Raw genomic sequence first — 54,937 nt, forward strand, 5'->3', positions numbered from 1 at the left:
AGCCATCTACAACCTCAGAAGGACGTCCAAGCTTGCGGTCTTGTACCCGAGAGCCGAGGTTCGGCCATATGTCTGAAGAGCGGCCCGCGTACCGACCTGCCGGTGGCGCGCCAGGCCATCTCGTCATGAGGATGCAGGGCGACGCCGGCCGCTGCGGAAAGCGGAATGAACGTCCTGAGCGATCGACGACCTGACATCTCATGCAGTCATTTCGTCAGATCTCTGAGGAACCTTGAATTTTTGGATGCCCTGGGAGGGCCGATGTTCGCCGTCTACGCCACGGTCACGATCTTCGCTGCGCTGCTGTTCGGCAGCGCGTCCGTCGTCTACCTGATCGGCCACGAGTTTCCCAAGGCACAGCAGGACATCAAGCGTCTGCCACGCTCCTGGGTCCCGGTGCTCGGCATGATGCTGGCGGCGGGATCCTTGGGGCTTCTGGGCGGCTTTGCCGTCCCTGTGCTTGGTCTGCTCGCGGCCTTCAGCCTCGTGCTGTACTTCCTCGGCGCGCTGCTCGCCCACCTGCGGGTGGGGTCACGCAAACTCGGGAACTGGGCGGGGTTCTTCGGCACGGCGGTAGCTGCGCTGGCCATGAACCTCGCGTACCACTGGACGTGATCGTGTCCCGCTCGGAACATGGGTTCGCCGAATGATCAGTGGCCGGCTGCAAGACCGCCTACGACAGGCCCCGCCCACACAGCGACCTGCATCATCACGCTGACCGGCGACAGCGCCGCCAATGAGTCCCTGCGAACGGCAAATGGGCACCCCAGGGTGCCCATTTGTCTGGTGCCCCTGCGGAATCTGCTTCGAGGGTGGAACCGATGCCGAGGTCGCCCGCCGGATGATCCGGCGGGGGTCCTACACCTCGGTCACCGATCTCGAACGAGCCCTCCAGACCTGGATCGACACTGCGCCTGCCGACGATCCCGTCCAGCCAGGTCATGGCCTTGCGCGGTTCAGGGCGGCATAGGCGGTCTCCACCCGCCCAGGCAGGAAACCGTGTGCGGCATGATGATCGTTCGTGCTTCTTCGCCTGGCCTATCTCACCGTCACGAACGCTTTCGCCGCGCTACGGCTGCTACCGATGAGTGATCGCGACAAGGACGACGAGATTCTCGCTCTACGCCACCAGGTCATGGTCTTGGAACGGCAACTCGGCGCCGATGTACGGGTGAGGTTCGCCCCCGAAGACCGCTTCTTCCTGGCGGCGCTCCCGACCTCACTGCCCCGAGCCGCCCTGCGTCGGCTGCGGCTTGTCGTCCGACCAGACACCATCCTGCGCCGGCACCGCGAGATCGTGAAACAGCAGCATGCCCGTACCTGCCGGCCGAAGAGGCGAGGGCGCCCACCCACAGCCCGCTCCATCCGCACCCTCATCCTGCGTCTGGTCCGAGAGAACCCATCCCGGGGCCATCGGCGCGTACACCGGGGAGCTCACCACACTCGGCCTCAAGATTGCACCATCCACGGTCGGGGAGATCCTTCAGCAGGAAGGCATCGACCCAGCACCCGAGCGAGCCTCCACCACCTGGGCCGGCTTCCCACGATCACAAGCCGATGCACTCCTGGCCCGCGACTTCATCGAAACCGTCACCCTCAACGGACAGCGCCACTTGGTGGGGTGCCGAAGGAGTACCGGCATGTCGCCTGACCTGCCTGGATGATTACTCGGCACCCGCAGGGCAGCCGATCTGGACTGGTGTCCAGCTCAGCGGCCGTCACACCCACGGCGCGGCGAGCAACTGACCGGTCATGATGTCGAACACCGCGTGAACCATCCGCGTCTCACGATCGGCGACGGTCAGGAGACCGCCGCTCAGCCCCAGTTCGATCCACTGTGACTCCGCTTTCAGGTCGAACGGCGCGCGCAACGGCCGGCCCGTGGCCAGGTTGATGACCAGCCCGGTCCCGTCAAGCTCGAACACGGCGATGGGCACACATCCCACCGAGCCGACGACCATCGAACCCAGCTCTCCCGGGCCGTCGTATCCATGCCGCGGGCCGAAGGCCAGGCTGCCCGTCCTCGTGCCGGTGGCCAGGTCAATGACCCAGATCGCCGAACGGCCCATGGCCAGGGCGACCGGCTTGCCGTGCAGGCGTGCCACGCCCAGGTCCCGCAGGCGGCCCGGCAGACGGAGGGCCGGGTGGGCGACCCGCCCGGCCCGGTCCCAGAACCGCACCGTGTCCCGCTTGCCGCCGTCCCCGGCCGCGATGATCAGCTCGTCGGAGAGCGCCACCTGGCCGACATGGCTGGAGAAGCCGTGCAGCGGCCTGCCGCGTTCCCTGCGAGTGCGCAGGTCCCAGACCCTGACGACCGGGGAGAAGGCGCCGCCGCCGGTGACCACCGTGGTGGCGTCGGCGGCGATCGCCCGCACGCCGGCGTCCGGCGAGACAGGCTCACCGACGGACTCCCCGGTCGCCGGGTCGACCACCTGCCACCCACCCACGTCACGAATCGTGACGGCGAGGTGCCCGGCCGGAACGAGCCTGGTCATCCGGTCTGCTGATGAGCCGTGCGCGACCGCGACGGCCCGCCCGGTGTCAAGGTCGAAAGAGCGCAGCGCGTTGTCGGCCCCGCCCGTGACCACCAGGCTCCCCTCGGCGGCCAGCGTGGTCACGTGTCCCGGCACGTCGAAGAAGGTGCGCCCGGTCCCCCTGACCGGGTCCCAGGCGGTGATCCTGCTGCGGTCCTCGTGACCGTCGAGATCGAGGTCTTCGCCGGCGCCGGGCTGCTCCTCCAGCCTGAGCAGCACGGAAGTGCCGCGGTGGGTGGCCATGGCGCTGGAGTCGCCCTTGAGTGCCTCGGTCACGTCCACCGCCGTGCGCCATTCGCGCGAGAGGAGGTCCCAGGCGAGCACGCCCCGATCGTGGGTCGGCAGGAGCACGGAGGGGCGGCCGTCGATCGTGGTCACCTCGGCGGCCATCGTGTTGGGCGGCTCTGGCCGCGAGCGGAGGGCGAGGGTCCTGCCCAGCTTCTCGCGGGTACGCAGGTTCCACACCACCAGTTCGGCCTCGGCCTCGACGATCATGACGGGCACGCCGTCCAGGCTCAGGATCGCGACCGGACTGCCGCCGGTCGGCAGGGCCGTGCCGACCGGGCGGCCGGTCGCGAGGTCGAACAGCCCGATCTCATCGCCGCCACCGGTGGTGACCGCGGTGCCGTCCAGCTCGCCGACGACCAGGCGCGGCCGGTCCTCATGGAGGGACACCTCGAGTGTGAGGCCTGTCAGAGCCGGGTGACGGAGGTCCACTGTCCGCACGCCGCCGTCCTGCGCGCCGTCGGTGATCAGCAGGTACGGCGAGGCGTAGGCGATGGGTGCCCGGCCGGGCATCGGCACACCGGCGGGCCGCAGCGTCGCGGCGTCCCACACCCGGACGGTGCCTTCGCTGCCGGCACTGATCACGATCTTCCTGCCGTCCAGGGAGCCGATGAGTACCTGGGTGATGTCCAGGTGGCCGGTCAGTGCCGTCAGCGGCGGCGCCGGCCGCGTACAGGACCGGTGCGCGGCGGCGCCGGCGGCGGGGAACAGCACGAGCAGGAGGAGCGCGGCGACGGCCCGCATCGTCCGGTTCACGGCGTCAGCCGCCAGAACCAGAACTCGTCGTTGACGTCCGCCACCAGGAGCACCGGGCTGCCGTCCAAGTCGCCCAGGGCAACCGTTCGCGGCATCGGAGCACGGAGCCCGGCCGTCACCGGCTTTCGCGCGGTCAGGTCCCACAGGCGCACGAGATGCCGGTCGCCGGAGACTTCCGGCGTGGTGTGGACGACGGCGACCGATCTGCCGCCGGCTTCGCCGAACAAGATCGGGACGCCGCCCAGGTGCAGCGCCCGGCCGAGGGGCAGGCCGGTGCCGGTGTCGTGAAGGTGGGCCCAGCTCCAGTACTCGTGATGGTGAGTGAGAACAACCGGATGGCCACGGACGTGACCGGTCAGCACCCTCAGGTCCTCCTCCATGTCCGCGTCGCGCAGTCCCCTCGGGTCAAGGTCGATCGCCGGGAGCTCACGCTTGCCGTGCGGGTCCCAGACGCGCAGGACACGGCCGCCCTTCCTGCCTCGGCCGCCCGCTCGGTAGATGGCCACCGGCCGGTCGTCCAGGCGGTCCAGCCACACGCCGTCGCCGGTGGTGTCCAGGTCGAGGTCGAAGTGGTCGAGCCGCTGCCCGGTGGCCAGGTCCCAGGTCGAAAACCGTGCCCGGTCCGACCGCGCCTCCCTGGCCACGACCGCGGGCGCGCCGGCGCGCCGCAGGAGCTGGAAGTCCCCCAGGCCCCGGATCGTGCGGATCTCGGTCAGGGCCGACAGGTCGACGACCGTCAGGTCCCGGTGGGACACGATGGCGACCGGGGCGCCGTTCAACGTGGTGACGGCGAGGCCACGAACGTCTACCCCCTTCACGTCGGAGGGCGCGGGATCGGGTGCGAACCTGAAGGACCTGCGCAGGATGGTGCGCCTGCGCAGGTCCCACAGGCGCAGGAGGCCGTCGCCGTCGGCGGTCAGTGCGATCGGCCTGCCGTCGACGGTGGCGCGCGCGATGGACTTCACGGCACGGATGGGACCGGTCGGCACCGTCCGTCCCAGCTCCCGTCCGGTGGCCGGGTCCCACAACCTGACCGTGTTGTCCGCGCTCCCGCTCAGCACGGCCGGAACGTCGTTCAGCGTGCCCATGGCCAGCGCGGTGACATCCAGCACGTGGCCGGTGAGCGTCCGCACGCGCCGCTGAGTGGACATGTCCCACACCGCCACCCTGCCGCGCACGTCGGTCCGCTCACCGGCGACGACGAATCCGCCACCGGCGGCGAACGCGGAATAGGAGACCTCGTCGAGTCCGGCGAAGTAGTTGTGCGGGAACCTCCTGTCGTCCAGGTCCCAGGAATGGAGGGCGCCGTTGGCGATGCCGAACACGGTGGTGGCGCCATCCGCGGTCACGACCTCGATCGTGCCGGACCTGCTCTCATACGGCCCCACGTCATCGCTTTCCACCGGCTCCGACCAGCGGTGCAGGGGCGGCCCGGCCCGGCGGCCACTGACGGGGTCCCACACACTCAGCGAGCCATGCTGAGCGATCAGCCGCGATCCCCACGCGGCCAGGGCCGGCGGTGGGACCGGCCCCCTCTTTCCGTGGGCGACGCTGAAGCTCCTGACCGCCGATCGGGTACGCAGACTCCAGACCGAGACGAGACCCTTGTCCGTGCCCGTGAACAGGGTGTCGCGGCCGAAGGCGAACGCGGCGATCGGGCCCGGCACGCTCAGAAGGCGTTCGCGGGTCTCCAGATCCCACAGGCGCCCGCCGTACCCGCCCGTGGTGAAGACCGCGGGACGCCCGCCGATCTCCACGTATCCCGCCCGCGTACCGGCCAGAGGTTCGGCGGCGGGCCGGAAGGAGGGAAGCTTCCACAGGCGCACGCTCCCCTCGCGACCGGCGCTGATGGCGATGGGCTCGCCTTTCAGCCGGCCGAACGCCACCGAGGTGAGGTCACCGTGCCCCGTGGTCCGCAACACCTGCCGGGCCGACACCCCGATCGGCTCGCCCGCCGGTGGCGTGACGGTGAGGCCGGTCAGGAGGACGGCCGCCAGGAGGGTCCGCGCCGTCATCGGGCCGGGCCGCACGTTAACCGGAACGGCACGATGACGGCACCGAGTGATCTCATGTTTCCTCCGCTGGAAGTCCAGGGCTCTGACCGATCGCACCTTGGGGGAGTGGCCGGTGATCTCGGTTCGCCGTTCTACACCTCCGCTCAGGTGGGCTTTACTCAAACACTTGCGGACTGCGTCCGCAAGGAGATGGGCGATGTGCCGGATCGTCGGGCAGCTTGGAGAGGCACAGATCGTCGGAGGCCGCGATGCGCAAGCGCGGGAGCTGTCAGAGCCATCCTCGATGCTGGGCGATCAGTGCGGCGTGGACCCGGTGGGTGGCCCGCATCGTGATGAGGAGCTTGGCCACATGTCTTCGGTAGGTGCGTACGGCGATGCCCATGCTGCGAGCGGCGACCTCGTCTTTGGCGACGGTCGCCATGAGCCGGAGGATCTGCCGTTCGTGGTCCGACAGGACGATCGCGTCCGCGGATTCGAGGTCGGTCGCGTGGGCCCACACCCCTTCGAACAGGTCGGCCAGGGTCGCCACGGCTCCGGGCTGCCGGATCATCAGGGTGCCGCCCCCGGGAGTGTTCGGCGCCGCCGGGATGAAGGCGATCGCCCGGTCCAGGATGACCATCCGTTGAATCGCCTTGTCGGTGATGCGATGCCGGTCGCCGGCCGCGTGCAACCTGCCGCAGTGGGCGGCGGCGGCCGGATTCTCCAGGAGCCGGCGCGGCACGATGGTGCGCCGGCTCATACCGGCCTTCGGCAGGTCGGCGCCTGCGGGGATCTGTGCGGACGGTATGTGCCGGTGGCAGGCGTGTACGGCCAGCACCTCGGTGGCCTCGCCCGACAGCATACGGACCAGGTTGTCCAGCCGTGCGTCATCGTCGATGTGCTCCGTGACATGGAATGACCCGATGGAAAGCACCCCGCTGATTTCACCTGTGGCGAGACCCGCAGCCCTCGGCGGAGATCGTGTGCCCGCCCCCGGTGGTCCACATCGCGGGGGAAGGGCAGATCCGGGCGTCAGTATGTCCATCGCCGCCTTCCGGGTCAACAGTGGATCTTCCGGACTCATGTGAGCCCGGAAGAAGTCGAGCGGGCGTGGCCCGGCTCTCCGGTTTCAGACGAGTTTGCTCTTGTACACGATGCTGACCAGGCGCGCGCCCGCCCTGCCCGCGGCCAGGCCGTAGCAAAGACGCGGTTGGCCGCCCGCGATCTGGATGGCCATGCCCTCGGGCTCGCGGTAGTCGAGCGACTTGGCCGCCGCGGTGAAGCGCCGTTCGACCTGCCGGCCGGTGACCAGGCTGACGCTGGTCAGGTGGGTGTTGCCGGGTGGTGGGTTGGCTGGGCCGTACGCGTTGCCGTCCAGGAGGTAGAGGTGGTCCTGGTACATGGTGTAGCCCTGGAAGGTGCCGAGCCCCGGCGGTTGCTCGGCCTGCCCCAGCGAGACAGGGTTGCCGGCCTTGAGGGCGTCGAGGTCGTACACGGTGAACAGGACGCCGCCGTTGAGGCGATAGCGCATGACCAGCCGGTTGGTGGACGGGTCGATGGCGCAGGTGGTGCTGGTGGCTCCCGGAACGGGGGCATACTTCACGATGGACGCCGACCTGGTCGTCAGGGTCGTTCCGCTGACGAACGGGAACCGGGCGATCTTACGGCCCCACGCGTTCTGGCCGTCACTGGCGCCGTCGGTCTCGGTCCACAGGTACGCCAGGGAACCCACCGGCTCGACGGCGATCTGCACTCCGTGCCCGAAGCCCATTAAGTACATGTGGCCGAGGACGGCGCCGCTCAGGCTGAGCTTGGTGACGCACAGGTCGCCGGCCCGCGCCGAGGCCGCGCCGTTCTTTACCTGCGCCGTGTAGATGTGGCCGTTGCGGTTGTCGAAGGCCAGCGACTGCAGGACCGTCTGGTCTTTGAGCGGTTTACGCCAGAGGAGACCCGTGGGCGGACCCGTCAGATCGAACCGCCGGCCGGCCGTTCGCGCCTGAGCCGGAGAGGGGCCGGTGATCCCCGCCGCCAGGGCACCCGCGCCGGCGGCGATCAGACCTCGCCGAGTCATCGACGTTCTTTCTGCCGAGGGAAGGAGCACTTTCGTTGCCTCGCTGATCTTCGTGGGCGATTTCTCAGCGAAGCTAGGACGTGCATTCGGGGAGGGCGAGGCGAAATGACTGATCTGGCAGCAAGCTGCCAATACGGTCATCACCGCGTTCAGCACTTTTCAGGAGCCGATCCATCTGCGACGGACACGGCGCCTGCCGACACCTACCTCCGCCCAGCGGGGCTCAGCCGCATCGTCGCCGACCACGTGGCGAGCTGGCCGGCCACGGCCACGAGGTCGCCCAGCAGGCCGACCACCGTTTCGAGCTCTTCCTTGACGTACTGCTCCGCGGGCTGTCGGCGCAGGAGTCCCGTCCGTGAAGTGACGCAGATCACCCATCAAACCGCGAACTTACGCCGGCCGTCCGGGCGAAAGCGGGAGAACCGGCGCATGAGGACGGGAGCAGCATGTGATCGCCGAAGAATCCGGCAAGGCCGACGACGCCGAGCTGATACGACGGTCAGAGCGCGATCCGGAGGCCTTCGCCGACCTGTTCACCAGGCACGCACCCGCATTACGGCGCTATGTTGCCCGGCGGTTGGGCCCTTCCCTGGCCGACGACATCGTCTCCGACACGTTTCTGACCGCGTTCCGGCGTCGCGGCCGCTACGACCTCAGCCATCCTGACGCGCGTCCCTGGCTGTACGGCATCGCCGCCCGGCTCGTCAGCCGGCATCGCAGAGTGGAGATCCGGTTCTACCGGGCCCTGGTCCGCAGCGGTGTCGACGAGATCGCCGAGCCGTACGCCGAACGCGTCGACGACTGGGTGGCCGCGCGACAGGCCGGGCTCGCGGAGGCTCTGATGGAGCTGTCACCCGGGGACCGTGAGGCGTTGTTACTCGTGGCCTGGGCCGACATGTCCTATGAGGACGTGGCCCGCGCGCTGGATATCCCGATCGGCACCGTCAGATCCCGCCTGAACCGGGCCCGGACCAGGACACGCCGGGCACTCGGCGGATCCAACCCGGCGATGACGCGAAAGGAGTCTTCGGATGGATGAGCTGCGATCGTTGCGCGAATGGCGCGCCGATGTACCCGAGCCCGGCGCGGAGTGGATCATCCCGGAGCGGCGGCGGCTGCTGACGCGGATTCGGGGGCGCGGGAGGGCGCTGGGACGCCGGCTGCTCGCGGTGGGGGCGGTGGGGGCCGCGGTCACGGTCGCGGTCGCGACTCTTCGGCCGCAGTCTCCCCTTCAGGAGCCGTCGGCTCCACCCACGGTCGTCCAGTTCGACTCCACTGTGGTGCTGGCCCGCGCCGCAGAGGTGGCGGGCAGGCGCGAGAGCGCCCCGGTGCCGCTGGCGACGCAGTGGCACTACACCAAGACCCTGGACAAGCAGCCGAACTCGGACACGGCCGAGCCCAGTGAGGGGTGGCAGCGTTATGACGGAATGCAGGCCGCCAGCTTCGATGAAGATGGACGACTGCACGTCGGCCCTGAAGAAAACCCCCTGGATGCGGACGACGACGACCTGACGCCGCAGCAGTACGACGCCAAGCTACGCGAACTGCCGACCGACCCGAAGAAGCTCCTGGCCAAGGTCACGGGTGACCGGCACTGGATCAAGGGGGCCCGCGAGGAGGGGGTGCCCGACAGCGTCACGCCTGACGACATCCGGGCGTACCACGTGATCATGCTCTATCTGAGCAGGTACGGCTCGATGCCACCGCGGCTGGAGGCTGCCATGTTCCGTGCTCTCGCGCTCATTCCCGGCGTCCGGATCGAGCAGGGTGTGAGCGACGCCGCCGGTCGTAGCGGGCTGGGCGTCTGGTTGGAGGGGCCCGGCGACGCGCAGCCGTACCGTCGATACGAGATTCTGGACTCTGCCACCTACCGCTACCTGGGCATGCGGATGGTGTGGCTGCGAGATGACACGCACCCCGGCATGCCGGAACCCGCCGCCCGCAAGGGAGCGGTGTGGAGTACGGCCCTGCTGGCATCGCGGATCGTCGACCGTCCAGGCCTGCGGGGCTGAGCTCGTCACGCGGGAGCGTCGGCGGCTCGCCCCATTCGTGGGCAGCGGGAAGGCTGCACGACCTCCTCGATCGGGCCGCCGCTCCTGGCCCAGCGCATATGCGGCGTCGAGGGTGTCGGCGCGGATCGCGTGCGAGGCGCAGTGATCTGGCGATCCTCTCTCGTGCCGAAGCCTGTGCACGCACAGATTGAATTTTCAGTAAATATTGAAAGTTCAGTTCGTTAGGGCCTATCTTCGCCGTATGGAGAGGACAGCGCTGCACGACTACGCCGACGAGATCGGCGCGTGGATAGAGGATCTCGGGCTCCCGCGCATGGCCGGGCGCGTCCTGGGCTGGCTGATGGTCTGTGAGCCCCCTCATCAGTCCGCCGACGAGCTGGCCGAGGCGCTGCAGGCCAGCCGCGGCGCCATCAGCATGTCGGTGCGAATGCTGATGGGCGGCGGCTCGGTGGAGCGCCACCCGGTGCCCGGGTCGCGCCGTACCTACTACCGGATCCGGCCGGGGTTCTGGCTTCGCGAGGCCGAGGACAAGGCCCGGATCGCGCGCGAGTGGCGCAAGACCACCGAACGGGGGCTGGAACTGCTGGGCGATCGCAGCGAGGAAAGCCGGCGGCGCATGCAGGAGGCGCACGACATGTACGCCTTTCTGGAGCAGGAGTACGGCCGCATCAAAGATCGATGGCTGGAACATCAAGCGAAGAAGGAAGAATGACCGTTGTCGAGGTCAACGAGCTGACCTTCACCTACCCGAAATCGGCCGAGCCCGCGGTGAAAGGCATGAGCTTCACCGTCGACCAGGGCGAGGTCTTCGGCTTCCTCGGGCCCAGCGGCGCCGGGAAGTCGACCACGCAGAAGATCCTCACCGGGCTGCTCACCGGTCATGGCGGGCAGGCCACGGTCTGGGGGAAGGAACCCGCCACCTGGGGCAGCGACTACTACCAGCGCGTCGGCGTCTCCTTCGAACTGCCCAACCACTACCACAAGCTCACCGCGCTGGAGAACCTGCGGTTCTTCGCCTCCCTCTACCGCGGGCCGACCGAGGACCCCATGGAGTTACTGGACCGCGTCGGCCTGGCCGAGCACGCCCACGTCAGGACCGGGGCCTACTCCAAGGGCATGGCCATGCGGCTCGTCTTCGTCCGGGCCCTGCTGCACCGGCCGGAACTGCTCTTCCTGGACGAGCCGACCTCCGGCATGGACCCGGTCAACGCCCGCCGGGTCAAGGACGTCATCCGCGAGATCAGTGCCGAAGGCCGCACCGTTTTCCTCACCACCCACGACATGACCACCGCCGACCAGTTGTGCGACCGGGTGGCGTTCGTCAACGAGGGCACGATCGCCGCCCTCGACACCCCAGCGGAGCACAAGGTCAGCCGCAGCCGGCGCCTGGTGCGTGTCACCTACCGTGACGGCGACCAGCTGTCCGACAAGGACTTCCCGCTGGACGGCTTCGCCGACGACCCGGGCTTCCGCGCGCTGACCGCCGACCACCACATCGAAGCGCTGCACAGCCAGGAGGCCGGCCTCGAAGACGTCTTCATCGACGTCACCGGAAGGACCCTGGCATGAGGGCCGCGCTGCTCCTCGACTTCCGGCTGCAGCGCCGTTACGGATTCTGGCACGCCACGGCGTTCGTCATCCTCATCTGGATCGGTGTGCTGTGGATGGTGCCGGACAACCTGCTCGGGGCGGCCATGCCGTACCTGCTGATGGCCGACCTGGAGTTCTTCATGTTCTTCACGGCCGGAGCGCTGTTCTTCGAGAAGGGCGAGCGGACGCTGTTCGCGCTGCTGATCACCCCGCTGCGGTTCGGTGAATACCTGGCGGCCAAGCTGCTGTCCATGGCCGCCCTCGCCTTCCTCACCTGCGCCGTCGTGGTGCTGGCCGACTACGGGCCGGGCTTCGACCCGCTGGCCCTGCTGGCCGGAGTGACGGCGATGACGCTGCTGATGGCGCTCGCGGGCTTCGTCACCGCACCGCTGTTCCCGTCGGTCAGCGAGTGGCTGATGCCCTCCACCATCGTGATCGCCGTGGCCAACCTGCCGCTGCTGGACTACTCGGGGCTGGTGCCGCACTGGGCGTTCTACCTGAGCCCGACCGAAGGCGTGGCCCTGCTGCTCGGGTCGGCCTTCCACCAGGTGTCGCTCACCGGCTGGCAGGTGGCCTACGCCGTGTTGTATCCGGCCCTGTGGATCGCGCTGCTGTGCCGTACCGCCCGATGGGTCTTCGACCGGCACGTCGTGACCAGGGAGGGCGGGCGATGAGGCACATGATCGCGGCCTTCTGCCGCAACGACGTGCGGACCGTCGGCCGGGACTCCCTGCTGGTCGGGGTGCTGCTCGGACCTTTCCTGTACGCGGCCTTCCTGTGGTTCCTGCCCGCGGCCACCGCCTTCGCCGACCGGCAATGGGCGTTCGACCTGAACCCCTACCGGTCCCTGATCGTCGGCGCGTTCTGCGTGATGGGCCCGCCACTCCTGCTCAGCGCGGTCATGGCGCTGCAACTGCTGGACGAACGCGACCAGCGCACGCTGTCCGCGCTGCGCGTCACCCCCGTCCCGCCGGGACTCTATCCCCTCTACCGGGCGGCCATCACCGGTACGGTCACAGCGCTCATGATCGTCGCCTCACTGGCCGTCTCGGGGACGCTGACCGCTCAGCAACTGGGGCGGAGCATCCCGGTGGCCATCGTCGCCGGGCTGCTGGCTCCGGTCATCGGCTTCCTGATGGCCTCCCTCGCACGTAACAAGGTGGAAGGACTGGCGGTGATGCGCGTGCTCGGGCTGACGGTGTTCACCATCCCGTTCATCCCGTTCTTCTTCCTCCACCAGCCGTGGCACCTCGCCTTCGGAATCCTGCCGCCGTACTGGCCGCTGCGCGCGTTCTGGGCGCTCATGGACGGCGGCGCCTACTGGCCGTATCTGCTGGCCGGGCTCATCTACAACGCCCTGCTCTGCCTGGTCCTTCTCAAAACGCTGACCCGGCGTATGGCCAGATAGGAACCCCTACGGAAAAGAAGGGCCGCTCCGTGACTCAGCAGTCCCAGGACCACCACGCCTTCCCGCAGGACCTCAGGCGCGAGCTGGCGCATCACCTGGCCGACTGGTCGCGCCGCACCGGAATCGCGCTGGAGACCTGGGCCCTGCCCGCGGAACCTGTGTCAGGTCCGGTGGCCAACGCCGCCTTGGCCTGCATCATGGAAGCTCTCTCCAATGTCGAACGGCACAGCCGGGCCCGCACCGTGTCCATCGCCGTGACGATGAACCAGGGCGGCTTGCGCCTCACGGTAAGTGACGACGGGCGCGGTTTTCGCGAGGCGGAAGATGGCAGGGGCATGGCCATCATGAGGGCTCGCATGGCCTCTGTCGGCGGTTCATGCTCCATCGACGGCACTCCTGGCGCCGGCACCACCGTCACGGGCGTCATCCCTCACGCGAGACCGCCGCCCCGCTCGCTCTGGTCCACCTGCGACGACAATCCGGACTGACTGCACCTTGTGCGGAACGTCGCCGGTGCCCGCCGGACTCATCCTGCCAACACCCACACCGCCCCGTCCGACACGCGGCTCGCCTCCGGTCCGGGTGAGAGGTGATGAGCTCGCCGTTCCAGGAAGTGGCCCCATGGATATCGAGTAGCGACCAAACATCCACATCCCTCGAGGTGCCCGGCAGACTCCAGACTTCTGTCCCGCTCTCGTCAGCCCAGTCGTCCGAAATCAGCCGGGCACCTCACTTCCCTCGCAAGGTTTCCGATCAAGGAAGCCTTGATTCAGGAGTGTGCAATGCGTCCTGTGCTATTCACCCGCGCGGCGCTGCTCACCGCAGTAATCGCGCCCTCCTTGATCGCTCTCCCGGAGAGTGCCGGAGCCGCCGTTACCGTCCCTCCTGCGGAGGTCATCACCGAGGACCCCTTCACCAACGACCCCGACTTAACCCACCAACTGGCCTCCGCGCTGCGCGAGGCCGAAGCGCGGGCGTTGAACAACCCCGCCGCCTACGCCCAGCCGTACGTGGACCAGGCCGGCACCGTGCACGTGCCGGTTGCCGACCCGGCCGCTCAGGCCGAGGCGGGCCAGGCCATCCCGGTGCCTCCCGCCGGGCAGGCGCCCGACGACGGCACCGACGACATGTCGGCCGTCCCACCGCCGGACACGACCGACAAGGACACCGCCCCACCGGCGACTCCCCCGCAATCAGCCAGCGCGCCCCTCCCGCCGAAAGACCCCAAGCGTTCTGCGATCACCGGACCAATGGAATGGATCGACCCAGCAACGCGGGTCGTGCCCTACAGCTGGCACCGCCTTGAGGAGATCGCGGACGAGGTCCTCACCCTCACCCCCGACGTGCTGCCCGACGCCGACAAGGTGCAGTCCTCCACCATCGATCCAGAGACCAACCGGGTCGTGGTGGAGACCACCGCCGCCACCGACGCCCTGCGCAACGCCCTCGCCGTCCGGTACGGCACAGGCGCCGTCGCCCTCCTCGTCATCCCCGACCTGGGTCTCCCCGACGCCACCGGCCGCCAGAACGACACGAGCAGCGGCGGCGGCTTCTACGGCGGTGCGCGGATCGTCACCAACGTCGGCAACTGCACGAGCGGGTTCTCCTGGCGTGTCGGGTCCGCTCACTACATGCTCACGGCGGGCCACTGCACCACGACAACCGGCTGGGCCGACACCCCGGTCGACGAAATGGGCTCGATCACCCACGACACCTGGAACAGGGGCAGCGTCAAGGTCGGCGGGATCTACCGAGGCGACCTCGCGCTGATCAAGCTGAAGAGCGGCAAGAGGTCCGCGGCCCAGATTTACGTCGGAAACAGCACCTCCTATTCCAGCAGGACGGTCGGCACCCTGTGGTCACGGCGTGCCAAGGTCCGCGACAAGTACTGCGTCGGAGGCGCGACCCGCGGCGAACTGTGCGGCTGGAGCGTCACCGGCACCCGTATCAACGTCAAGTACAAGAGCGGCGGGGTGCTGAGAAACGCCATACGCGGAACAAAGCACGGCAAATGCACTAAGGGCGGAGACTCCGGCGGTCCCGTCTACACGGTCAACTCCAGGGGCAAAGTCGTCGCCAAGGGCATCCACAGCGGCGGCGGTGGAGGCGGCAGCGACGGCCACGGCGGCCCCACCGACCCCTGCCGCTCCTACTTCACCGACATCCGGGACGCCTTCGAAGGCCTGCCGGGCATTCCCGCAACGAGCTGACCCACCTGCCGGCCTGGAAACGGCCATACCAGGCCGGCACCCCACACCTCCATCACCAACCCGCCGTTCCTCGTGGCTATCATCATGATCTTGTCTTCCGCCGGCAGGAGCGCACCCAAGATTCGGGCCAGGGGTGAGCGGCGGCCGACGGCAGCCGGTGACCTCCGTCGTCCAAGGTATGGGCGACGCAGACTTCTGCCGCCCGCACGCCTCCGAACCGGAAGACGCCTGGAACGGTCCGATACCAACGCTTGCCGAACGCGATTTCGGAGCGGAGGCTGAAGTCCCCGGGAGCCTGTACCGCTTCATAACTCGTCGCGTGGTGCTTGATCTGCGGCTTTGACCTTCAGAGGTCCTACGGGCAAGATCGCGGTCTGTGTCGGTTCGTCTGCTGTATCTGACCGTGATTCGGGTGTTCGGCTGGCCGGTGTTGCTGGGGCGTGGTCAGGCGTCCAAGGATGTCGAGATCATGGTGCTGCGCCACGAGGTTGCGGTGTTGAAGCGTCAGGTTGTGCGGCCGAGGCTGGACTGGGCCGACAGGGCGCTCCTGGCGGCGCCGGCCCGTTTCCTGCCGTCGGTGCTGCGCGTTCCTCGGCTGGTCACCCCGGGCACCTTGTTGGCCTGGCATCGTCGTTTGATCAAGTGCGCTTGGACCTACCCCCATCGCACTGGCCGTCCCGGAACCAGCACAGAGGTCCGGGAGCTGATTCTCCGCCTGGCGCGGGAGCACCCAAGATGGGGGTACCGGCGGGTTCACGGTGAACTGGTTCGGCTCGGTGCGCAGGTTGGCGCGGCGACGGTGCGGCGGATCCTGCGTTCACGTCGGCACAGTCCGGCGCCACGAACCTTCGACACCTCTTGGCGGACGTTCCTCCGCCTGCAGGCGAAGGGACTGCTCGCCTGTGACTTCTTCCACGTCGACACGGTCTTCCTGAAGCGCTTGTAGGTGTTGTTGGTGATGGAGGTGGAAACGCCACGTGTGCACATCCTGGGCGTCGCCGCTCATCCCACTGGAGCCTGGACTGCCCAACAGGCCCGCAACCTGCTCATGGACCTCGGTCACCGGGCCACCTCGTTCCGGTTCCACATCCGTGACCGGGACGCCAAGTTCACCGCCGCCTTCGACGAGATCTTCTCCAGCCAGGGCGTCACGGTGACGAGGGCGCCACCACGAACACCCCGAGCGAACCGCTACGCCGAACGCTGGATCCGCACGGTCTGAGCCGAATGCACCAACCGCATGCCGATCTACGCCGAACGCCACCTTCGCTCGGTCCTGAACGAGTACACCGGGCACTACAACATGCGCCGCCCGCACCAGTCCCGCCGGCAACGCCCACCTGATCAAGACGAGGACGTCGTGGTGCCGCTGGAAGGCCGGATCCAGCGCCGGAAGGTGCTCAGCGGGGTCATCAACGAGTACCACCGTGCCGCCTGACCAGCCCCGAAGAAGCACCAGCTCAGACCACGTGTACGAGTTTTGAAGCTGTAAAGGGCCATATGTCCTACCCTCCATGCCTGGTCGATGGCTGTAATTTTCGCCGGTGATCACCGATGAACCTCACACACCCAAGAACAGGCTGTCGGTCGAAGCCGACAGCCTGCGCGGTCACGATGAGCGATCAGTCCGCCATGATGGTGTCGAGATCGGATGGCCGCAGGGGTTCACGCAGCGGCTGGGGCCAGTTGGCGGGGTTGGGGCCGCAGTGGGACAGGATCCAGTGAGCCCACCGGTCGAGGCCGAAGGCCATGCAGGAACTCTGCGCGGGCTTGCCGTCGGCGGTGAGGTCGAAGGCCCGGCCGATGTGGTCGAAGTGGAAGTTGGCCGAGCCGATGGCGAAGTCGTTGCCCTGGGCGTCGCGGGCCACGATCTCGTGTTTGAGGTCGAGGCTGTTTTGCAGGTGCAGGCGGACATCGCGGCTGCTGGTGAAGAACGGGTCGGTGGCCGGCACGATGCGGCACGGCAGGCCGATGGCGCGCATGAGGTCCTGGCACCTTTCCAGTTGGCGGTCGCGGAAGGCCAGTGTCTGCTCCCGGGAGCCGATGAAGATCAGTTCGCGCATGCGGAAGGAGTGGAAGCGGATGGGCAGCGGGGTCCAGGCCAGTTCCCGCCTGCTGCAGTGCGCCATCGCGGTGATGAGCAGGCCGGGGTCGACCGATGTCCCGGCGAACAGGGGGTAGACGTGGTAGCAGGCGGCAGGTGATAGGCACAGTCCCTGGGGTTCCAGGATCTCCTCGGCCGCCGCGGGCGTGACTGCCTCGCCGAGTTGTTCGACCGCGTCGAGGTCGGGCCGGACGCTGTAGCAGGCGGTCAGGTGCTGCGGAAACGCGGCCACGTAGCCGGCCCGGCGCAGCGAGTCCCAAGGGATCAGGTGCGGCAGCGCGTACTCCTCGGCTCCCTGGTCCTGGGCCGCACGCAGGAACAGGGCGTCGAGGCGGCGCAGCAGTTCGGCGACCGGAGCGTGCCCGGCCCACAGGCCGGGACGGATCGCGATGAACTCTCCGTCGGCGCTTGCACGCCCAGGCGCAGGGACGTCGAGGAGGTCGAGCAGCGATGTCGGGCCGGCCGGGCGGTCCATGACCGCGCGCTCGTAGGCCCTGTTGAGGGCTTGCTCGGCGCGGGAACGCTCGCCGGGGTCGTCGAGGTCGGCCTCGACGCAGGTGCGCTCGTCGTCGCTGTGCACGCGGTAGGAGTCCGGCGGCAGGCCGCACAGAGCGACCAGGTCGAGGAAGTCCTTGCGTTCGTCGGTCGTCTTGAGTGCGGGGCGCGTCCAGTTCAGCACGATGCTGGGTCTCCGATCTGGGTGAGAGTGGCCGGGGCTTCGAGGGCGGTTTTGAGGTCGCGCAGGAAGGCCACCGCGTCCCGGCCGTTGACCACGCGATGGTCGTAGACGACGCTGATGTTCGCGATCTTGTGCGGCCGTACCTGGTTTTCCGTGTCGAGGGTGAGTTCCTGCCGGGTGCCGGCCAGCGCCACCACGCAGGTGTGACCGGGGAAGACGATGGGGCCGGCCAAGGTGATGTCGGGATCGTTGTGCAGGGCCAGCACTATGGCGGCGCCCTGGAGCTCGGCTGCGGCGAAGGCGCCGTCCAGGGCCTTGATCTTGAAGGCGGCCAGCTTCTCGGCGATCTGGACGCAGGTGAGCGCCTCGGCGCCGGTCAGCACCGGGATGAACAATCCCTGGCCGAGATCGAGGGTGACACCCACGTTGGCGGCCGGCGCGAGGGTGGCCGTGTGCTCGTCGAGACGGGCGGCGAACATGAGCGGATGGGCCGCCCGGAGCCCGGCCATGGCCTTCACCACGAGCTCTGGGAGTCCGACGAACCGGTGGTGCCGCTTGCCGAGCTCCCGCGCCGCCGCCAGGGCGTCGTCCACCCGTACGGCGATGGCCGCGAAGGCCGCCGGGATGGTCCGGTGCGATTGGCTGACCACAGCCGCCACCGCCCGCTGGCCGCGGGAGAAGGTGTGGGTGGCCTCCGATCCCGCCTGGGCCAGAAGTTCGACGTCCTTGCTGCGGATGATGCTCGTGCCCAGGCCGTGCAACCGGGCCTCGGAGATCCCGAGCTCGGCGGCGCGCGCTCTCGCGGGTTCGGTGATCATTGGGTTCTGCCCCGGTTGCGCCGGAACGGCCTCGGGGCGGGGGGCCGTCTCCGGCCCAGTCAGGATGCGGCCGATCACGTCGCCGCACTGGCATTCGGCGCCGGCCGCGATCGCGTGGTGCAGGACGCCGTCGCCGGACGAGGTCAGCTCCTGGGCTGCCTTCGAGGTCTCGATCTCGGCGATCACGTCGCCGGCGCTGACGGGGGCCCCGTGCGGGATCAGCCAGCCGGTCAAGGTGTAGGAGGTGTCGTTGTTGTTGAGCTTCGGAACGACGATGTCGCTCATACGCGGGTCGCCTCCCTGACGGCCTGGGCGATGTCGGTGTCCTGCAGCAGCACTTCGCGTTCGAGATGCGGCGCGGCCGGGATGATCGCGTCGGCTGAGTGGGCCAGGCGGACGGGGCCGGCGAGATTGTCCCACAGGGCCGTGTGCAGCAGGTGGGCGACCTCGGCGCCCCAGGTGCCGCCTGCCGTACTCTCTTCCGCGACACAGATGGCCCGCGCCGCGCCCAGCACCGGCAGGAGCGGTTCCACCTCCAGGGGATACAGCCGGGAGGGGATCAGTACCTCACAGACGATCTCGTCGGTGAGCAGCAGCGAGCGCGCGGCCGACAGGGCGCGGTCCGCGACGCCGCCGCCGGCGATGATCACGCAGTCGGGCGGGCCCGCGCCGTCGATGACCAGGTGGGCGCACGGATCGTCGGAGCCGAGCGTCGTGTGGCCGAAGATCGGGTCATGGGCGAACATGCGCCGGGCGTAGAGCACCTTGTCCTCAAACAGGATGGCCGGATGCCCCAGCGACAGTGCCCGTTCGAGCAGGGCCCGGTTGTCGTAGAAGGCCGAGGTCTCGAACAGCGACAGCCCGGGCACCCCGACGAAGTGCTTGTGCGGGCTGCCGCTGTGGGTCGGGCCGTAGCCGCGTCCGCCGCCGACTGGGCATCGGATGACCAGATGCATCGGCACCCGCCTGCCGTACATGGACACTGACTTGGCGGCGAAGTTGACGATCTGGTCGAAGGCCAGCGCGACGAAGTCGCCGAACATGATCTCCACGATCGCCTTGTCGCCGGCCAGGGCCAGCCCGGCCCCTGCCCCGACGATCGCGCCCTCGCTGATGGGGGTCGTCCGCACCCGGCTCGGGTGAGCACTCGACAGTCCGCGCGTCACCTTGAAGGCGCCGCCGTAGGGATCGGCGATGTCCTCGCCGAGCAGGTGCACGCTGTCGTCGGCGGCCAGGACGGCATGCAGCGCCGCGTTGAGGTCCTCCACCACCCGCGGGTTCACCGGCATCCCCGAACCGGCCACAGGGACCTGGGCCGGGACAGCACCTCGCAGGTGATCGCGGCGACCCTCTCGCGCTGTCGGCGGTCCAGGGCGCGGAAGTGATCGTCGTCGGCGGCGGTGTACCAGTCGAAGGCGGCGGCGATCTCCGCGGGCGGCCGGGTGTCGTCGCCCTTGCTGTGCGGCCCAAGCCGGTGCGTCATGAACTCCACCACCAGCGGAGCCGGCCCCGAACGGGCGGCGGCCAGCGGCGCGGCGAGCGCGTCGCGAATCTGGCCGAGGTTGGCAGAGGTGATGCGCACGTGGTCGATGCCGAAGGCGGCGGCCCGTCCCGCCACCGACCCGGCCATGTGCGCATCGACCGGCGTCGACTGGGCGATGGCGTTGTTCTCCACCACGACCAGGAGCGGCAGCCGCCACAGGGCGGCCAGGTTCAGCGCCTCGTAGACGGCGCCCTCCCCCCAGGTGCCGTCACCGATGTGGGCCACGGCCAGCCCTCCGGGCGTCGTGCGCGACAGGTGCAGCGCGAGCCCGGCCGCGACGGGCAGGCTCTCCCCCTGAATCCCGGTCGACAGGTAGCCCTCGCGCAGGATGTGCTGGCTGCCGCCCACCCCCGCGCACACGGCTCCCTGCCTGCCCATGATCTCGGCCAGCAGCCCCGCCGGATCGCCGAACCTGGCCAGGTAGTGGCCGTGGCCGCGATGGTTGGAGAAGACGAAGTCCTGCTCGCGAAGGAGCGGGCGCAGCGCCACCGGGATGTATTCCTGCCCGAGGCAGGTGTGCGTGGTGCCGCTCAGCTCCCCGGCGGCGAACAGGTCCAGCAGCCCCCGCTCGAAGTGCCGGATCAGCAGCATCAGCTCCAGGTCGGCCACGTCCGCGCCGAGAAGCTCGGCAGCCGTCACGTCGGTCCTGGTCATGGCCGCTTCAACTCCGTGACGAACGCCGCCAGGCTCGGCCCGATCAGCATGAGGTGCCTGGGCAGCTCCCGGGCGAAGTCGCGCTCGATCGCGGTGAACAGCCGCACCTGGGCCAGCGAGTCCCAGCCCTGAGCATCCTCCGGCAGGGTGTCGAGGCCGTTGACCGGCGCGCCGCCCATGACCTGGGTGTAGACGGACACGACACGCTCGGCGAGATCCTGGTCTTCCATGGCCTATCCCCACGCTCCTTGGTTGAGGTGATCAGTCGGCAGGAATTCGGTCGATCGCAGGTGTTCGAGGTAGCGGCCGAGCAGGACCGCGTCCACCGGCGGATGGCGCAGGCCGAGCTCGTGCAGGGCCCGCGTGGTCTGCGGGGCGCGAAAGCGCGGCCGGCCGCCCAGCACGCGCTCGGCGATGACCGGCAGCAACAGCAGCATCGGGTCGCTGTCCAGCCGCTCGCCGAATCGCCGCAGGACATCGGCCCACTCCTGCACCGGCAACAGATCGATGGGAGCGCCGAGCGCCGCCGCCAGCTCCGCCATCCGCAGCGGCCGGGGATGGCACAGGTGCACAATCGGCCCTTGCCCCCGGCCCGTGGCGGCCGACAGCGCCAAGACGGCGTCGGCGGCGAAGTCGACGGGAGTCACGTTGACCTCGGCCTCCGGCAGTACGCCGGTGCTCAGCGCCGAGCGCACCAGCAGCCACAAGTCGTCACCGCGGGGCTGACACGCGCCAGTACGGCTGTCACCGACGATCCGGTCCAGGCGGTGAACCCGGGCCGGGAGCCCTTCGGCACGCGCTTGCAGCACAAGCCGCTCACCGGCGTATTTGGTCTGACCGTAGCCGGTGGCCGGTTCCCAGCCTCCCCGGAGCGGGGTGAGCTCGTCGACCGCACCGTCGGCGGGGCCGAACACCTCCGAGGTCGAGATGTAGTCGAAGGCGGCCCCTGCCTGCCCGGCCAGCCGCAGGACCTCGCGTGTCCCGGTGACGTTCGCGGCTTCCAGCATGCGGGCCGGCATGATCAGGTTGACCTGGGCGCCGGCGTGCATCACGGCGCCGACCTGGTCGGCCAGCCGGTCGAACTCCTCGGGCCGCAGCCCGAGCCCGGGTGCCGCCAGGTCACCGGGGACAGCTATCACCCGATTCACATCCAGCGCGCCCAGGCCGTAGACGTCCTGGGCGGCCTGGATCCTCCGGGCGGCCTCGTGGGTAGTTTGGCCGCGTGCCAGGCAGTGGATCCGGGCGGCGCTTCGGTTCAGCAGGGCTCTCAGCAGGAAGGCACCGACGAAGCCGGTCGCGCCGGTCAGCAGGACATCCGGCCGCGAGCGGCCTGAGGGAAGGTCCACGACGCGGTCAGCTCACCCCGAGCGGGTTGTCGATGACATAGCGCCAGCGGCCGTCGGCGCCGCGCCGGGCGACATCTGTCGCCGTTCCCCGGAGATCGATCCGGTCGCCGTCGCATCCCGTACCGCAGATGGACCAGTCGGCGATGAGCAGGGCGATGTCGCCAGCCACGTAAGCGTGGCGCAACCCAATGGTGATCGGTAGGCCGAAGGACAGGAGCTTCCGGTTGGCCGCAGCCCGTTGCGTGCCCGTAACAGGCTCGCCGGGGGCGGGAAGAAGAATGCCCTCCTCGGCGTAGAGGCGATCGAGGGCTTGGGCGTCGCCGGCGTTGAACGCGGCCGCGAAGGCCGCGGCGAGCTGGGAAGCTTCTTCGGGGGGTGCGGCAATCGCGAGGACATCGTCTCGGGTCGTCATGATCAACAGACCATACTGGAGCTCCAGGTTACTCTGCGTGATACCGCCTCGGCGTGCCGCATGAATCATCGCGGACAGCCACTGCGTGGAATGGACACAGAATCACAGTCATCTAAGGAATCCAGTGCAACCATTTCGCGATCTTGCTGAGGCTGGGGAAGTCGTCCCGTCTGGCCGGAGACTGTTGCATGAGTGGTCGCACGGTGAACCGCCGTCAGAGCCGAGGCCGACCTGAGCGTCGGCCGTTTCATAGGCCGGCGCAAGCCACCGGACTCCTGCAACGGCCTTACGAAACGCTCCGGCCGCCGGGGCGAGCACGGCCGCGGTGACCTTCAGCGCCCGTCTTACGCAACCATCTCATCGCGCACACCTCGCGTTCGGGGGCTGCAGCTTCGGTGTCGTTGGCCGCGTATTCAAGAAGATCACGAGAGCGGCAGGTGGTCCAGGCGTCCGCGCGGGATCTGATCCGCCGCACTGGCGGCGGCTCCCTGGCCGCCCTCGTGCTATCCCGCAAGCGCTCCATCACGGACGTTCTGCGCTGGTCCCACTGGCGCCGACGCCACCAGGCCACGGCCCGGCACAGTCATTACCAGCGCAGATCCGAACCATGATCCCGAAATGTCACTGGAGTACTAACCGAGAACGCATCAACGACCTCGAACAGCGACTCGCTGCCGCCCACGGTGAAATACTCCGGCTCAGACGACAACTCCACGAACAAGCCGCGCCCTGACAAAACGGCGACCCGAGCACGCGGTCGGCGACCTCTGCGAAGGATTGCCACGCACGTCTCGCCGTCAGCCAGGTGAACGCCCGAGCAGCGGCGTCAATCGGAATGATCCTTTGAGTCCGCGGCAGACTACACAGGTGATCGTCATGCAGCCCGTCCTGGAGGTCTACTCCTACGACGGCTTTGCGCTCTGGCCCGTCGCCGAGGTCGAGTCCTATGGCTACCTCCCACTCAACGGCAAGCTAAGCCCGGCCGAGGTCGGAACTGCCGTGATGCGGATCGCCGAGTGCAACAACGTCGATCCAATAGACAGCGATCCTCCTCGCCCCGCCTCCTCGATCGAGGCGTTCTTGCACGGGCTGCTCACCATGGACGACCCTTTCGCCTCCGGCGGCCTGCGCGTGACGGACACCACCAGCGGCGTCGTGCTGCTCCCCGGATGCTGCAGCGGCCTGGAGGAATGGCGCGACTGGTTCCTGGCCGTCGACGGCGCAGTCGTCTCCTTCGGCCACGATCCATCCCCGCTGGTTGAACGCACCGGCGACCTCATCCGCATGACCGTCGACGCCGAGCAGAATGGCAGCCCGATCATCGAGGCACCCGCCGCGGAACTACGTCATCAACTCAACCACGCCGAAAACGACCTGACCCGCTTCCGGAACCTGGTCTCCACCTGGGCCGAGCGGCAGCTGCCAGACCACTCCACCTCGATCGTCACTGCCATCACCCGCGTCTTGGACCTGCCACCCAGGCCATAAGCGACACCCGATTCGCCGAACCAAGACCCATTCCTGAGACCACCAGCCACCCAGGCCAAACATGATCAGATCGACCACGCCGACATGTCAGCAACGCCCCCACCTGCCAAAGCGCCCCTCGACGATCTTTCAACCCCGGATAACTGAACGACTACGACCTCTCCTTCCAGCCCGACCTGGATCCCCGCAAGGTCAAGGACCTGGCCACCCTCGCCTTTGTCGAGGCCAAGGCCAACGCGGCGCTGCTCGGGCCGCCTGGAGTCGGCAAGACCCACATTGCCGTCGGCCTGCCGGGCCGGCTTCTCGGTCTACTTCACCAGCCTTGATGACATGGTCTCCAACCTCAAAGCCGCCGAGGCCGCCGGGAGCCTGAACCGCGAACTCGGCACCTACCTGCGGCCAAGCGTCCTGGTGATCGACGAGGTGGGCTACGAGATCCTCGAACGCGGCGAGGCCAACCTGGTCTTTCCAGGTGATCTCCAAGCGCTACGAGAAAGGCTCGATCATCTTGACCTCGAACAAGAGCCTCGGCGAATGGGGCCAAGTCTTCGCCGACGAGGGTCCTGGCCACCGCCATCCTCGACCGGCTCCTCCACGCCTGCGACGTGATCTCCATCAACGGGCCCGGCTACCGACTCAAGAACCGCCTCAAGAACATCGAGCGAGACACCAACGTCGCCTGATCTGGTGCACATAGCTCCTTACTGGCGTCCTGCTCCCGAAGGCGTCCCCAGCCCCAATGTAGCGATGAGCTAGATCACGGTTGCGGCTCGTGGTTCTACGGCTCGCTGGCCGGGGCTGGCCGGCTCGGACGGGAGATCGGGCAACGGCCCGACGACGAACTCCTCGAGAAGCCCTGGTCGAGCAGGAGAACGCGGACGCGAGCGCGCCCTACGCTCTGCTCAACCTCGTGCACGACTACCTCGAGGCCACGGACATGTCGCCGGCCGAGTTCGTCATGCTCGCCCAGCGAGGCCATCTGACCCGACCTGCCGACGCTCACCCGGTGGCTGGCCGAGGAACTGCTGCCCGCTGCATGGTCGGCGGAGCTGATCGCCTCGGGGCGGCGAAGCGGAACAGAGTTGACGCAGGCTCAGCTCGTCGCGGACGGCATCGGCCGGCCTTCGCCCCGGCGGGCGAGGTGTTCGGCGAGTGGGGCTCCCTGCCCGACCCCGATGAGCAGGCGTGGCGAAATCTCCTCGCCGAGGCCCGCACCAACGCCCGCCCGCCGGGCAGCCGGGCAGGAGAATGAGTTTGAGCGCAGGTGTCGATCTGGGCGGGGTCCGTTCGTAGTCAGGTGACCGGGCGGGAAGGATCCGTCCCTGCGAAAGGAGCACCGCCGTGCCGCACTACCTGCTGTCCGTCCACAGCGTCGAGGGCCAGACCCGGGAGCCGACGGCCGAGGATGACATGCGTGGGTCCCATGACCGGCTCAACGCCATCGAGCAGGAGATGAAGGCGTCCGGGATGTGGGTGTTCTCCGGCCGGCTGCATGAGGCCGACACCGCCACCGTCATTCGTACCGTCCGCGGGCAGATCGTGACCACCGACGGCCCCTTCGGCGAGTCCAAGGAGCATCTCGGCGGCTTCTACATCGTCCGGGCCGACGATCTGGACGCCGTGCTGGCCCTGGCCGCGCAGGTCACGGAGGCCATCGACACGCCGATCGAGGTACGCCCGTTCGCCGCCACGTCCGGAGACTGAGCGGTGCGGCTCGTCGGTCAGGAGGCCATCGGCCAGATCTTCCGCCAGGAGTACGGCCGGTCGCTGGCCGCGCTGATCGGCTGGTTCGGCGACATCGACGTCGCCGAGGACGCGGTGCAGGAGGCGTACGCCCTTGCCTTGAACAGGTGGCCGGCCGAGGGACTGCCACCCAACCCGGGCGGGTGGATCACCACGACCGCCCGCCACCGCGCGATCGACCGCCTGCGCCGCCGCACGCGCGAGCGGCGCCTGCTGGACGAGGCGGCGCTCCTGGCCGGCGGCGATGACGGCGATGGGGATGACGGTGGCGGGCCGGCCGAGGCAGGAGGGGCCGTGCCCGACGACCGGCTCAGGCTGATTTTCACCTGCTGCCACCCCGCCCTGGCGGCCGAGACACAGGTCGCGCTCACCCTGCGGCTGCTCGGCGGCCTGTCCACCGAACAGGTGGCCCGCTGCTTCCTGATGACCGAAACGGCCATGGCCCAACGCCTGGTCCGCGCCAAACGCAAGATCAAGGCCGCGCGCATCCCGTACCGGGTCCCCGCCGGCCACGAACTGCCCGACCGCCTGCCACCGGTGCTGGCCGTCGTCTACCTCATCTACACCACCAGCCAGGCAGAACCGCAGGAGCGTGACTTGTGCGGCGAGGCGATCCGGCTGGCCCGCCTCCTGACCGCGCTCATGCCCGACGAGAGCGAGGTGACCGGGCTGCTGGCCCTGCTGCTGCTGATCGAATCCCGCCGGGCCGCACGCACCCGGCCGGACGGCAGCCTGGTCCTGCTGAGCGAGCAGGACCGCAACCGCTGGGACCGCGACTTGATCGAGGAAGGGCACGCGATCGTGCGCCGCTGCCTGGCCCGCGACCGGCCCGGCCCGTACCAACTGCAGGCCGCCATCCACGCGGTCCACGCCGACGCGCCCACCGCCGCTGCCACCGACTGGCGGCAGATCATCACCCTCTACGACCACCTGTACGCCTTGGCCTCCACCCCGGTGGTCGCGCTCAACCGCGCCATCGCGGTCAGCGAGGCTCACGGCCCGGCCACCGCCCTGGCCCTCATCGACCCGCTGGAAGCCGAACTGAGCCAGTACTACCCGTTCCACGTCGCCCGGGCCCACCTGCTCCGGCGCCTGGACCGCCACAGCGAGGCAGCCTCCGCCTACCGCCGCGCCGCCGCCCTGGCACCGCCCGGCGCCGAGCGAGACTACCTCCAGCGGCCACCCGCACACAGATGAGAACGACCCCGGCCTGGTCCGGCTCGTCGACCATCACCTCCTGGAGCAACTCGGGGTGCCGTTAACGCGGCTGTCACCCGCCGCCCTTTCAGGGCTGAGCTGCGCCTTCAGTGTGTACGGCGGCGCGGGCGAGGTGTTCGGTGACTTTGGCGATGGCCTCTGGGCGGTGCGGGGGTTCTTGTGCCGGGTCCTACCCATGATGAGTTGGAGGGTCGGGGGTGCGCGAGCATCAGTGGGCGATCCACCAGCGCGTCGCCGGGCTGCTCGACCGGCCACAGGACGAGGCGGACCTGGCCGCGAGGGAATGGAAGTTCGACAGCGGTCCGGACAGGACGCGCAGGGCGACGCCGCGGGCCTGGCACCAGTCACGCACGGCGTGGATGTCGATCAGGTCGCGGCACAGCCGGAACAGCTCCGAGACCGTCAGGACGTCTCCGGGTGCGCGGCGGCGACCTTCGCGAACGCGGGCCGCTCCAGCGCCGGGATCTTCGACGTGGTCGCCGGATCCTCAAACAGCAGTACCCCCTCGGCCGGGCGAAACCCTGCGGCGACGCCTTCGGTCCGGACCAGCAGTCCGGTCTCGGTGAGGAGGTGCCGCTGCCGCAGCAGGGACTGGGTGGCGGTGGAGGAGCGGGAGTAGACGATCCGCACCGGCGGCTCCTCGGATGGGGACGGGAGCCCCCTTCGACCTGCCGGGAAATCCTGTCGTCAATTCGGGCCCGAAAGCACCCCTCCGGAGCAGTTTTTTGTGCAGCGAAGTCTGATTTTCCGGGCCGTGGGGAGTCGTTTCGGCGGAGTGTTGGGAAATCACCCAATCCCGACACCTCGCGAGACGGTTGCTGCCGCTATCAAGCTCCGACGCAGCGGCTCGCAGTGGCCCGCTCCACCCACAGCGCCGCCGCCACACGGTACGCCTTCTCGGTGACCGTCAACGCCAGGCACCTGGTCACCGCCATGAAGAACCGGTGCGGACGTCTCCGCTATGAGCCGGGCCCTGTGGCGGCTCGGGGCGGCGCAGCGAAATGGGCAGGTGGAGGCGCCGGGCGATCCAGATGATGGCCAGGTCGCACAGGACGAGTCCCACTGCGGCCGGGAGCACGACCGCCCAGCCGCTGTCGCCTCCTTCGCTGACGCTCCAGACGACCTTGAGAAGGGCCATGAGGTTGATGATGACCAGGCCCCAGCCCAAGGAGCGGCGCCAGAACGCTAGACACAGGGCGGTCAGGCTGCCGACGACGGCCAGGACACTGAGCAGGTATAGCGGGGACAGGTCGCCGATGCTGAGGATGAGCTCCTTCTCCATGTCCAGGAACGCCCGCACCTGAGGGTCGATCCGTTCCGGCGGGGGGAACCAGAACATGCTGGACAGTAGCGCCATGATCGTCAGGGCGATGCCCTTCCAGCTTCGCCGCCAGGCGAAGTAGGCCAGAGGGAGGATGAACAGCGGGCGGATGTACCAGCTCAGGGTGTTGGTGTGCCGTGCATAGGCCCAGTCGAGGAACTCCTGCAGCACGCCGCTCACCCCATCCGGTGCTGAGGCCCGGCCGCTTGGGCATCGCGGCGATGGCGTGTGCTGCGCCCCGAGTCGATGGGATGGAGCAGGGCGTCCGCCTGGTGGCGGTTCTCTTGGAAGTTCACGTCAGTGCCAGGAGGAGGGGGCATAACAAAATCCTATTCGTTCGGAACGATCCGAACAATATAGACTGTTGCTGTGGCAGACGTCGAGGAGTTCGTGGAGAGTACGGGACTGTACTTCGAGCGGCTGGGACTCAGCAGGACGGCCGGCCGCGTCATCGGCTCCCTGCTGGTCAACCCCGGCGAGTCGGCCGACGCCCCGGGGTTGTGCGAGAGCCTGGGTGTGGCCAAGAGCAGCATGAGCGTCGCCCTAGGACAGCTCGAACGCGGCGGCCTCGTCGAACGGTTCCGCCCGCCCAGGGGCCGCCGCGATCACTACCGGCTGGCCGACGACGTCTTCGGACGCGCGTTCCGGGCCAAGATGGCCGAGTTCACGACGTTCGCCCAGCTCGCCGAACGGGGGTTGGCCGTTGTCGGTGACAACCCCCGGGGCAGGGACAGGCTGGAGCTGATGCGCGACATGTACGCGTTCATGGGCCGCGAGTTCCCCAAACTCCTCGACCAGTGGGAGCTGGAGAAGCGGCGTTCACCAACAGGACGGGCGGACTCCGCGACGTAGACCTGTTCGGCCTGCCCGCAGAGCCGCGCTACGCCGGCCAACCTCCGCCGCATCTCGGCCCCGAAAAGGAGGCCCTCGACACCGGCCGGGACAGGCTGGGGTCTCCGGCTCGTGGTCGAGGACGTGGAACGTGAGCGCGCGAGCCTGATCGAGAACGGGTTCACTCCCAGCCCGATCGAATCCGTCCACAGCCTCGTGGCCTTCCGCCACCTGCACGACCCTGACGGCAACCTGGTCACATTGGTCCGGAACTGAGCTAGCCATGGACGTTGTCGACACCTGAGGTCTCTGATCACTACGGAGATCTCAGGTCTTTACCAGCCTTTGGCGCCGTGACAGGCCGGCAACCTTGCCGTCCATAGCCGGTTCCCGGTGACGTGCTGGAGGAGCCGGGCCCGGTGCGCGGTAGTCCGAGCCAGCCCCTGTCGGTAAATCTCGGGACTGCAATCCGCCATCTCAGCAGAGGTAGCGGATCGTGGTCGCTAGCGTCCAGCGGGTGCCTCGTCCATGGGTTCGACATGCCGGGATGGTCCTGGCGTCGGTGCTGCTCTTGTCCGCGGAAGCCTCCCGTGCCGGGGCCGCGCGCCTGCCGTTCGTGACCACCCATGCCACCAACGCGGCCTTGCCCGCCGACCCCGCGCCCTTCGCCGTCAGCGACGGCACGCTGCTGCATCCGATCGTGTCCGCCACCGTCCGCGACCGGCCCGCCGGTCGCCCGGTCGCGAGGCTGCCCGCCCGCCAACTCGGCAACCCGACGTGGGTGCCGGTGGTGGAACGGGTTCCGGGGTGGGCGCGGGTGCTGCTGCCGGCCCGGCCCAACAGGTCGACGGGGTGGATCGCCACCGGCGGGCATGTGCGGATGGCCCGCACCACCTACCTGGTGGGAGTCGACGTCCGGGAGCGTCGGCTCACGCTGCTCCGGTACGGGCACCCGATCGGGAGCTGGCGGGTCGCCGTCGGCGCGGCGGGGACGCCGACACCTGTGGGACGGACGTTCCTGCTCGGGTCGTTGCGGGAGAACGGCTCGCTCGTGCTGCCGACCGGAGCCCATTCGGACACCTTGGACAGTTACGGCGGCGGCCCGGGCACGGTGGCGCTGCACGGCTGGCCCGACCCTTCCGTCTACGGCCAAGCGGTCAGCCACGGATGCGTCCGGGTGCCGGACGAGGCACTTCGAGCACTGGCGAGAGTGCCGCTCGGCACCCTCGTCCTCATCCACTCAGGGGGAATTGATGCGTAGGAAGTCTGCATTCGTCATTTCGACCGCGGCACTGGCGCTGGCGGTTCTGGCGCCGGCGTCGCAGGCCACGACGGATCCCAGCGGATCCAGCGCCTTCGGGCTGGCGGCCGCGGATGCGCTGGGGATCGCGCCGATGCCGGCCGTACAGGCCGACGGAGCCCGTCCGGCGCGCAAGAGCGTGACGGAGCACCCGGCGAACAAGCTGGTCAACGCCAAGGCGCTGGAGGTGGACGCGCAGGGCGACCGGGCCGGCTCCCGGGCTGTCGGCGTGGACGCGCTGGCCTCCAAGCTGACGGCCGACGCCGTACAGGTGCGCTGTGTGGGCGGGTCGGGAACCGCGAGGATGGCGAGCGCCGTCGTCGACGGCAAGCCGATCGAGTCGGCGCCCGCGCCGAACACGACCATCCCGGTGGAGATGAAGGGGGTCGGCACCGCGAGCGTCACGCTGAACAAGCAGCAGCGCAACGCCGACGGCGGGATGACCGTGACCGGCGTCGCGATCGCCGTGCCGATGGGTGACGGCACGTACGAGTCGATCGACCTGGCCTCCGCCACCTGCGCCGGCGCGGGCCGGACGGCACAGGTGCCATCCGACCAGACGGAACAGGTGCCGGTCGCCGTCGACGACCGCGGACCGCTGCAGGAGGCCGCACCGCTCCAGGAGGCCGCGCCGCCGATGCCGTCGAACAGCAAGCTCCCGGTCGCGGGCTGAACATCGCACCACGCCCGTCCGGACCCCACCGCCCTGGCTCACCGTCGAGTCCAGGGTGGTGGGCACGCCCGCGCGACATAGGGGGCCAGCGGCACCCTCACGCTGCTACGCCCCATCGGCGGCTCACTCGGCATCGCCTGCTGGGCACCCTGTACGCCGCCCGGGTACGCGGTAGCAGACCGCTGTCACGTACCTGAGTCATCCAGGCCCGATTCGGAGCCGGTGGGTGGCTGTTCGATCGGGAAGAGGATCGGGCTGAGCAGGTGCTGTGTGCGATCCGGCGTTGGCTGGTTGGTCAACAGGGGCAGGATCACGCGACGGAACTGGCTGATCGTCTCTTCCAGTTCGCCACGGGTGAGCCAGACGGCATGCTGCCGGTAGCCGACGAGGTCCGCCACCGGGTCGACATTCTCGTGGTCGAGGTAGGCGTTGAATTCGGCGACCAGGACGGCCATCGCGGTGGCGAAGGCGCGCCGGTGGTCGTCGGGCGTCATGGCCGCGAATGCGTCGGCGTAGAGGGCGGCCCGGTCGTGGCGGAGCCGGTAGCGACGTTCCACCGCGCCCCGCACCCGTCTCTCACCCGCCACCTCCAGGATCCCGCTGGCCGCGAGCAGGTCGACGTGCCGATAGACCATGGCTTTCGAGGTGTCGGGTATGCGAGCGCACAGCTGTCCGGTGGTGAGTTCCCGCTCTCCGCGCATCGCATGCACGATGCGCAGCCGTACCGGATGCGCCAGAAGCTCCAAAGTGTCCACATGCAACGATCTCATGTTGTGCTACCGTTCGCAAAACAGTAGAAGGGACGGTGTTGGAATGACCAGGGGAACGGATCCGGTGACGATCGCCGCGGCGGTCGTTGAGATGGCACAGGGTGGGCACTTTGCGGATATTGAGGAGTTGTTCGCCCCGCCGTTGCGGGCGGTGGTCTCCGCTGAGACGCTGCAAGCCGCCTGGGAGAGCCAGCTCTCCACGATGGGGGCGATCTCCGCGGTCGCGACGCCGATCAGCGAGCCGGCCCCGGAGAGCTGGGTGATCGCGTCGGGGAAGGCCGAGCTGGTCAAGGTGAGCGTCGCGGTGACCTGCGAACGTGGCGGGCTGACGGTGGTCATGTCGGTCGACGAGACCGGACTGCTGCAAGGCCTGCAACTGGCGCCTGCGCTCACCGAGCCGTGGACGCCGCCCGCGTACGCCCGCCGTAGGAGGTTCGACGAGCACGAGGTCACCGTGGGTTCCGGTCCGCTGGCCGTACCCGGCACGTTGAGTGTGCCGCGCGGAGACGGGCCGTGGCCCGCGGTGGTGCTGCTCAGCGGCGGCGGGCCGTTCGACCGCGACGCCACCAGCGGCCCCAACAAGCCCCTCAAAGATCTGGCCTGGGGGCTGGCCGGCCGCGGTGTGGCGGTGCTGCGCTTCGACAAGGTGACTCACGCCCACGCCGCCGAGGTGGCGGCCGACCCGGCGTTCACGATGAGTGAGGAGTACGTCCCGCACGCCGTCGCGGCCATCCACATGCTCCAGCGCCATCCGGCCGTCGATGCCGCACGTGTGTACGTCGCGGGGCACAGCATGGGCGGCAAGGTGGCCCCGAGGGTCGCCGCCGCCGAGCCGTCGGTGGCCGGGCTGGTGCTCTTGGCCGCTGACACCCAGCCCATGCATCGGGCCGCCGTCCGTGTCGTCCGCCACCTCGCCTCGCTCGATCCCGGTGCGCGGGCCGCAGTCGAGGCGATCACGCGGCAGGCCGCACTTGTCGACAGCCCTCGGCTGTCCGCCGAGACACCCGCGGCGGAGCTGCCGTTCGGCTACTCCGGGACGTACTGGCTTGATCTGCGCGATTATGACCCGGTCGCGACCGCGACCGCGCTGGACAAGCCGATGCTCATCCTGCAGGGCGGACGCGACTATCAAGTGACCGTCGCAGACGACCTCGCGGGCTGGCGGGCAGGACTCGCCCACCGGGCGGACGTCACCATCCGCGTCTACGACGCCGACGACCACCTGTTCTTCCCCGGCTCAGGCCCGTCCACGCCCGCGGACTACGGCAAGCCCCAGCACGTGGACGCGGCCGTGGTCACCGACATCGCCGACTGGCTGGCGCCGCGCCAATCGGCGATCGCCCGGCTCGCCTCCAGCTTCAGACACTGACCATCTCACCGGCTGCGATCGCCCCGACGTAGACGGTGACCTGGTGCAGCTCCAATCCCTGATTTTACTGGTGAGCAACATTTGTCCTGGACAGGAATGTCGGTGAGAAGTAGCGGCAGCACCCGGATGCTCGGCCGGTCACGGACGTAGCGATGAGTTTCCCGGCCCGGCGAGTCTCACCACCCGTATCGGCAACACAGGAGGAACACGTGGCTCAGCTACTGAGAGTCCAGAACTTCAACGTCTCAAGTGAGGGGATCGGCGCCGGCGCCGATGAGGATCAGAGCCTCGAGAACCCGTTCGGCCAGGCCAATGCCGAACGACTGTTCGCCTGGGCCGGCGCCACGGCGAGCTGGCCTATGCGCACCGACCCCGGAGGGAGCCGGGGCCTCGACGACTACTTCACGCGGGACTACGCACGCGACATCGGAGCCGAGATCATGGGCCGCAACAAGTTCGGCCCCCAGCGCGGACCCTGGAAGGACCATGAGTGGCGGGGCTGGTGGGGCGACGAGCCTCCGTTCCGCACCCCGGTGTTCGTGATGACCCACCACGGGCGTCCGTCGTTCACGCTGTCGGACACCACGTTCCACTTTGTCGACGGTGACCCGGCCACGGTCCTGGAGCAGGCGCGGGAGGCGGCGCAGGGCAAGGACGTCCGGCTCGGGGGCGGGGTTACCACCATTCGGCAGTTCCTCGACGCCGACCTCGTCGACACCATGCATGTGGCGGTCTCGCCGGTGAAGCTCGGGTCCGGAATACGGCTCTGGGAGTCACCCGATGAGCTGCTCGACCGGTTTCACCTGGAGGTCGTGCCCAGTCCGAGCGGCGTGACGCATCACCTGTTCTGGCGAAAGTGACGTGAGAGCCCATGTGGAGTAGTGCCCTCAGACCAGGAGTCCCAGGGTTTCGGGCGCCTTCCGGGCCGTCAGGTGCCGCTCAGGATCGGTTCCCTCCTGCGCGTACTCGTTGATCAGCGCGGCGAGGGCTTGCCGGTCCTGCAGAAGGCGATCACCGGCGTCGGCAACCGCATCGAGGCCTCTTCGCTGAGATCAAGCCTGATGACGATCTCCGTGAGGGCCTTGGCGAGGGTGCGTTCGTCCTCGGCTTCGCCCGCGGGCGCCGCCTCTTGACCTGCTCCTCCCACCGCAAGCCCCCGGACGCAGCGACATCACCTTCCAGCCGAAACGATCGCCGTCGCAGCAGACCGTCCAACGCTGTCCCGATCACTCATCAAGGTGAGTACCATTCGGTAGCCGTACGACTCCGAATCGACGCCCTGCGCCGGGAGATCGAGTGGGGACGTGAAGGAGAGACCCGCTGGTCAGGCGTCGCGCCTCCGGGCCGTCACGATCGCGACCCCGAGGAGGGCGAGCGCGACGGCCGCGTAGTAGGCGAGGGCCCACCATGGGCTGAGCAGTGAGGTCGAGGGAGGCGGTGCGGGCGGGCCGGGCGGCGCCGCGCCGGGATCCGGGGCTCCGATGAGGAACTGTTTCCCGACGTTGAACGGCAACCACCGGTGAACCTCCACACCGACGCCCGGGATCGCGGGGACCAGCGACTCGACGAACAGGGAGTAGCCCAGCAGCAGTGTCAGAGCTGCCGCAGTGTGCCTGACCAAGGCGCCCGCGGCGACCGCGATGACGGCGGCGATCGCGTAGTAGGCGGCCAGGCCCGCCACGTTCCGCCAGTCGGCCGCGGTGTCCAGGGCGAGGTCGGCTTCCGGCGCCATCAGGGTCGCGACCGTGAGCGACCCGAACGCGGAGACAAGGCCGATCCCGCCGCAGACGAGAGCGGCCACGGCGGCCTTGGCGACGAGAACCGAGCCGCGCCTCGGCACGGCGAGAAAGGTCGCCTTGATGGTGTTGTAGCGGTACTCCGTGGTGATCGAGGCCATGGCCATCGCCAGGATGGGCGCGATGCCGAACTGGTAGCCGGCCGGCTACCCGGGCTCCGGCGCACGGGCGATGCGTGCCTGCGGTCGTCGGCGTCGATCCGCGGTTTCCGGCACTTGCCGGTCGCTGCCTGACCTCTGGGGAAGGGACGGGTGGCGTCCCGCACGCAAGCCGCTCTCAACACCCACCAGGTGTCGGCGCTCGCTCCAATCGGCCTGCCACACTACGGACATGAACGGAATCCTTCCCGCTGACGGGCTCGCCGCGAATCGTGCCCTCTGGGATGCCCGTGCCCAGGCACACGGCACGACCCCCAACGACCTGCTCTACGACGTCGATTCGTTCCTGGCGGGCCGGCAGACGCTCTACGGGATCGAGCTGGAGCTGGCCGGTGATGTGAGCGGCCAGGATGTGCTGCATCTGCAGTGCCACTTTGGCATGGACACACTCAACTGGGCCCGTCTGGGTGCCAGGGTCACCGGTGTCGATTTCTCGTCGACGGCTATCGTCCGGGCACGCGAGCTGGCTGAGCTCGCCGGGCTCACCGCCGATTTCGTCGAGGCCGACACGCAGAACCTGCCGTCCGGCCTGGCGGGCAGGTTCGACCTTGTGATCGCCACCTACGGGGTGCTGTGCTGGATCGGGGACCTTAACGCGTGGATGCGTGGTGCGGCGATGGCGCTGCGGCCAGGGGGAAGGCTGGTGCTGGTCGACCTACATCCCGCCTTCCAGACCTTGGCCACCTACGAACCGCTCGTGGCCGACTGGCCCTACGGCGGAGGAGAGCCCCAGCGTGAGGTCGTAGCGGACACGTACGCGGACCCAGACCTGCCGATGACCGCACAGGAGGTGGTCCAGTACCCGCACTCGGTGGGCGAGATCGTCACAGCGGCTGCCGGAGCGGGACTGATCGTCGACCGGCTCGTCGAGCACACCGAGGCCGAATTCCCCGGACGTCGCATCCTGCCCCAAGGACCCGACGGCACCTCCCGGTTCCCCTTCGGCGACACCTACCTGCCGATCCTCTACTCGCTGCGAGCGAGGTCACCCCGAACGGCCACCGCGTAGCCGCCCGCGGCACGGGGCAGCGGCCCGCGCTTCCCCGGCTCCTGCGGCCCCGGCACCCGGGCATGGACCACGCCTGCTTACGCCGCCCGGTTCGCAACCACGCGCCGGGCACGGAGGATCGCAAGGCGAGGCCGCGCCGTCGCGTCAACATCCTGGGGTGTAGATGACCACGTGCAGGTCGGGGTGGTCGGCAGGGGCCAGGCGGTGGTGCTCGAAGTGCCGCACACCCGTGATCGGATGGTCGAAGACGCGCATCCGGGAGGCGAAGCCCTCGATGTGGTGGTCCTGCCAGGCCGTACGGAAGGCCGCGCTTGTCGCCAGCAGGCGCTGGATGGCCGGGGAGCCGGCGAGGTCGCCGAGCCGGGGCCCGGCCTCGGCCCGGAATTCGGCGACGAAACGACGGCTTGTCACCTCCCAGTCCGGCAGCAGATCACGGACGTAGGGATCGGTGAACACCAGCCACAACAGGTTGCGTTCCTCCGGAGCGACGGTGGCCACGTTCGGATACAGGTCAAGGTAGGCGGCGTTCCAGCCGGCGATCGTCCAGTCGGGCGCGATGGCGTACGCGGGAAATCCGGCGAGCGCGTCGAGCAGTCGCTGCACGTGGCCGGGAGCGGTGCGGGCCGCCGGTTCTGCGGGCTCGGTGAGTGGGGCATATCCGGCCAGGGACAGCACATAGGCATGCTCGGCGAAGGTCAGGAGCAGCGTGCGGGCGAGGGCGTCCAGGACCTGCCGGGAGGGCTGGATGTCGCGGCCCTGCTCCAGCCACGTGTACCAGGTGGCGCTGACCTGGGAGAGGGTCGAGACCTCCTCGCGGCGCAGGCCGCCACGCCGGCGGGGACCGGCCGGGGGCAGGCCGACCGCTGTCGGGTCGAGCCGGGCGCGCCTGGCACGCAGGAAGTCGCCCAGCTCCTTGCGCCGCTCCGCCGCCGTTCCCATGGACGAAGGATAGGTACTGGTAGCAGGACTACTAGCACTCGGGGCGTCTTCGCTGTACGCCGGCACGCCGCCAGGATCTGGGCATGCCACAGTTGAGATCCCGCACCGTCACCCATGGCCGGAACATGGCCGGGGCACGCGCCCTGATGCGCGCCTCCGGCGTGCCCGGCGGGGACATCGGCGTCAAGCCGGTGATCGCGGTAGCCAACAGCTTCACCGAGTTCGTCCCCGGTCATACCCATCTGCAGCCCGTAGGCCGCATCATCGGTGAGGCCATCGGCGCGGCGGGCGGGATCGCGCGGGAGTTCAACACCATCGCGATCGACGACGGCATCGCCATGGGCCACGCGGGGATGCTGTACTCGCTGCCCTCCAGAGAGCTGATCGCCGACTCCATCGAATACATGGTCCAGGCGCACTGCGCCGACGCGCTGGTGTGCGTCTCCAACTGCGACAAGATCACCCCGGGGATGCTGCTGGCCGCGCTGCGGCTGAACATCCCCACGGTGTTCGTCTCGGGCGGCCCGATGGAGGGCGGCCGGGCGGTGCTGTCCGACGGCACGGTCCGTACCGGCCTGACCCTGGTCACCACCATGTCCGAGGCGGTCAACCCCGCCGTCTCCGATGCCGACATGGCGGCCATCGAGGAGGCGGCCTGCCCGACCTGCGGCTCGTGCGCCGGAATGTTCACGGCCAACTCCATGAACTGCCTTCTGGAGGCTCTTGGGCTGGCCCTGCCGGGCAACGGCACCACCCTGGCCACCCACACCGCCCGCAGAGCCCTGTACGAGCAGGCCGGGCGGACGGTCGTGGAGCTGACCGAGCGGTACTACGGCAAGGACGACGCCACCGTGCTGCCCCGGGCGATCGCCTCCCGGGCGGCGTTCGACAACGCGATGGCCCTGGACCTGGCCATGGGCGGATCCACCAACACCGTGCTGCATCTGCTCGCCGCCGCCAACGAAGCCGAGCTGGACTACGGCCTGTCCGACATCGAGGCGCGTTCGCGCGAGGTGCCGTGCCTGTGCAAGGTGGCCCCGAGCAGCGCGTACCTGATGGAGGACGTCCATCGAGCCGGCGGCGTCCCCGCCCTGCTGGGTGAGCTGCACCGCGCCGGGCTGCTGCGCGAGGACGTCTGGGCCGTCCACGCCGGCTCACTCGCCGAATGGTTGTCCAGCTGGGACGTGCGCGCCCCCGTGCCCTCCCCGGAGGCGTCCGGCCTCTTCCTCGCCGCTCCGGGGGGTGTCCGCTCCGCGTCCGGCTTCTCTCAGTCGGCCCGCTGGGAGTCGCTGGACCTGGACGCGGCCTCGGGCTGCATCCGCGACATCGCCCACGCCTACTCGGCCGACGGCGGGCTGGCCGTGCTGCGGGGCAATCTGGCGCCGGACGGGGCGGTGGTCAAGTCCGCCGGCGTCCCCGACGACATGACCGTGTTCACCGGCGAAGCCGTGGTCGCCGACTCCCAGGAGGAGGCGGTGGACGCGATCCTGTCCGGTCGGGTGGGCCCGGGCAGCGTGCTGGTCATCCGCTACGAGGGTCCGCGCGGCGGTCCGGGTATGCAGGAGATGCTGTATCCGACGGCCTACCTCGCGGGCCGGGGGCTCGCCCACTCCGTGGCCATCGTCACCGACGGCCGCTTCTCGGGCGCCAGTTCCGGCTTGTCCGTCGGCCACGTCTCACCCGAGGCCGCCGCCGGAGGACCGCTTGCCCTGGTCGCCGACGGCGATCTGATCACCGTCGACATCCCGGCCCGTACTCTCCACCTTCAGGTCTCCAAGCCGGGGCTCGCTGCCCGCCGCGTCGACGGGGAGGGCTCGGGTTACCGGCCACGCCGCCCTCAGCGGCACGTTTCGATGGCTTTGCGCGCGTACGCGGCTCTGGCCCTGTCTGCCGACAAGGGCGCCGTGCGCGCCCTGCCCGACGACTGACGGCTTTGGAACGGCTCCATCAGCGGCGTTCCGCCGGTGATGGCCGACCGGGCCCTGGGCGGGGACGAAGACCAGACCTGACGAAAGCCGGGGTAGCCACCCGACGATCGCGCACTACGCCGTACCTGCGTGAACTCCTACCGTCTCCTCCTGGCAGACGGAAATCTTGGAAGGAAGTCCATGAACATGATGCGGAAGATCGCCGCGGTGGCTGGTGTGCTGCTGGCGGTGGGAGTGCCCGCGGGGCAGGCCTCGGCGGCAGCGGTGCGGACCGGTGACCTGAACGCCGGCGCGATCGACACGTACGTGCGCGACTACGTGGAACGAACCGGTCTGCCGGGCGCCGCGGTGGCGGTCACCAAGGGCGACCAGATCGTGCGGGTCGCGGGTTACGGCCACACCGCCAAGGGCGAGGCGATCACCAAGAGCACCCCGATGCCGCTGGCCTCGCTGTCCAAGTCGTTGACCGCCGTGGGAGTGCTGCGCCTGGTCGACGAGGGCAAGATCGACCTGGACGCCTCGGTGCGGTCCTACCTCCCCGAGTTCACCCTGGCCGACGCCCGCGCCACGAAGATCACCGTGCGTCAGTTGCTCCAGCAGACCTCGGGGATGAGCGACCGCAGCTTCCCCGAGCTGGCGCTCGACGCGCCGGCCACGCTCAAGGACGCCGTCGGGATGCTGTCGAGCTACCCGCTCGCCGGCGACCCGGGCGCCAAGATGGCCTACCACAATCCCAACTTCGCCGTCGCCGCGCGGCTGGTCGAGGTGGTGGCCGGGGTGCCGTTCGCCGACTACATGGCGCGGCGGGTGTTCGGGCCGCTCGGCATGAAGTCGACCGCGACCGTCAACACCACCTCGCAGCTCCCCGGCCAGGCCGCGGGCTACATCCGCGCCTACGGCCAGGTCCTGGAGCGTTCCCAGCCGAACTGGTTCATCAACGGCGGCGCCGGGGTCGTCAGCACCGCCGACGACCTGGGCCGCTGGCTGGTCGCCCAGAACGGCGGCGGCCGTGTCCTGACGGAGGAGATCCTGAAGACCACCCACACCCCCTCCGGCGTGGCCGAAAGCACCTACGCCATGGGCTGGACCGCGGGCAAGACCCTCGGCGGAGCAGCCGAGCTGCGCCACACCGGCTGGCTGCTCACCCACAACGCCGCGCAAACGCTGCTGCCCGACAGCAAGTACGGCATCGCCGTCGTCACCAACACCGGCATGGTCTCCGGCGACGACGCACTCCTGATCAGCGACGGCCTGATCGACATCCTCGAAGGCCGCGCCGACTCCGTTCAGGAGCCGTTCACCATGTCCGCGGACTACTGGCTGGCCGGCCTGAGCGCGCTCGTCCTCGGCCTCGGCGTCATGGGCGTCCTGCGGTCCGGCCGCTGGGCCCACCGCCGCGAAGGCAAGGCCGTCTGGCGGGTGGGCGTGCGGCTGGTGCCGTACCTGGTGCCGATCGCGTTCTTCTTCGGCCTGGCCGACCTGTTCGGCGTCGTCATGAACAGGGCGGGAACGCTGGAGCAGATCACCTACGTGTGGCTCGCGCTCTACGTCTTCGCCGCCGCGGGCGCGCTCAGCAGCGCCGCCGTCCTCCTCTCCCGCCTCGTCCGCCTCGTCCGCTCCCGCGCCGGCAAGCCGTCCAGCCAGCGGGACAGCGTCCTCGCGAGCGTCTGAGACCTACCCTGCCCGTCGGTGACATCCGCGAGCCGTTCGTGGACGCCGACGTAGCGGTCGCGGCGCTCACCGGCGAGGGGCACGCCCACCAGACATATGAGGTCACCGGCCCTGGCCTGCTCACCTTCGCTGACGCGGTCGCCGCCGGCCGACTCGTGAAGAGGCCATCGGGTACCACCTCCGCGGGCAGCTTCTTGATGCGATCGGTCCGAAGGCGTTCGAGGAGAAGAGGTGGCATGATCCTCGTGCCCGCTCCAGGCCGCTGGGGGCGCATCCATCGTTCGGCTGATGGTGTGGCCGTCAGGTCGATGCCGCGGCTCAACCTATCGAGTGGCCGCCGGAGCGATCCGTACCGGCGCCTTCCCCGGCATTCTCGTCGGTGTCCTGGAAGGAACGGGTGCGGAGGAGGCGGGCAGATGCCGGTCATCGAGGTAAGCAACCTGCACAAACGGTATCGCGGCAAGGTCGCGGTGGAGGATGTGTCGTTCACCGTGGAGAAGGGTGAGATCTTCGGCATTCTCGGCCCCAACGGGGCGGGCAAGACCACGACCGTGGAATGTGTGGAGGGGTTGCGCAGGCCGGACGGCGGCACGGTCCGTGTGCTCGGACTGGACCCCCAGCGTGACGACGACCGGCTGCGCAGCTGCGTGGGGGTGCAACTGCAGGAGAGCGAGTTGCCCGAGCGGCTGAAAGTCTGGGAGGCACTGGATCTGTACGCCTCCTTCTACCGCGACCCGGTGAACCCGGCGAAACTGCTCGGGGACTGGGGGCTCACCGACAAGCGGAACACTCCGTTCGGGAAGCTGTCGGGGGGTCAGAAACAGCGGCTGTTCATCGCGCTGGCGCTGATCGGCAACCCGGAGATCGCGGTGCTCGACGAGCTCACCACCGGGCTCGACCCGCAGGCGCGCCGAGGCGCGTGGGACCTGATCGAGGAGATACGGGAGCGTGGGGTCACCGTCATCCTGGTCACCCATTTCATGGAGGAAGCCGAACGGCTCTGCGACCGGATCGCGGTGTTCTGCGACGGCAGGATCGCCGCGCTGGACAGCCCGGCCGGCCTGGTGGCGAGGGTGGGGGCTGAGCAGCGCGTCCGGTTCCGCCCCTCGGCGGCGCTGCCGGACGGGCTGCTCAGCGATCTCCCCGAGGTGACGGACGTGCTCACAGCGGGCGATCACGTGGTCGTGGCCGGCAACGGCCAGGTACTGCAGGCCGTCGTCTCCACGCTGGCCCGTCACCGGATCATTGCCGCTGACCTGCGCGTGGAGCAGGCCACCCTGGAAGACGCCTTCGTCACGCTGACCGGCCGCACGTTCGAGGTCTGAGAGAGGTGGCACGGATGCGCGCACTGCGGAAACTGACCTTCACCGAGTTCAAGCTTTTCGTCAGGGCACCGGAATCGGTGTTCTTCGTGCCGGGCCTGCCGCTGTTGCTGGTGGTGGTGTTCGGCGTCATCCTGAACCCGGCGGGCACCCCTGAGGCGATGCGGAGTTCGTTGCTCAACTACTTCCCCGCCATGGTGCTGGTGCTGACCCTGGCCATCATGTCCATCCTGATCATGCCGTCCACTCTGGCCGGCTACCGGGAGAAGGGCATCCTGCGCCGGCTGGCCACCACACCGACGAAACCGGCGATGGTGCTGGTCGCCCAGCTGATCGTCAGCGGTGGCATGGCGCTGGCGACGTTGCTGCTGGTCACGCTGGCGGGCAACCTGACGTTCGGCTGGACGATGCCGAAGAACGTCACGGGAGTCGTGGTGGCATTCGTGCTCGGCGTGCTGGCGCTGCTGGCGCTCGGGCTGTTCGTCGCCTCGATCGCGAGAACCGGCAACGCGGCCACCGGCATCGGGCTGTTCGTCTTCTTCCCCAGCCTGTTTCTCAGCGGAGTGGCCATGCCGACCGAATCCATGCCTCCCGGCATCGCCCGGATCAGCGAGTACACCCCGCTCGGAGCGGCCATGCAGGGGCTGCGGGACTCGTGGAGCGGAGAATTTCCCGCGGCGAGCCACTTGATCACCCTCTTCGTCATCACCGTGGTGTTCGGCATGATCGCAGTCAAGCTGTTCCGATGGGAGTAGACGAGGGAGTCCGATGAGACCAGACCGCTTCGTCCGGCTCGTCAGCCGGGCCACGGCCACCGACCTCCGGGATCGGTGGCTGTTCCCGGCGCTGGGCGCTGCCGGGCTGGTCGTGTCCGTGGTGTTCGGCCTGCTCGCCGGGCCGGTCGACGGCCGGCGGACGGCGGGCACGCTGGGCCTGGTCGCGCTGGCACTGGGCTGGCTCTCCCTTTCGGCGTGGCTGCTGCCCAACCGTGCCGCGTACCCAAGGCTGGTACTGGTCTTCTACGCCGGGCTGCTTGCCATCGGCACCCTTCTGGTGATCAGGAGCCCGGCGTTCTTCGCGTTCTCCTGGATCGGTTACCTCTACGCGTTCGCGATGTTCGCCGCGCACTGGATTCTGGTCGCCGTGTCGGTGACGGCGATCAGCCAGTACGCCACCCTGCTCACCGTCGGCGTACCGGATAACGTCCTTGTCTACATCCTGCCGATCGGGATCTTCGTACCGGTGGCGGTGGCAGGCTGGATCGCCACGGTCGAGGACGGCAGGAAGCAGCATGCCAACCTCGCGCTGGCCGAGGCCAACCGGCGGCTCGAATCCGCGCTCGCGGAGAACGCCGGTCTGCAGGACCTGCTGCTGGTGCAGGCTCACGAGGCCGGCCAGCTGGAGGAGCGGCAGCGGCTGGCCGGCGAGATCCACGACACCCTCGCCCAGGGTCTGACCGGCATCGTCACTCACGTACGGGCGGTGCGGCAGTCCGCAGGAGAACCCGAGCGGTGGCGCTTCCACCTCGACCGAGTCGAGTCACTGGCCGCCGGCAGCCTCACCGAAGCCCGCCGCTCGGTGCTGGCGCTGCGGCCCGGCCAGCTGGAGAGCTCCCACTTGCCCGAGGCGGTGTCCAGCATGGCGCGGCGCTGGTCGGAGTCCCATGAGGTGCCGATCACGGTGGAGGTCACCGGAGACACCGTGCCGCTGCGGACCGCCATCGAGATCACCCTGTTCCGGGCCGCGCAGGAGGCGCTCACCAACGTGGCCAAGCACGCGCGGGCGACCCGGGTGGGGCTCACCCTGTCCTACTTGGGGGAGGTGGTGCTGCTTGACGTGCGTGACGACGGCGTCGGCTTCGATCCGGGCGCGGTGCGGCAACCGGGCTTCGGGTTGGAGGCCATGCGCCGGCGGCTGCATGCTGTGGGTGGCGACCTGGAGGTGGAAAGCATGACCGGAGACGGCACCGCGATCAGCGTGAGCGTCCCGCAAACAGCCGTGGAGGACCGGCCATGACCGCCGACGGCCCGATCCGGCTGCTGATCGTGGACGACCATCCCATCGTGCGGGAGGGGCTGCGCGCGGCGTTCAGCAAGAAGCCGGACTTCACCGTCGTCGGCGAAGCAGGCGACGGTGAAGAGGCCATCGCGCGGATCGCCACGTTGCGGCCGGACGTCGTGCTGATGGATCTGCGCATGCCGAAAATGGACGGCGTCACCGCCATCCGGCGACTGCTCCAGGGCAACCGGCGGTTGCCGATCCTGGTGCTCACCACGTTCGACTCCGACGCCGACGTGCTGCCGGCCGTGGAGGCGGGCGCGGTCGGCTACCTGCTCAAGGACGCACCGACCGCGGAGCTGCTCGACGCGGTGCGCGCCGCGGCCGAAGGCAGGTCGGTACTGTCGCCGTCCCTGGTCAGCAGGCTGATGAAGCAGATTCGCAGGCCGGTGCCAGGTCCGCTGAGCAGGCGCGAACTGGAGGTGCTCAAACTGGTCGCGGACGGCGCGTCCAACCGGGAGGCGGCAAGCAGGCTGTTCATCAGCGAGGCCAGCATCAAGACCCATCTGGTGCACATCTTCAACAAGCTCGGGGTACGCGACCGGGCCGGCGCGGTCGGCGAGGCATACCGCCGCGATCTGTTCGACTGACCGCCACCCCGTTCACGATCCTGTCGAGGTGATCGATCTCACGGCTCGATCAGGGCGACCAAGCGCCGCAGCCGCTCTCCTGTCACATTCGGCGCCTTCGCAGGTTCATGTCCTTGAGCCTTGACGAGGGGATGATGTGATCGATGGAGGAGACCGAGTGGCTGGCCGAGCGTTTCGAGCAGCACCGGCCCCGGCTGCGGGCGGTGGCCTACCGGATGCTGGGTTCGATGGCCGAGGCCGATGACGCCGTCCAGGATGCCTGGCTTCGGCTCGGCCGGTCCGACGCGGACCAGATCGACAACCTCGGCGGCTGGCTGACCACCGTCGTGGCTCGGGAATGCCTGCACATGTTGCGCTCCCGGCGGCGGCGGGAGGAGCCGCGTCTGCCCGAGCCGGTCGCGATCGTGGACGGCGACCTTGACCCCGAGCAGGAGGCGCTAATGGCCGACTCGGTGGGGCTGGCCTTGCTCGTGGTACTCGACCGGCTCAGTCCGGCCGAGCGGTTGGCGTTCGTGCTGCATGACATGTTCGAGCTGCCGTTCGCCGAGATCGCCGCGATCGTGGGTCGCACGCCGGCCGCCGCGCGGCAGCTGGCCAGCCGGGCTCGGCGCCGGGTGAACGGCGCCGAGGTCCCCTCGCCCGACCCGGATCTGGTGCGGCGGCGGCAGGTGGTCGACGCCTTCTACGCCGCCTCACGGGGCGGTGACTTCGACGCCCTGGTCCAGATCCTCGATCCCGATGTGGTCTGGACCTCCGACTTCGGGGCCGACGGGCAGCGTGTCGTCCGCGGCGCGCCGGCCGTGGCCAGGCAAGTCCGCGGCGCGAACGGCGGGCGGCTGCACCCTGTGCTGGTCAACGGTGTGGTCGGCGCGTTGGTCACCGTCGACGGCCGGCCGTTCGCCGCGCTGGTGTTCACCGTCGCGGGCGACCGGATCGTCGCCATCGACGGGCTCCGTGACCCCGAGCGGGTCCGCCGGTTCGCCGACGCCGCCGGGATTCCTCCGCCGCCTGTCACGTCGCCGGCACGCGAGGGCTCATAGGGGTGACACCATCTCCCAGCACCATGGAGGACACCGTGGGAGCACGGATCCCCGACGTCAACACACACCTGCCCGAGATCCAGGAGCTGGCCGGCATCCTGGTCAAGGCCACCGGCAACGGCTCAGTGCCGGCGAGCACGACCAGCTTGGTCTATCTGCGCGCAGGCCAGATCGTCGGCAGCACCTACCAGGTGATGCGGCACTCGGCCGACCTGCGAACGGCGGACGAGTCCGAGGCCAGGATCGCCGCCGTGGCGACCTGGTGGGACGCGCCGTACTTCACCGATGCCGAGCGGGCCGCGCTGGCGCTGACCGACGCCGTCTTCCGGCCCGGCGCGCGTGGCGAGGAACGGGTACCGGACGACCTGTACATCGAGGTCGCCAAACACTACGAAGACAAGGCGATGGCCACTCTGATGATGGTGCTCGCCTCGGCCGGCTTCTGGATGAACATCGCGCTCATCCAGAAGCCGCCACCCATGCCGACCTGACCACGAGGTCACTCCGCGAGCCCTGCGGGCAAGTGCCACGTCTGGCCAGATCGACCACTACCAGAGACCGTCACACGGCTGGTCCGTCTGCCGTCACCCCACCATCGACGCCAAGGCTGCCGGCCCGCACTCCCCCTGGCCGCCAGTCCCTCCCAGGTAGAGGCCCCAGCTTGGCGGTGTCAGACGGCAGGTGTCCTCGCCGCGCAGGCCGTCTGACATCCCCATCACGGATCCGGCAGGCAGAAACCACCGGCTGCCCTGACTCTGGCTTCTGGCCGGTGTCCCCCCCTCGATGGCCTGCTCCCCTGCGACCGCTGTCTCCCGGGACGTCCCTGCGCGTGTCCATGCTGATGGCCCCGAGTGTCCCGCGGGGTGGCGGGGATATCCGCTACTGCCGGCCCGCTCCGCTCACGAGCACACCGTCCGCGCGCGCGATGCCGTACGGGAGAGCTACCGCGGCGCCGCCGTCGACCTGCGCGATGAGATCCCGCCCGAGGCCATCGCCGCCGTTCTGGAGGCGCACCGCGCCGAGCTCGCCCGCCTGGCCGAAGGCACCGGCGCCTGGTAGATGGCCCAATCATCGTTGATGTTCGATGGGCCATGGGACGCACTTCTCACGCTCACCCCAACTCGCGGCTCACCGTGCCAGCGAGCAGGAGGGCCAGCGCCCCCGCCCGCCCGAAGGACCTCGCGGACGGCGGTATGGGCTTTCAGGGCTGGTACGGCGGGGGCGGGCCGGTGGGCAGGTCGCGTTCGGAGAACATGTCGATCAGGCGGCGCACCGGCAGGTCGGCTTCGGTGGGGTAGCGCAGGTGCTGGTCGGGGTTGAGGGTGTAGCGATCGTGCCGGCCGACGCGTTCGCGGGTGAGGCAGCCGGCCTCGTGCAGGTCGTGGACGATCACGTGCACGATGCGTTCGGTGATGCCGATGGCGGCGGCGATCTCGCGCCGGCGGGCTTCGGGGTTGCGGGCGATCTCCAGCAGCACCCGGGCGTGGTGGGTCAGGAACGTCCACCCAGGGACAGGGCGACCGGGCGACAGCATGACGCTCCCCCTTCCCGTGCCGATGACGGATGTCGACGGACAGCTCGAACAACGCATCAGCCCGCGACGTCAAGCAGGCGTAAACGTCGTTCCGGAACCGGGATAACACCCTGCGGGGCTCGACATGAGCGACCTGGTTCAGCACACTCACCCTTACGGCCTTGGACTAGCAGCCTCTATCCACCACGCTGGCTGATGAGCAGAGGCATTCCGGTGTGCGTGCCCCGATCGCGCCAGCTTGCCAGTCTGAGTGATCACGGTTGGCGCCAGACCTGTCCGGTGCTGTCACATCGCAACAGTGACGAAGCGCACTATGCGCGGCAAGAAGAGATGCATACATGATCTGGTCGTCGACCAACGGATTAAGAGTTTGCTTGATCGATGTCTGCCGGTGTCGAGTCGTGGCGATTCGTACCACCATTTACGTGATTGTCATTAGCGGGATGCCGGGGCGTGCCGCTGCGTATCGGCCTGTGCCGCGTACACCCGAGCAACCATCGAGGAATCAGCGTCCTTGACGTTCGGTTCTGTACGGCCGACGCCAGCGTATCTTGCGTCTCCTCGGTCCAAACCCGAGACCACTTTGAAGACTTTGGTCCAAAGAATACCTCTACGCAGGGTAATTCGCGCTCCTAACGCATGAGTTGCACTACGTGACGTCCAAGTATAGAAGCTGAGCATCCGCTCAAACCAGGCTGAGCGTTCGCTCAGACGAGGGCGATTGACATTGAATAGCTCTAGGTCAGGCTTGGTGGACGAATTTTCGGCACCCGCAGAGCCGTGTGACCTCGCCATCGAAGCCGCGACCATGTGCGCCCGCTGCCGCACCACCGGTCTCGACCCCGCCGCCTACCACCCGCTCATCGGCGCCGCGCTCGCCCTCGGCGCCACCCCCGCCGCCGGCGCCGACGGGCCCTACCGCAGCGACACCGACCTTATCGATGACCTCGTCGACCTGATCTCCGGCGTGCACGAGCACCGGGCGGCCCTGCAGGCGCTGACCACGCAGGTCCTGTGCGCCCGCGCCCTGGCCGGCCGCAGCAACAACGCGGCGGAGGCGGCCGACTGCGAGGCCGCCGCGGAGATTCTCGCCGACACAAGCAAGCGCTTGAATGCCGCTCTGTCGCGGCTGGCCGCGGTCCCCGCGCAGCTGGGCGAGACCTACGAGGCCGCCTACACCCTCGTCGCCGCCGGCCGTCATCTCCCGCACGACGGCCGCTGGATCACCGGACAGGACATGCCGCCATGACCCGCGACTGGGAAGCCGCCGCCCTGTGCGCCCAGGCCGACCCCGAGGCGTGGTTCCCCGCCAAGGGCGAACACGCCGTGACGGCCCGGGGGATCTGCCGCCGCTGTCCCGTCCGGGAGCCGTGCCTGCAAGACGCACTCGCCGACGACGAGCCGTCCGGCATCCGCGGCGGCCTCGGCCCCCGAGAACGCCGCCGCCTGAAGACCCGACGCTCCGCGGCCCCCGCAACCCCATGCACGCCGGCGACCGCCACCAGGCGCTCGCCGATCACCAACACCAGAGAGGCAGTCACATGACGCGCACTACGGCCCCCCTCGCGATCGCCGCCGCGGCGGCGATCGCCCTGACCCTCACCGCCTGTGCAACGGCCGAGGCCTCCACCGAGCCCGCCCCGGCCCCCGCGCCCGCCGGCGTGGTCTTGGAGGATCGTGGGCACGAGCTCCTGATTGCCCAGGACGACGGCGAGTTCGTCGTCGTACCGCGCACGCCCGAGCAGCTGCTGTGCTTCCCGGGCGCTCGCACTCCCGGCTGCCTGTTGCTGACCGTGCCTGCGGTGTCGCTCAACTCCAAGGCACCACTGCCCAGAAATGGTCAGGATGGTCGCCGCAAGGCCACTGGATCACTTCTGCTCCATCGCCGAGTTTCGCGTCGCGGACGGCTACACACTGCCCGGTGTGGTAGTTGATGATCTGATACCTCCCGTCGGCGTACTGCTGGAAGCGCCAACGATGGTCGCGGATACGCGCATCACAGGGCCATTGAATGAGCTGTGTGTTGGGCGCGTGGGTGCCGCCGGGAACGGCCAGGCATTTCCCGCTTCTTCCGTTGAAGATGATGAAGAAGCCGGGTGACCCGGGTACGGGCTCCAAGAACCATCGGTGGTCGGAATTGGGGTCCCACGTGTTACAGCCCCATTGCAGAATTAAGGCGCCGTCGCTCTGTGACGGGCCTTGGACGCCCAGGCATCTGCCGCTGTGCTTGTTTTGATAGAGGGCGGGGCCCCAATGAGGGTCAGTCGACCGCGCCGAAGCCGAGCCTGCCTGCGGAAGAGCTACGAGCATCGCCGCCACCAGAAACAGCGCGCTCACCAGCTTTCGGGTCATGAATCTCATCCCTCCGAGATCGAAGCCGATTTTCCCTGAGCATGCTGCGGAAACGGTTGACAGGCTTCGGAGGGCCGACGCCAATCAATCAATTCTGAACAACGACGCCGGGTGTCCTGATCCTGGGCAGCACCTCAGCCTGGCTGCTCGTCGGCCAGCCGCTGCACCAGCGTGGCCGCCCGAGCAGTTGCTGTGCTTCCCGGGCGCTCGCACCCCCGGCTGCATGCTGCTGACCGTCCCGCTGACGCGCTGACGCCCCTGTCGGTGGCCGCGGCTACCCCGCCGACTGATCAAGGGCTCTGCGGGCCCGTACTTTCCGCCGGGTGACATGACCGTAATGTGGGACCGCCCGGGAGATAGCACGGAGGTCACGCCATTTCCTGACTTCACCACCATGGACCTTTCTCGGGCGGGTCCAATGGGGCCATGCCATCTCGCCATCCGCGGCCTCCTGCACGTCAGGTCATCGCGACAGCGAACGCCGCCCGCGCCCGCCGCGCAGCCAGGACCCTACCGCCCGCTCCGGCGCCCGCCGCCCCGTGCTCGCAGCGGTGGACGCGGCACCTCCTGTGGCTTCTTCCGCTGCTCGGCTTGATCACGTGCGCGGTCGCGGCAACGGTGATGTCGAACCTCCCGGACTGGGGACGATGGACCCTGGCCGGGACTGCCCTCGCTGGCATCTCCGTACTCGGCCTCGCTTTACTCATCGGACCCGCCGCACGCCGCCTAGCTGGCGAACGCCGCCCCCTCACCGACACCGAACGCCAGCAGATGACCGCGACTGAGCGACTCGAAGCCGTCAACACCGAGGAAACTGGTTGGTGACCACAAGGCCTCAGCCTTCGCCGACAGTCTCGGGCCTGGAAGTCCAGCAGGCCAGCTGATCCATGCAGGGGGCCGAAGGCCGCATGAGCGCCGTTGTTGTCCCTGCAGAGATCCAGAACTACCTGAACGCGCCTGTCGGCTGAGTCGTCTACCGCGCAGACCCCGGTCACGCGCTCATCGCCGCCGGGGTCGGCACCCCTTTCATTCCCCCTTCTTGCACCCCTTCGGTGGAGAAGCCGGCGGCCTGGTCCAGCCCGACTCGAGGCCGCGGGCGTGGTAGCTCATGACCTCACCCTTGGTCGCCCCCAGTGCGGTGCGGGCCGCATAGGAAACGCGCGAGAGCGTCTCCCCCGTCCCCGGGTCGAGGATCTGCCTGTTGTAGACCGGCAACTCCTTGCCCGGCTTGTTGGAGTACACCAGGTTGCCTCCCGCTCCGCCGAAGTCCACCGATATGCCCCTTCTGCCTAGCGGATCCGTCACTGTGCCCACGACCTTGGTGGTCGGCAGACTGGCCAGGACGCTGATGATCGCGGCGCGCTGGGCAGGGCTGAGCGGCATGCCCAGGAGATTCACGGTGGTCGGCAGGAACTTCTCGAAAGGCTGCGTGAAGCCGCGGCCGTTCCAGATCTCGTGGTAAGCGCGAAGCTGCTTCAGGAGCGCGGCCGGATCAGTGGGGATCGCCGCCAGGTCCGCCATGCTGAAATCGTTGACCGTTTTGTCGGGATAGGTTCCCGTGGGATCCATTCTCAAGGTGTACCTGCAGTCCTTCGGCTCGGCGGCGACCGGAATCGAACCGCACGGCCCGCTGGTCTCGCAGTGGCCCTTGACCCGGGCGGGAGCTCCCGCCGCCCGCCAGGCTCGCTCGTCCTCGGCCGTGGCCGGGCGGGCGCTGTCCTGCCGCCACCACTGCGTGAGCACCGGATCAGCCGGGTCGCGCGGCTGCCAGGTCTCGCGGCGGCCGACCACCACGAGCCTGTAGCCACCGGTAGACAGGTAATTGCCGTCGATCCTCACCTCGCGCCAGTAGGCACCGCTCTCTGCGGGGAGCTTCTTGATCCTGTCGGCCAGGTCGAACAGTTCCTGGTTGGTTCTCGGTGGCTTGAGCACAGCAGGGGCTGGTGCCAGGCTCGTCACCAGCGCGAAGACCAGCGCCACGACCGCGGCCGTGGACAGCGGCGCCCACAGGACCCACAGGCGGGACCGGGCCCGCGAGGCTGGGTCGGCCAGCAGGGTCCGCCTCGGGCGCGATCGCCTGCGCGAGGGTTCTTGTGGCGCCTCGGCGGTGGCCATGAACAGCATGTCGTCAGCGGAGATGCGTGATCCGCGGTCCAGCGAAGCCGGGCGGGCCATGGCGAGCAGATCCGTCGCGTCGAGCTTGCGGCTCATCGCAGTTTCCTTCCTGGAACGGTCACGGGCTTTCGGGACGGGGTGGTACCGGTGGCTTCGATCGCCGACTGCAGTCGGCGGCGCGCTCGATGCAAGCGGACGAAGAAGGCGGCCTTGGTGCAGCCGAGTACCTCGGCCGCTTCCGTGGTGGATAGGCCATGCCAGGTGGTCAGGGTCAGGATCTCTTTGTCGGCTTCGGATAAGCCGGCCAGGGCGCGGAGTACGGCGACGCGCTCGGTGGCGTGTTCCCCCACGTCGGTGGCCGCCTCTTCCATCCACGTGCGCAGTTCAGCTTCCAGAGATTCGCGCCGGGCGGCCCGCCGGAAGTTGTCGCGCAGAATGTTGCGAGCGACGCGGAGGAGCCATGGCAACGGCGCGTGGTCGGGGAGGCTGTCCAGACGCCGCCAGGCCACCAGGAAGGTCTCGCTGACCACTTCCTCCGCGAGTTGATGTCCGGCGCGACTTGCCGCATAGCCGTACACCCGCGCTTGGTAGGTGTTGTAGAGCGCGGTGAAGCGCTCATGGGGGTTTGGCAAGCCGGTTCCTTCGGTCGGGGACAAACGTTCATTGAGCAAGTGGTCCGAAGGAGGGCTTTCTTACATCCCCATTCCGCATCTTCCCAACAGTTCGGCCTCGGGCCCCTGCCAAGACCCGACCCCGCGTCCCGCCTACGCCCTCTCCGGGGGCTTCTTCGGCTGGCGGCGTACGGCGTCGACCTTCAGGTGCCCGTACACCGTGGAGCGCGGCACTCCGAACAAGTCCGCGATCTGCTGGACGGTCTTGTCCCGCGTGTCGTACAGCTGCTGGGCGAGGGCTGCCTGGTCGGTGGTGAGCTTGGGCCGACGTCCACCGACCCGGCCGCGGGCACGGGCGGAGGTCAGGCCGTCTATCGTGTTGGCGACGATCAGCTCGCGCTGCAACTCGGCCAGGACCGACAGCATGCCGAACATCGCCCGGCCCTCCATCGTGTCGGTGTCGATGCCCTGCTCGATCACATGCAGCCCCACCCCGCGCATCCGCAGGTCCGCCCCGAGGGTGACCAGGTGCAGGACCGAGCGCGACAGCCGGTCCAGCCGGGTGACCTTCAGCGTGTCGCCCTCGCGCAGCAGCTTGAGGACCAGATCGAGGCTGGGCCGGGAGGCCTTGGCGCCACTGACCTTGTCCAAATGGATGTCATTGCGGTCGACGCCCGCGCGCAGCAGCGCGTCGATCTGATGGTCGGGGTTCTGGTCGGCGGTGCTGACCCGCGCGTAGCCGAAGAGCACTGTCGAAATCTACTCCACGTACCGTTCACCGACATTGATTTCCGACACGAGTTATCGACAGCACCCACCTGCGGTTCCGTGACCGCCTTGGCGAGTGTCGACAGACGGTCGTTATTCGACACTGAGATGACCAAGCCAGCAACCACAAAGAGTAGCGATGGTTACGAAGAGCTACTTTGCCTCTAGTGACGGCGACCCGAGCGCCAGGCCGTTTTGGCGGAGACGTTCGATCTCAGCTCGAAGGTCGGGCTGGGTGTAGAGCCAGGAGCGGGAGATCCCTGCGGTGCGGGCGACGGCCTCGAAGGAGATTGGCGTGTCGGGGGTGTGCAGTTCGCGGAGCGCCGGGACGGCCTTGGAGCGGGTCAGTTCGTGGCGTCGCCGGGCGGCGGCGATGATCGGTGCGGTGTTGTGACGAAGCATCGGCCGTCTCCTGGTTTGGGCAGTCGTCGTCGAGCGCGGTGATGATCTTTTCCAGGTTGTCGGCGACTCGCCGGTTCATCTCGACCATGCGGGTCTGGCCGCGAGCCTCGGCTGCGGTGATCAGCTGTATGACTTGCTGGCGGTGGGCGCGACGCTGGGGCAGGAACTCGGCGGTGGTGATGAAAGTCGGGCAGGTCAGGCAGGAGTTGGCGTGCGGACACCGTCCGCGCCCGCGACGCCGTACAGGAGAGCTACCGCGGCGCCGCCGTCGCCCTGCGCGATCAGCTGCCGCCCGAGGCGATCGCCGCCGTATTGGAGGTGCACCGCGCCGAGCTCGCCCGCCTGAACGCGCTACCAATCAATCTCAAGCGCCTGCGTCTCGCGGGAGGTCAGGACGCGTGCGGCGAAAAAGCGAATCAAAAGCGGCGCTCGCTATCTTCAGTACGATCACACACCCGCTTCTCCGATGGGAAACACTTCCATGAAGAAAAGCACAACGGCATCGATGGTTGCCGCGTCGGCATTAGCGGCATTCGCCATTCTCCCCAGCCAGGCGGCCTCGGCGGGAACATGGACCTGCACGATTGCCCCCACCTACACCAACTGCAACGTAGGATACATAGCCGCGTCTCAGAATGTCATCTGGACCGAGGTCCGCAACTGCTATTACACCGCAATCGGCTCTTCGGTGACGTGGAAGCTCATTGATGTCGGCAACGGCGTAGCAGTGGCCCGCGGCACGGTGCCATGGGGCAAGCAGTTCCAAAAGACGACAACTGGACTCTATTCCGACTACGTCCTCAAGATTTACGGAAATCCCGGCTCGCGCGGCAAGATTGCCAACACCAACCCCAACTGGGGCGGAGGCTGGAGCGACTGCTGACGAAGGGATCCATCGGCACAAGCTGACAACTCCCACCACGTTGTCCAGGCCGCCTGTCGCTAGCCCCAAGAACCCGTGAACTGGCCGCGTCGCGGCGCGGCCAGCCGGCTTCGCGCCGCTCATGACCTGAGGCAACACGGCCCAGCGCAAATCAGTGGCGAACACGTGCATCCAGTCACCGCGCCCAAGCCACTCGCCGCCTCGAATGCTCCCCATCACGATCCGCCAGTGGACCCGCGCACACCCTCGGCCGAGCGGGCCGCGAGCAGGCGTACGACTACGACAACCTCCAGTTCGTCATATCCCTGGCCGGGCAACTCGACCCGCCTCGCGTGGAGGTTGGCGGCGTCGCATGGCTGTCCGTCCTCGATGTCGACGATGCGCAGGAGTCCGCAGACTTCTCCGTATCGGGTCGCCTTGTCGACAAAACGGCGCGCCCTGCGCGCGGCCGGACGCAGCAGCCGGATCCGCGACGTCGGCCGCCGCCTGGCTGATCTCAGCGACCTGCAGCGGCGCGCGGACGCCGCGGCGGCCGCCATCCGCCGGGTCGTCGACCGGCGCCTGCACCGCTACAACGAGCTGCCCAGCCGCGCGGACTGGCCCGGCCGGCTCCGCCAGGCGCTGAGTGCCGA

General features: G+C 68.8%; 60 protein-coding genes and 3 pseudogenes (1 of these 63 running past the window's edge). 37 read left to right on the plus strand and 26 right to left on the minus strand.

Annotation, left to right across the window (positions count from 1 at the left end):
- The first annotated feature begins 261 nt into the window (after positions 1-261).
- Positions 262-615 carry a DoxX family protein gene (locus tag ACIBI5_RS49045; protein ID WP_397181569.1) on the plus strand — a complete coding sequence of 118 codons (354 nt, stop codon included), beginning with the start codon at positions 262-264 and terminating at the stop codon, positions 613-615.
- A gap of 1,103 nt (positions 616-1,718) precedes the next feature.
- On the opposite strand, the gene ACIBI5_RS49050 is transcribed toward ACIBI5_RS49045, so the two are convergent.
- The 5 genes from ACIBI5_RS49050 to ACIBI5_RS49070 form a co-directional block, all read right to left on the minus strand.
- Positions 1,719-3,575 carry a WD40 repeat domain-containing protein gene (locus ACIBI5_RS49050; protein ID WP_397257884.1) on the minus strand — a complete coding sequence of 619 codons (1,857 nt, stop codon included), beginning with the start codon at positions 3,573-3,575 and terminating at the stop codon, positions 1,719-1,721.
- Positions 3,572-5,590: a WD40 repeat domain-containing protein gene (locus tag ACIBI5_RS49055; RefSeq protein WP_397257886.1), complete on the minus strand. Its 2,019-nt coding sequence runs from the start codon at positions 5,588-5,590 to the stop codon at positions 3,572-3,574. The genes ACIBI5_RS49050 and ACIBI5_RS49055 overlap by 4 nt, the downstream gene beginning before the upstream one ends.
- Positions 5,591-5,858: 268 nt before the next feature.
- Positions 5,859-6,431 (minus strand): LuxR C-terminal-related transcriptional regulator, encoded by a 573-nt coding sequence (locus tag ACIBI5_RS49060; protein ID WP_397257887.1) that lies wholly within the window; start codon positions 6,429-6,431, stop codon positions 5,859-5,861.
- Between the two features lie 267 nt (positions 6,432-6,698).
- Positions 6,699-7,640: a teichoic acid biosynthesis protein C gene (locus tag ACIBI5_RS49065; protein WP_397257889.1), complete on the minus strand. Its 942-nt coding sequence runs from the start codon at positions 7,638-7,640 to the stop codon at positions 6,699-6,701.
- A 203-nt stretch (positions 7,641-7,843) separates the two neighbouring features.
- Positions 7,844-8,014: a hypothetical protein gene (locus tag ACIBI5_RS49070; protein ID WP_397257891.1), complete on the minus strand. Its 171-nt coding sequence runs from the start codon at positions 8,012-8,014 to the stop codon at positions 7,844-7,846.
- A gap of 74 nt (positions 8,015-8,088) precedes the next feature.
- Between ACIBI5_RS49070 and ACIBI5_RS49075 the strand changes: the two genes are divergently transcribed.
- From ACIBI5_RS49075 to ACIBI5_RS49125, 11 genes and pseudogenes are all read left to right on the plus strand, one after another.
- A complete protein-coding gene (locus tag ACIBI5_RS49075; RefSeq protein WP_397257893.1) occupies positions 8,089-8,679 on the plus strand; it encodes an RNA polymerase sigma factor in 591 nt (196 codons plus the stop codon).
- Positions 8,672-9,652: a CU044_5270 family protein gene (locus tag ACIBI5_RS49080; RefSeq protein WP_397257895.1), complete on the plus strand. Its 981-nt coding sequence runs from the start codon at positions 8,672-8,674 to the stop codon at positions 9,650-9,652. Before ACIBI5_RS49075 ends, ACIBI5_RS49080 begins: the two co-directional genes overlap by 8 nt.
- 241 nt (positions 9,653-9,893) lie before the next feature.
- Complete coding sequence (locus tag ACIBI5_RS49085; protein ID WP_397257897.1) at positions 9,894-10,364, plus strand: GbsR/MarR family transcriptional regulator; 471 nt, start codon at positions 9,894-9,896, stop codon at positions 10,362-10,364.
- Positions 10,361-11,221, plus strand: coding sequence for an ABC transporter ATP-binding protein (locus ACIBI5_RS49090; RefSeq protein WP_397257899.1), 861 nt, complete (start codon positions 10,361-10,363; stop codon positions 11,219-11,221). The genes ACIBI5_RS49085 and ACIBI5_RS49090 overlap by 4 nt, the downstream gene beginning before the upstream one ends.
- On the plus strand, positions 11,218-11,916 hold the full coding sequence (locus ACIBI5_RS49095) for a fluoroquinolone transporter permease (protein ID WP_397257901.1): 699 nt from the start codon (positions 11,218-11,220) through the stop codon (positions 11,914-11,916). Before ACIBI5_RS49090 ends, ACIBI5_RS49095 begins: the two co-directional genes overlap by 4 nt.
- Positions 11,913-12,650 (plus strand): ABC transporter permease, encoded by a 738-nt coding sequence (locus tag ACIBI5_RS49100; protein WP_397257903.1) that lies wholly within the window; start codon positions 11,913-11,915, stop codon positions 12,648-12,650. Before ACIBI5_RS49095 ends, ACIBI5_RS49100 begins: the two co-directional genes overlap by 4 nt.
- Before the next feature lie 29 nt (positions 12,651-12,679).
- Entirely contained in the window at positions 12,680-13,138 is a 459-nt protein-coding gene (locus tag ACIBI5_RS49105; protein ID WP_397257904.1) for a sensor histidine kinase, read from the plus strand.
- Between the two features lie 294 nt (positions 13,139-13,432).
- Positions 13,433-14,860 carry a hypothetical protein gene (locus tag ACIBI5_RS49110; RefSeq protein WP_397257906.1) on the plus strand — a complete coding sequence of 476 codons (1,428 nt, stop codon included), beginning with the start codon at positions 13,433-13,435 and terminating at the stop codon, positions 14,858-14,860.
- Between the two features lie 376 nt (positions 14,861-15,236).
- Positions 15,237-15,806, plus strand: coding sequence for a helix-turn-helix domain-containing protein (locus ACIBI5_RS49115; RefSeq protein WP_397257908.1), 570 nt, complete (start codon positions 15,237-15,239; stop codon positions 15,804-15,806).
- 18 nt (positions 15,807-15,824) lie between these two features.
- A complete protein-coding gene (locus tag ACIBI5_RS49120; RefSeq protein ID WP_397257910.1) occupies positions 15,825-16,082 on the plus strand; it encodes a hypothetical protein in 258 nt (85 codons plus the stop codon).
- Between the two features lie 15 nt (positions 16,083-16,097).
- Positions 16,098-16,298: pseudogene (locus tag ACIBI5_RS49125) on the plus strand (hypothetical protein); the annotation flags it as partial.
- Positions 16,299-16,482: 184 nt separating this feature from the next.
- Here the strand turns inward: ACIBI5_RS49125 and ACIBI5_RS49130 are convergent.
- The 7 genes from ACIBI5_RS49130 to ACIBI5_RS49160 are packed head-to-tail and all read right to left on the minus strand — an operon-like array spanning position 16,483 to position 22,416.
- Positions 16,483-17,643: a hypothetical protein gene (locus ACIBI5_RS49130; RefSeq protein ID WP_397257912.1), complete on the minus strand. Its 1,161-nt coding sequence runs from the start codon at positions 17,641-17,643 to the stop codon at positions 16,483-16,485.
- Complete coding sequence (locus tag ACIBI5_RS49135) at positions 17,637-18,746, minus strand: 2-oxo acid dehydrogenase subunit E2 (protein WP_397257914.1); 1,110 nt, start codon at positions 18,744-18,746, stop codon at positions 17,637-17,639. The genes ACIBI5_RS49130 and ACIBI5_RS49135 overlap by 7 nt, the downstream gene beginning before the upstream one ends.
- Complete coding sequence (locus ACIBI5_RS49140; RefSeq protein WP_397257916.1) at positions 18,743-19,744, minus strand: alpha-ketoacid dehydrogenase subunit beta; 1,002 nt, start codon at positions 19,742-19,744, stop codon at positions 18,743-18,745. The genes ACIBI5_RS49135 and ACIBI5_RS49140 overlap by 4 nt, the downstream gene beginning before the upstream one ends.
- Positions 19,741-20,658, minus strand: coding sequence for a thiamine pyrophosphate-dependent dehydrogenase E1 component subunit alpha (locus tag ACIBI5_RS49145; RefSeq protein WP_397257918.1), 918 nt, complete (start codon positions 20,656-20,658; stop codon positions 19,741-19,743). The genes ACIBI5_RS49140 and ACIBI5_RS49145 overlap by 4 nt, the downstream gene beginning before the upstream one ends.
- A complete protein-coding gene (locus ACIBI5_RS49150; RefSeq protein ID WP_397257920.1) occupies positions 20,655-20,888 on the minus strand; it encodes an acyl carrier protein in 234 nt (77 codons plus the stop codon). The genes ACIBI5_RS49145 and ACIBI5_RS49150 overlap by 4 nt, the downstream gene beginning before the upstream one ends.
- A gap of 3 nt (positions 20,889-20,891) precedes the next feature.
- Positions 20,892-22,004, minus strand: a complete 1,113-nt coding sequence (locus ACIBI5_RS49155) for a thioester reductase domain-containing protein (protein ID WP_397257922.1) — start codon at positions 22,002-22,004, stop codon at positions 20,892-20,894.
- 7 nt (positions 22,005-22,011) lie between these two features.
- Positions 22,012-22,416, minus strand: a complete 405-nt coding sequence (locus ACIBI5_RS49160) for a YybH family protein (RefSeq protein ID WP_397258001.1) — start codon at positions 22,414-22,416, stop codon at positions 22,012-22,014.
- Positions 22,417-23,292: 876 nt separating this feature from the next.
- On the opposite strand from ACIBI5_RS49160, the gene ACIBI5_RS49165 reads away from it, so the two are divergent.
- From ACIBI5_RS49165 to ACIBI5_RS49185, 5 genes and pseudogenes are all read left to right on the plus strand, one after another.
- Positions 23,293-23,904, plus strand: coding sequence for a hypothetical protein (locus ACIBI5_RS49165; RefSeq protein ID WP_397258002.1), 612 nt, complete (start codon positions 23,293-23,295; stop codon positions 23,902-23,904).
- Between the two features lie 200 nt (positions 23,905-24,104).
- A pseudogene (locus ACIBI5_RS49170) lies at positions 24,105-24,303 on the plus strand (ATP-binding protein); the annotation flags it as partial.
- 176 nt (positions 24,304-24,479) lie between these two features.
- A complete protein-coding gene (locus ACIBI5_RS49175) occupies positions 24,480-24,587 on the plus strand; it encodes an ATP-binding protein (protein ID WP_397258004.1) in 108 nt (35 codons plus the stop codon).
- Between the two features lie 658 nt (positions 24,588-25,245).
- Positions 25,246-25,608: a YciI family protein gene (locus tag ACIBI5_RS49180; protein WP_397257924.1), complete on the plus strand. Its 363-nt coding sequence runs from the start codon at positions 25,246-25,248 to the stop codon at positions 25,606-25,608.
- A gap of 3 nt (positions 25,609-25,611) precedes the next feature.
- A complete protein-coding gene (locus ACIBI5_RS49185) occupies positions 25,612-26,844 on the plus strand; it encodes an RNA polymerase sigma factor (RefSeq protein ID WP_397257926.1) in 1,233 nt (410 codons plus the stop codon).
- 229 nt (positions 26,845-27,073) lie between these two features.
- Here ACIBI5_RS49185 and ACIBI5_RS49190 read toward each other — a convergent pair whose 3' ends face one another.
- The 4 genes and pseudogenes from ACIBI5_RS49190 to ACIBI5_RS49205 form a co-directional block, all read right to left on the minus strand.
- Complete coding sequence (locus ACIBI5_RS49190; RefSeq protein WP_397257928.1) at positions 27,074-27,217, minus strand: hypothetical protein; 144 nt, start codon at positions 27,215-27,217, stop codon at positions 27,074-27,076.
- Positions 27,218-27,226: 9 nt separating this feature from the next.
- A pseudogene (locus ACIBI5_RS49195) lies at positions 27,227-27,271 on the minus strand (hypothetical protein); the annotation flags it as partial.
- Entirely contained in the window at positions 27,268-27,495 is a 228-nt protein-coding gene (locus tag ACIBI5_RS49200) for a hypothetical protein (RefSeq protein WP_397257930.1), read from the minus strand. The gene ACIBI5_RS49200 and the pseudogene ACIBI5_RS49195, both read right to left, overlap by 4 nt.
- Before the next feature lie 295 nt (positions 27,496-27,790).
- Positions 27,791-28,357, minus strand: coding sequence for a hypothetical protein (locus ACIBI5_RS49205; RefSeq protein WP_397257932.1), 567 nt, complete (start codon positions 28,355-28,357; stop codon positions 27,791-27,793).
- A 198-nt stretch (positions 28,358-28,555) separates the two neighbouring features.
- Between ACIBI5_RS49205 and ACIBI5_RS49210 the strand changes: the two genes are divergently transcribed.
- The 4 genes from ACIBI5_RS49210 (at position 28,556) to ACIBI5_RS49225 (ending at position 30,990) form a co-directional block, all read left to right on the plus strand.
- Positions 28,556-29,038 (plus strand): GbsR/MarR family transcriptional regulator, encoded by a 483-nt coding sequence (locus ACIBI5_RS49210; protein ID WP_397257934.1) that lies wholly within the window; start codon positions 28,556-28,558, stop codon positions 29,036-29,038.
- A gap of 123 nt (positions 29,039-29,161) precedes the next feature.
- Positions 29,162-29,293 (plus strand): hypothetical protein, encoded by a 132-nt coding sequence (locus ACIBI5_RS49215; RefSeq protein ID WP_397257936.1) that lies wholly within the window; start codon positions 29,162-29,164, stop codon positions 29,291-29,293.
- 271 nt (positions 29,294-29,564) lie between these two features.
- The gene (locus tag ACIBI5_RS49220; protein WP_397257938.1) at positions 29,565-30,278 is read left to right on the plus strand and encodes a L,D-transpeptidase; all 714 of its coding nucleotides are present in this window, start codon (positions 29,565-29,567) and stop codon (positions 30,276-30,278) included.
- Positions 30,271-30,990 (plus strand): choice-of-anchor P family protein, encoded by a 720-nt coding sequence (locus tag ACIBI5_RS49225; RefSeq protein ID WP_397257940.1) that lies wholly within the window; start codon positions 30,271-30,273, stop codon positions 30,988-30,990. The genes ACIBI5_RS49220 and ACIBI5_RS49225 overlap by 8 nt, the downstream gene beginning before the upstream one ends.
- Positions 30,991-31,175: 185 nt before the next feature.
- Here the strand turns inward: ACIBI5_RS49225 and ACIBI5_RS49230 are convergent, their stop codons facing one another.
- Positions 31,176-31,745, minus strand: a complete 570-nt coding sequence (locus ACIBI5_RS49230; RefSeq protein WP_397258006.1) for a helix-turn-helix domain-containing protein — start codon at positions 31,743-31,745, stop codon at positions 31,176-31,178.
- 58 nt (positions 31,746-31,803) lie between these two features.
- On the opposite strand from ACIBI5_RS49230, the gene ACIBI5_RS49235 reads away from it, so the two are divergent.
- Both ACIBI5_RS49235 and ACIBI5_RS49240 read left to right on the plus strand, forming a co-directional pair.
- Complete coding sequence (locus tag ACIBI5_RS49235; protein ID WP_397257942.1) at positions 31,804-33,129, plus strand: serine aminopeptidase domain-containing protein; 1,326 nt, start codon at positions 31,804-31,806, stop codon at positions 33,127-33,129.
- 209 nt (positions 33,130-33,338) lie between these two features.
- Positions 33,339-33,989 carry a dihydrofolate reductase family protein gene (locus tag ACIBI5_RS49240; RefSeq protein WP_397257944.1) on the plus strand — a complete coding sequence of 217 codons (651 nt, stop codon included), beginning with the start codon at positions 33,339-33,341 and terminating at the stop codon, positions 33,987-33,989.
- 113 nt (positions 33,990-34,102) lie between these two features.
- On the opposite strand, the gene ACIBI5_RS49245 is transcribed toward ACIBI5_RS49240, so the two are convergent.
- Together ACIBI5_RS49245 and ACIBI5_RS49250 are read right to left on the minus strand one after the other, a co-directional pair.
- The gene (locus tag ACIBI5_RS49245; RefSeq protein WP_397257946.1) at positions 34,103-34,276 is read right to left on the minus strand and encodes a hypothetical protein; all 174 of its coding nucleotides are present in this window, start codon (positions 34,274-34,276) and stop codon (positions 34,103-34,105) included.
- A 177-nt stretch (positions 34,277-34,453) separates the two neighbouring features.
- Positions 34,454-35,026 (minus strand): hypothetical protein, encoded by a 573-nt coding sequence (locus tag ACIBI5_RS49250; protein WP_397257948.1) that lies wholly within the window; start codon positions 35,024-35,026, stop codon positions 34,454-34,456.
- Positions 35,027-35,255: 229 nt separating this feature from the next.
- Here ACIBI5_RS49250 and ACIBI5_RS49255 point away from each other — a divergent pair, with 229 nt between their 5' ends.
- Positions 35,256-36,092: a class I SAM-dependent methyltransferase gene (locus tag ACIBI5_RS49255; protein ID WP_397257950.1), complete on the plus strand. Its 837-nt coding sequence runs from the start codon at positions 35,256-35,258 to the stop codon at positions 36,090-36,092.
- 144 nt (positions 36,093-36,236) lie between these two features.
- On the opposite strand, the gene ACIBI5_RS49260 is transcribed toward ACIBI5_RS49255, so the two are convergent.
- Positions 36,237-37,031, minus strand: a complete 795-nt coding sequence (locus tag ACIBI5_RS49260) for a helix-turn-helix transcriptional regulator (protein ID WP_397257952.1) — start codon at positions 37,029-37,031, stop codon at positions 36,237-36,239.
- A gap of 83 nt (positions 37,032-37,114) precedes the next feature.
- On the opposite strand from ACIBI5_RS49260, the gene ilvD reads away from it, so the two are divergent.
- From ilvD to ACIBI5_RS49305, 9 genes are all read left to right on the plus strand, one after another.
- The gene (gene ilvD / locus ACIBI5_RS49265; RefSeq protein ID WP_397257954.1) at positions 37,115-38,959 is read left to right on the plus strand and encodes a dihydroxy-acid dehydratase; all 1,845 of its coding nucleotides are present in this window, start codon (positions 37,115-37,117) and stop codon (positions 38,957-38,959) included.
- Between the two features lie 180 nt (positions 38,960-39,139).
- Entirely contained in the window at positions 39,140-40,630 is a 1,491-nt protein-coding gene (locus ACIBI5_RS49270) for a serine hydrolase domain-containing protein (protein WP_397257956.1), read from the plus strand.
- A gap of 416 nt (positions 40,631-41,046) precedes the next feature.
- Positions 41,047-41,955, plus strand: a complete 909-nt coding sequence (locus tag ACIBI5_RS49275) for an ABC transporter ATP-binding protein (protein ID WP_397257958.1) — start codon at positions 41,047-41,049, stop codon at positions 41,953-41,955.
- Between the two features lie 14 nt (positions 41,956-41,969).
- Complete coding sequence (locus tag ACIBI5_RS49280) at positions 41,970-42,707, plus strand: ABC transporter permease (RefSeq protein ID WP_397257960.1); 738 nt, start codon at positions 41,970-41,972, stop codon at positions 42,705-42,707.
- A 13-nt stretch (positions 42,708-42,720) separates the two neighbouring features.
- On the plus strand, positions 42,721-43,968 hold the full coding sequence (locus ACIBI5_RS49285) for a sensor histidine kinase (protein ID WP_397257963.1): 1,248 nt from the start codon (positions 42,721-42,723) through the stop codon (positions 43,966-43,968).
- Complete coding sequence (locus ACIBI5_RS49290; protein WP_397257965.1) at positions 43,965-44,600, plus strand: response regulator; 636 nt, start codon at positions 43,965-43,967, stop codon at positions 44,598-44,600. The genes ACIBI5_RS49285 and ACIBI5_RS49290 overlap by 4 nt, the downstream gene beginning before the upstream one ends.
- 143 nt (positions 44,601-44,743) lie before the next feature.
- Positions 44,744-45,640 (plus strand): sigma-70 family RNA polymerase sigma factor, encoded by an 897-nt coding sequence (locus tag ACIBI5_RS49295; protein ID WP_397257967.1) that lies wholly within the window; start codon positions 44,744-44,746, stop codon positions 45,638-45,640.
- A 35-nt stretch (positions 45,641-45,675) separates the two neighbouring features.
- Positions 45,676-46,131 (plus strand): carboxymuconolactone decarboxylase family protein, encoded by a 456-nt coding sequence (locus ACIBI5_RS49300; protein ID WP_397257969.1) that lies wholly within the window; start codon positions 45,676-45,678, stop codon positions 46,129-46,131.
- Positions 46,132-46,423: 292 nt separating this feature from the next.
- The gene (locus ACIBI5_RS49305) at positions 46,424-46,699 is read left to right on the plus strand and encodes a hypothetical protein (protein WP_397257971.1); all 276 of its coding nucleotides are present in this window, start codon (positions 46,424-46,426) and stop codon (positions 46,697-46,699) included.
- 142 nt (positions 46,700-46,841) lie between these two features.
- Here ACIBI5_RS49305 and ACIBI5_RS49310 read toward each other — a convergent pair whose 3' ends face one another.
- Complete coding sequence (locus ACIBI5_RS49310) at positions 46,842-47,174, minus strand: MarR family transcriptional regulator (RefSeq protein WP_397257973.1); 333 nt, start codon at positions 47,172-47,174, stop codon at positions 46,842-46,844.
- 751 nt (positions 47,175-47,925) lie between these two features.
- On the opposite strand from ACIBI5_RS49310, the gene ACIBI5_RS49315 reads away from it, so the two are divergent.
- Positions 47,926-48,423, plus strand: a complete 498-nt coding sequence (locus ACIBI5_RS49315; RefSeq protein ID WP_397257975.1) for a hypothetical protein — start codon at positions 47,926-47,928, stop codon at positions 48,421-48,423.
- The gene (locus tag ACIBI5_RS49320) at positions 48,420-48,719 is read left to right on the plus strand and encodes a WhiB family transcriptional regulator (protein WP_397257976.1); all 300 of its coding nucleotides are present in this window, start codon (positions 48,420-48,422) and stop codon (positions 48,717-48,719) included. The genes ACIBI5_RS49315 and ACIBI5_RS49320 overlap by 4 nt, the downstream gene beginning before the upstream one ends.
- Positions 48,720-48,983: 264 nt before the next feature.
- Here the strand turns inward: ACIBI5_RS49320 and ACIBI5_RS49325 are convergent, their stop codons facing one another.
- The 5 genes from ACIBI5_RS49325 to ACIBI5_RS49345 all read right to left on the minus strand — a co-directional run bounded on the left by ACIBI5_RS49325 (position 48,984) and on the right by ACIBI5_RS49345 (position 53,422).
- The gene (locus ACIBI5_RS49325; RefSeq protein ID WP_397257978.1) at positions 48,984-49,526 is read right to left on the minus strand and encodes an RICIN domain-containing protein; all 543 of its coding nucleotides are present in this window, start codon (positions 49,524-49,526) and stop codon (positions 48,984-48,986) included.
- 1,026 nt (positions 49,527-50,552) lie between these two features.
- On the minus strand, positions 50,553-51,737 hold the full coding sequence (locus ACIBI5_RS49330; RefSeq protein ID WP_397257980.1) for a CU044_5270 family protein: 1,185 nt from the start codon (positions 51,735-51,737) through the stop codon (positions 50,553-50,555).
- Entirely contained in the window at positions 51,734-52,297 is a 564-nt protein-coding gene (locus tag ACIBI5_RS49335; protein WP_397257982.1) for an RNA polymerase sigma factor, read from the minus strand. The genes ACIBI5_RS49330 and ACIBI5_RS49335 overlap by 4 nt, the downstream gene beginning before the upstream one ends.
- A gap of 108 nt (positions 52,298-52,405) precedes the next feature.
- The gene (locus tag ACIBI5_RS49340) at positions 52,406-53,002 is read right to left on the minus strand and encodes a recombinase family protein (RefSeq protein WP_397257984.1); all 597 of its coding nucleotides are present in this window, start codon (positions 53,000-53,002) and stop codon (positions 52,406-52,408) included.
- A 171-nt stretch (positions 53,003-53,173) separates the two neighbouring features.
- A complete protein-coding gene (locus ACIBI5_RS49345) occupies positions 53,174-53,422 on the minus strand; it encodes a DUF6262 family protein (RefSeq protein ID WP_397257986.1) in 249 nt (82 codons plus the stop codon).
- A gap of 481 nt (positions 53,423-53,903) precedes the next feature.
- On the opposite strand from ACIBI5_RS49345, the gene ACIBI5_RS49350 reads away from it, so the two are divergent.
- Together ACIBI5_RS49350 and ACIBI5_RS49355 are read left to right on the plus strand one after the other, a co-directional pair.
- Positions 53,904-54,305, plus strand: a complete 402-nt coding sequence (locus ACIBI5_RS49350) for a hypothetical protein (protein WP_397257988.1) — start codon at positions 53,904-53,906, stop codon at positions 54,303-54,305.
- A 417-nt stretch (positions 54,306-54,722) separates the two neighbouring features.
- On the plus strand, positions 54,723-54,937 hold the beginning of the coding sequence (locus ACIBI5_RS49355; protein ID WP_397257990.1) for a recombinase family protein. Its footprint extends 1,411 nt past the window's final position; only the first 215 of its 1,626 coding nucleotides appear in the window; it begins with the start codon at positions 54,723-54,725; its stop codon lies off the right edge, out of view.

The organism is Nonomuraea sp. NPDC050540, assembly GCF_044457485.1.
In the GTDB taxonomy this organism is placed as follows: domain Bacteria; phylum Actinomycetota; class Actinomycetes; order Streptosporangiales; family Streptosporangiaceae; genus Nonomuraea.

Excerpts from the sequence above, each read along its gene's own strand:
- ACIBI5_RS49045 (WP_397181569.1), top strand. The coding sequence starts at position 262 with ATGTTCGCCGTCTACGCCACGGTCACGATCTTCGCTGCGCTGCTGTTC.
- ACIBI5_RS49055 (WP_397257886.1), bottom strand. The coding sequence starts at position 5,590 with ATGACGGCGCGGACCCTCCTGGCGGCCGTCCTCCTGACCGGCCTCACC.
- ACIBI5_RS49060 (WP_397257887.1), bottom strand. The coding sequence starts at position 6,431 with ATGCTGTCGGGCGAGGCCACCGAGGTGCTGGCCGTACACGCCTGCCAC.
- ACIBI5_RS49065 (WP_397257889.1), bottom strand. The coding sequence starts at position 7,640 with ATGACTCGGCGAGGTCTGATCGCCGCCGGCGCGGGTGCCCTGGCGGCG.
- ACIBI5_RS49080 (WP_397257895.1), top strand. The coding sequence starts at position 8,672 with ATGGATGAGCTGCGATCGTTGCGCGAATGGCGCGCCGATGTACCCGAG.
- ACIBI5_RS49085 (WP_397257897.1), top strand. The coding sequence starts at position 9,894 with ATGGAGAGGACAGCGCTGCACGACTACGCCGACGAGATCGGCGCGTGG.
- ACIBI5_RS49090 (WP_397257899.1), top strand. The coding sequence starts at position 10,361 with ATGACCGTTGTCGAGGTCAACGAGCTGACCTTCACCTACCCGAAATCG.
- ACIBI5_RS49095 (WP_397257901.1), top strand. The coding sequence starts at position 11,218 with ATGAGGGCCGCGCTGCTCCTCGACTTCCGGCTGCAGCGCCGTTACGGA.
- ACIBI5_RS49100 (WP_397257903.1), top strand. The coding sequence starts at position 11,913 with ATGAGGCACATGATCGCGGCCTTCTGCCGCAACGACGTGCGGACCGTC.
- ACIBI5_RS49110 (WP_397257906.1), top strand. The coding sequence starts at position 13,433 with ATGCGTCCTGTGCTATTCACCCGCGCGGCGCTGCTCACCGCAGTAATC.
- ACIBI5_RS49135 (WP_397257914.1), bottom strand. The coding sequence starts at position 18,746 with ATGAGCGACATCGTCGTTCCGAAGCTCAACAACAACGACACCTCCTAC.
- ACIBI5_RS49145 (WP_397257918.1), bottom strand. The coding sequence starts at position 20,658 with ATGACCAGGACCGACGTGACGGCTGCCGAGCTTCTCGGCGCGGACGTG.
- ACIBI5_RS49150 (WP_397257920.1), bottom strand. The coding sequence starts at position 20,888 with ATGGAAGACCAGGATCTCGCCGAGCGTGTCGTGTCCGTCTACACCCAG.
- ACIBI5_RS49160 (WP_397258001.1), bottom strand. The coding sequence starts at position 22,416 with ATGACGACCCGAGACGATGTCCTCGCGATTGCCGCACCCCCCGAAGAA.
- ACIBI5_RS49165 (WP_397258002.1), top strand. The coding sequence starts at position 23,293 with ATGCAGCCCGTCCTGGAGGTCTACTCCTACGACGGCTTTGCGCTCTGG.
- ACIBI5_RS49220 (WP_397257938.1), top strand. The coding sequence starts at position 29,565 with ATGGTCCTGGCGTCGGTGCTGCTCTTGTCCGCGGAAGCCTCCCGTGCC.
- ACIBI5_RS49225 (WP_397257940.1), top strand. The coding sequence starts at position 30,271 with ATGCGTAGGAAGTCTGCATTCGTCATTTCGACCGCGGCACTGGCGCTG.
- ACIBI5_RS49235 (WP_397257942.1), top strand. The coding sequence starts at position 31,804 with ATGACCAGGGGAACGGATCCGGTGACGATCGCCGCGGCGGTCGTTGAG.
- ACIBI5_RS49250 (WP_397257948.1), bottom strand. The coding sequence starts at position 35,026 with ATGGCCTCGATCACCACGGAGTACCGCTACAACACCATCAAGGCGACC.
- ACIBI5_RS49255 (WP_397257950.1), top strand. The coding sequence starts at position 35,256 with ATGAACGGAATCCTTCCCGCTGACGGGCTCGCCGCGAATCGTGCCCTC.
- ACIBI5_RS49260 (WP_397257952.1), bottom strand. The coding sequence starts at position 37,031 with ATGGGAACGGCGGCGGAGCGGCGCAAGGAGCTGGGCGACTTCCTGCGT.
- ilvD (WP_397257954.1), top strand. The coding sequence starts at position 37,115 with ATGCCACAGTTGAGATCCCGCACCGTCACCCATGGCCGGAACATGGCC.
- ACIBI5_RS49270 (WP_397257956.1), top strand. The coding sequence starts at position 39,140 with ATGAACATGATGCGGAAGATCGCCGCGGTGGCTGGTGTGCTGCTGGCG.
- ACIBI5_RS49275 (WP_397257958.1), top strand. The coding sequence starts at position 41,047 with ATGCCGGTCATCGAGGTAAGCAACCTGCACAAACGGTATCGCGGCAAG.
- ACIBI5_RS49280 (WP_397257960.1), top strand. The coding sequence starts at position 41,970 with ATGCGCGCACTGCGGAAACTGACCTTCACCGAGTTCAAGCTTTTCGTC.
- ACIBI5_RS49285 (WP_397257963.1), top strand. The coding sequence starts at position 42,721 with ATGAGACCAGACCGCTTCGTCCGGCTCGTCAGCCGGGCCACGGCCACC.
- ACIBI5_RS49290 (WP_397257965.1), top strand. The coding sequence starts at position 43,965 with ATGACCGCCGACGGCCCGATCCGGCTGCTGATCGTGGACGACCATCCC.
- ACIBI5_RS49295 (WP_397257967.1), top strand. The coding sequence starts at position 44,744 with ATGGAGGAGACCGAGTGGCTGGCCGAGCGTTTCGAGCAGCACCGGCCC.
- ACIBI5_RS49305 (WP_397257971.1), top strand. The coding sequence starts at position 46,424 with ATGGCCTGCTCCCCTGCGACCGCTGTCTCCCGGGACGTCCCTGCGCGT.
- ACIBI5_RS49310 (WP_397257973.1), bottom strand. The coding sequence starts at position 47,174 with ATGCTGTCGCCCGGTCGCCCTGTCCCTGGGTGGACGTTCCTGACCCAC.
- ACIBI5_RS49320 (WP_397257976.1), top strand. The coding sequence starts at position 48,420 with ATGACCCGCGACTGGGAAGCCGCCGCCCTGTGCGCCCAGGCCGACCCC.
- ACIBI5_RS49325 (WP_397257978.1), bottom strand. The coding sequence starts at position 49,526 with ATGACCCGAAAGCTGGTGAGCGCGCTGTTTCTGGTGGCGGCGATGCTC.
- ACIBI5_RS49330 (WP_397257980.1), bottom strand. The coding sequence starts at position 51,737 with ATGAGCCGCAAGCTCGACGCGACGGATCTGCTCGCCATGGCCCGCCCG.
- ACIBI5_RS49345 (WP_397257986.1), bottom strand. The coding sequence starts at position 53,422 with ATGCTTCGTCACAACACCGCACCGATCATCGCCGCCGCCCGGCGACGC.
- ACIBI5_RS49350 (WP_397257988.1), top strand. The coding sequence starts at position 53,904 with ATGAAGAAAAGCACAACGGCATCGATGGTTGCCGCGTCGGCATTAGCG.